We start from the raw sequence: 56,196 nt of genomic DNA, 5'->3' as shown, positions 1-56,196 counted from the left end.
GACGCGAACGTGTCACGGACTCGGCTCCGTCACGCGAGGCGCGCTGCCCCCACGCCGGTGGGATGGCGGCCCCTCCGGGTGCGCATGCCGCGGTAAGACCCCGACGGACGCGAATGCGTAGCGCCGGGCGCGGAGAAGCCCGTGGGGAGCGGTGGGCTGCATCAGGGCATGAGGCCGTGACGGGCGCGCAGACGTCGCGCGGGGCCTGCTGGCCCCACGCAGGGGGCGATGCCCCCCGGGCCCGATGGTCCGCGACGGACGCGGACACATCACGCCACGCGCGCTGCCCCCACGACGGCGCCATCCCCCGCACGGGCCGCGTCTAGGCGATTGCACACACCGGGCGCGATCAGGACCCGACGGGATGCATCAGGACGGGTGCCATGAGACGGCGACGGACGCGACTGCGTCACGCCAGACGCGCTGACTCCCCCTGGGCACGATTCGCCCCGCCCGGGGCGCGGTGAAGCCAGGACGCACGCGAATGCGGCACGCCAGGCGTACCGAGCCCGCATGGGTGTCATCCCCATGGGCCAGGGGCGACTGCATCAGCCCGGGCGCGATGACGACCCGGCGGGCTGCGCCAGGGCGGGTGCCGTGAGCCCCTGACGGACGTCGATGCGGCACGCCCGGTGCCGGAAGGGAGCGGGTCTAGTCCGTCGTGCGGGACGGCCGGGTCAGGAGGACCAGGCTGCGGGCCTCCGCCCGGAGTCTCGTGCCCGCCTTGCGTTCGCGTTCGTCGGGGATGCCGTCGGGGTCCGCGGTGTCGATGAGGGTGGTCCAGCGTTCGCCGAAGGAGGCGTCGGGGAGCCGGAAGTCGACCGGTTCCCAGAAGCCGTTGACGAGCAGCAGGAAGGAGTCGTCGATCATCCGGCGCCCGTAGGAGTCGCGTTCGGCGATGGCGTCGCCGTTGAGGAACACCGCGACCGAGTGCGCGTCCCGGCGCTGCCAGTCCCGGTCGGTCATCTCCCGGGCGTCCGGCCTGAGCCACATCAGGTCGGGCAGCGGCTGCTCGGCGTTGGTCACGGTCTCGCCGCGGAAGAAGCGCCGGCGCCGCAGTACGGGGTGCGCGGCGCGCAGCGCGATGAGACGCCGGGTGAACTCCACCAGGCCGCGCTGCTCCTCGGTCAGTTCCCAGTCCACCCAGGAGATCTCGTTGTCCTGGCAGTAGGCGTTGTTGTTGCCGCGCTGGGTGCGGCCCAGCTCGTCGCCGTGGCAGAGCATCGGGATGCCCTGGGAGAGCAGCAGCGTGGCGAGCAGGTTGCGCTGCTGGCGGGCGCGGAGTTCGAGGACCGCCGGGTCGTCGGTGGGGCCCTCGGCTCCGCAGTTCCAGGACCGGTTGTGACTCTCGCCGTCCCGGTTCTCCTCGCCGTTGGCCTGGTTGTGCTTGTCGTTGTACGACACCAGGTCGCGCAGGGTGAAACCGTCGTGCGCGGTGACGAAGTTGACGCTCGCGCGCGGCCGGCGCCTGCTGTGCTGGTAGAGGTCGGAGGAGCCGGTGAGGCGTGAGGCGAACTCGCCGAGCGAGCCGGGCTGGGTCCGCCAGAAGTCCCGTACCGCGTCCCGGTACTTGCCGTTCCACTCCGACCACAGCGGCGGGAAGTTGCCGACCTGGTAGCCGCCCTCGCCGACGTCCCAGGGCTCGGCGATCAGCTTGACGCGGCTGATCACCGGGTCCTGCTGGATCAGGTCGAAGAACGCCGAGAGCCGGTCCACCTCGTGGAACTGCCGGGCCAGCGTGGCGGCGAGGTCGAAGCGGAAGCCGTCGACATGCATCTCGGTGACCCAGTACCGCAGCGAGTCCATGATCAGTTGGAGCACGTAGGGGTGCCGCATCAGCAGGCTGTTGCCGGTGCCGGTGGTGTCGTAGTAGTGCCCCCAGTCGCCGTCGACCAGGCGGTAGTAGGAGGCGTTGTCGATGCCGCGGAAGGACAGGGTGGGGCCCATCTCGTTGCCCTCGGCGGTGTGGTTGTAGACCACGTCGAGGATCACCTCGAGACCGGCCGCGTGCAGCGCCTTCACCATCGCCTTGAACTCGTTGACCTGCTGGCCCCGGCTGCCGAAGGCGGCGTACGCGTTGTGCGGGGCGAAGAAGCCGATGGTGTTGTAGCCCCAGTAGTTGGACAGTCCGCGGTCCTGCAACACGCCGTCCTGCACGAACTGGTGCACCGGCATCAGCTCCACCGCGGTCACCCCGAGCGAGGTCAGGTGCTCGGTCACCGCGGGGTGGGCGAGGCCGGCGTAGGTGCCGCGCAGATGCCCGGGCACCTTCGGGTGGGTCATGGTCAGCCCGCGCACATGGGCCTCGTAGATCACCGAGTCCGCGTACGGCATCCGGGGCGGTCGGTCGTCGCCCCAGTCGAAGTACGGGTCGGTGACCACGCCCAGCATGGAGTGCCCGGCGCTGTCGGCCGGGGCCGGCCCGTCGGGGGCGCGCTCGTACAGCGAGGCGTGGTTGTCGATCTGGCCGTCCACGGCGCGGGCGTACGGGTCGAGCAGCAGCTTGCGCGGATTGCAGCGGTGGCCGAGGGCGGGCTGCCAGGGGCCGTGCACCCGGTAGCCGTAGCGCTGGCCGGGCCCGATCCCGGGCAGGTACGCGTGCCAGACGAAGCCGTCGACCTCGTGCAGCCGGACGGGGGTCTCGGTGCCGCGGTCGTCGACGAGGATCAGCTCGACGCGCTCGGCGACCTCGCTGAACAGGGCGAAGTTGGTGCCCTGTCCGTCGAACGCGGCACCCAACGGGTAGGGCTGCCCGCTCCACACGGGCAGCCCTTTCCTGGTCGTACGGCGGCTCACCGGCTGCCCTCCAGGGCGTCTTCCAGGGCCCCCGCGGGGCCGGCCAGCACCACCACCGGCAGTTCGCGCGGTACCTTCAGGCCCTGCCGCAGGGTGGGCGCGGGGGTGGTGGGCACCAGCGGGACGCGCTCGCCGGCGCGGGCCCGCTGCGAGAACCAGATGATCTTGCTGCCGGTGTCCGAGGCGCAGCAGCCCCAGCCGTCGCTCATGGCGGCGATGTCCGCCAGGCAGGCCCGGAGATCCTGGTCGGGCCGCAGGTCGGGGTCGTCGCCGCCGAACGCGGTGATGAGGTGCTGGCCGTTCCACCACATCTCGATCGAGGTGTGCTTGTCGGTGGCGTGCTCGTCGATCGCCCGCAACAGCAGTTCGGCGCCGCGGCAGACGGGGGCCGCGAGGTTCTCGAGGTCCCAGTAGCGGAGGTGGGCGGCCAGGATGCGGCTGACCTGTCCCACCCGGTCCGGGCTGACTTCCACATCGAGGTGGTAGTAGCAGGGCACTGCGGTCTTCATCGTCGCTTGCTCCTCACCGGCGAAGCTCTCGCTCCCCTCGCCCCGTCCGGGAGGGATCCCGGATCGCGGTCCGGGACAGACCCCGGACACACAGCGTGAGCGTTGTTCGCTCCTGAGTCACCTTCCACGGTGCGGGCGCTACGCCATTCGTGCAACACGAGCACCCGACACCCGTGTTGTTGAAGCTCCAACAAGACGCTGCGTCGTCGCGCGTGCACCATAAGTGAAAGCCTCGATCGCCGTAACGGTGCCGTGCCCTACGTTGCGCGGACATCACCCGACCGTCGGGAACGCGCCCAGTCGAGAGCGTGGAGGGTGAAGAGGGCCATGCTGCTACCCGCCAAGGCCGAAGTGGCCCGGCAGTTGCGGCGTTACCGGGCGTGGGAGCGCGTGATGCTCGCCTCGCCGCACGACCGCACGGTCCGGGCCACCTTCGAGGATTCGGGTTACACACTGTGCGTGCTGATGGGCAAACGCTGCGCCCGCGAGGCCGCGGACGCCGCCGAGCGCTATCTGCGCACCAACCTGGTCACCTATCTGCGCGAGCAGGACGGGCGGCCGCAACCGCGCCGGACGGCCAGAAGAGCGCCGCCACCGGAGCGGCGTTCCACGGCGCCAAGCCCCTGACCTGGCACCGTACAAGGCGTTCCCTGCGGGACCCGGTTGCGCCGGCCCGCTTCTCGGAGCGCGAAGCCGGGCCGGGTGCCCGGCTTCGCGCACGGCGGAGGTGAGAGACATGCGCAGGACCCCGGCCATCGGCCGCGTACCGGTACGTGACGTCCGGCCGGCCGTGGAGTGCGGCAGGCGCCCGGCGAAAGCGGTGGTCGGGGAGACCTTCCAGGTCACTGCCACCGTGTTCCGGGAAGGCCATGACGCCGTGGGTGCCAATGTGGTCCTGCGTGATCCGAAGGGCCGGCGCGGCCCCTGGAGCCCGATGCGGGAGCTGGCCCCCGGCACCGATCTGTGGGGCGCGGAGGTCACCCCGGAGGTGACCGGCCGCTGGACCTTCCGGGTGGAGGCCTGGAGTCACCCCCTGGCGACCTGGCGGCACACCGCCTCCGTGAAGATCCCGGCCGGGATCGACATCGGGCTGGTGCTGGAGGAGGGCGCCGAGCTGTACGAGCGCGCGGCCGACGGGGTGCCCAAGGGCCCGGAGCGGCAGCTGGTCCAGGCCGCCGCGCGCGCCCTCGGCGACGACTCCCTGTCGGTGCACGAGCGCCTCAAGGCCGCGCTGGCGCCGGACGTTCAGGCGCTGCTGACCCGGTATCCGCTGCGCGATCTGGTCACCGCTTCCGCTGCGATGCCGCTGCTGGTGGAGCGCGAACGGGCCCTGTTCGGCTCCTGGTACGAGTTCTTCCCGCGCTCGGAGGGCACCGCCGAGCAGCCGCACGGCACCTTCCGCACCGCGGCCCGGCGGCTGAAGCCGATCGCCGACATGGGCTTCGACGTCGTCTACCTCCCGCCGATCCACCCGATCGGCACGACCTTCCGCAAGGGCCCCAACAACACCCTGACCGCCGGCCCGCAGGACGTCGGGGTGCCCTGGGCGATCGGCTCCCCCGAGGGCGGGCACGACGCCGTGCACCCGCAGCTGGGCACCCTGGAGGACTTCGACTTCTTCGTGCGCGAGGCCCAGCGCCTGGGCCTGGAGATCGCGCTCGACTTCGCCCTCCAGTGCTCCCCCGACCACCCCTGGGTGCACAAGTACCCGGAGTGGTTCCACCACCGGCCGGACGGCACCATCGCCTACGCCGAGAACCCGCCGAAGAAGTACCAGGACATCTACCCCATCGCCTTCGACGCCGACATGGACGGCCTCGTCGCCGAAACGGTTCGGGTGCTCAGGCACTGGATGGGGCACGGGGTGCGGATCTTCCGGGTGGACAACCCGCACACCAAACCCGTGGTGTTCTGGGAGCGGGTGATCGGCGAGATCAACCGCAAGGACCCGGACGTGATCTTCCTGGCCGAGGCCTTCACCCGGCCCGCGATGGTGCACACCCTGGCGCAGATCGGCTTCCAGCAGTCGTACACCTACTTCACCTGGCGCAACAGCAAGCAGGAACTCACCGAGTACCTGACCGAGCTGTCCGGCGAGGCGGCCGCCTACATGCGGCCCAACTTCTTCGCCAACACCCCGGACATCCTGCACGCCTTCCTCCAGCAGGGCGGCCGGCCCGCCTTCGAGGTCCGCGCCGTCCTCGCCGCCACCCTCTCCCCCACCTGGGGCATCTACAGCGGCTACGAACTGTGCGAGAACACCCCGCTGCGCCCGGGCAGCGAGGAGTACCTCGACTCCGAGAAGTACCAGCTGCGACCGCGCGACTGGGCGGCCGCCGAGCGCGAGGGCCGGACCATCGCGCCCCTCATCACCCGGCTCAACACCGTCCGGCGGAAGCACCCCGCGCTACAGCGCCTGCGGAATCTCCGCTTCCATCAGACCGACAACGACGCCGTGCTCGCCTACAGCAAGAGCACGGGGACGGACACGGTCATCGTGGTCGTCAACCTCGACCCGCATCACACCCAGGAGGCCACGGTCTCGTTGGACATGCCGCAACTCGGCCTGGACTGGCACGCCGCCCTGTCCGTGCACGACGAACTGACGGGCGAGACGTACCACTGGGGCAGGACCAACTACGTGTGTCTCACGCCCGGCCGGACGCCGGCGCACCTGCTCCACGTCGGGCGAGCGACGCACCCGATCGGAGGGCCCGCAGCGTCATGACCGTCAACGAACCCGTACTGGACACCTTCGAGGACACCCCGGCCAAGGACCGGGACCCGGAGTGGTTCAAACGCGCCGTCTTCTACGAGGTCCTGGTCCGTTCCTTCCAGGACAGCGACGGCGACGGCATCGGTGACCTGAAGGGCCTGACCGCCAAGCTGGACTATCTCCAGTGGCTCGGGGTCGACTGTCTGTGGCTGCCCCCCTTCTTCAAGTCTCCCCTGCGGGACGGCGGTTACGACGTCGCCGACTACACCGCCGTACTGCCGGAGTTCGGTGACCTCGCCGACTTCGTGGAGTTCGTGGACGCGGCCCACCAGCGCGGCATGCGGGTGATCATCGACTTCGTCATGAACCACACCAGCGACCAGCACCCGTGGTTCCAGGAGTCCCGCCGCAACCCCGAGGGCCCCTACGGGGACTACTACATGTGGGCCGACGACGACAAGCAGTACCCGGACGCCCGGATCATCTTCGTCGACACCGAGGCCTCCAACTGGACCTTCGACCCGGTCCGCGGCCAGTACTACTTCCACCGGTTCTTCTCGCACCAGCCCGACCTCAACTACGAGAACCCGGCGGTGCAGGAGGAGATCCTGGCGGCGCTGCGCTTCTGGCTGGATCTCGGTATCGACGGCTACCGCCTCGACGCGGTGCCCTATCTGTACGCCGAGGAGGGCACCAACTGCGAGAACCTGCCGGCGACCCACGCGTTCCTGCGGCGGGTGCGCAAGGAGATCGACGCGCTCTATCCGGACACCGTGCTGCTGGCGGAGGCCAACCAGTGGCCGGAGGACGTGGTCGACTACTTCGGCGACTACGGCTCCGGCGGCGACGAGTGCCACATGGCCTTCCACTTCCCGGTCATGCCGCGCATCTTCATGGCCGTACGCCGGGAGTCCCGCTACCCCGTCTCCGAGATCCTCGCCAAGACCCCGGCCATCCCCTCCGGCTGCCAGTGGGGCATCTTCCTGCGCAACCACGACGAGCTGACCCTGGAGATGGTCACCGACGAGGAGCGCGACTACATGTGGGCCGAGTACGCCAAGGACCCGCGGATGCGCGCCAACATCGGCATCCGCCGCCGCCTCGCACCCCTGCTCGACAACGACCGCAACCAGATCGAGCTGTTCACCGCCCTGCTGCTGTCCCTGCCCGGCTCGCCGATCCTCTACTACGGCGACGAGATCGGCATGGGCGACAACATCTGGCTCGGCGACCGCGACGCCGTACGCACCCCCATGCAGTGGACCCCCGACCGCAACGCGGGCTTCTCGACGTGCGACCCGGGACGCCTCTTCCTGCCCACGATCATGGACCCGGTCTACGGCTACCAGGTCACCAACGTCGAGGCCGCCATGTCCTCCCCGTCCAGCCTGCTGCACTGGACCCGCCGCATGATCGAGATCCGCAAGCAGAACCCCGCTTTCGGACTCGGCTCCTTCACGGAACTGCCGTCCTCCAACCCGGCGGTGCTCGCGTTCCTGCGCGAGTACGGCGACGACCTGGTGCTGTGCGTCAACAACTTCTCCCGCTTCGCCCAGCCCACCGAGCTCGACCTGCGGACCTACGACGGACGCCACCCGGTCGAGCTGATCGGCGGGGTGCGCTTCCCCGCCATCGGTGAACTGCCGTATCTGCTGACCCTGCAAGGCCACGGTTTCTACTGGTTCCGGCTCACCCGAGTCGCATCCCGCATCGGCCGCCGCCGCTGACCGCGGCGCCGAGGAAAGGACGCGTCACCATGCCGAAGACCATCACGCTCCGGCCCAGAACCGCGGCCGGCGTCGACGGGCCGCTGGCCTCGCTCGGCGGGCTGTTGCGCGACTGGCTGCCCCGGCAACGCTGGTTCGCGGGCAAGGACCGGCCCGTCACCGATCTTTCGGTGCTCTCCGTGACCGAGCTGTTCCCCGGGTGTCTGCATCTGCTGGTGCACGCCTCGCACGCGCCGGTGCCCACGCCCGGCGGCACTCCCCCGCCCGGTGACTGCTACCAGCTGCTGCTGGGGCTGCGGCAGCATCTCGCGCCGCGCCTGGAGCGGGCGTTCATCGGACGCGCCGAGGAGGGTCCGCTGGCCGGCTTCGCGGTCTACGACGCGCTGCACGACCCGCGCTCGGCGAACCTGCTGCTGGAGCGGCTGCGCCGGCCGGGCACGGCGGGTCCGCTGCGCTTCGAGGCCGACCCGGCCGTCCTGCTGCCCGGAGGTCTTCCCCCGCGGCTGCTGGACGCCGAGCAGTCCAACACGTCGATCGTGTACGGCGACGCCTTCATCCTGAAGCTGTTCCGCCGGATCCAGCCGGGCGTCAACCCGGACCTGGAGGTGTCGGCGGCACTCGCCGCGCAGGGCTGCACCCGGGTCCCGGCGCCGGTGGCCTGGTTCACCACCAGCGCGCCGCGGCCGGCGACGCTCGGGGTGCTCCAGCCGTTCCTGCCGGACGCCACCGACGGCTGGACGCTGGCGCTGCGCGCGCTCGCCGCGGGCGACGACTTCACCGCCGAGGCCCGGGAGCTGGGCCGGGCGATGGCCGAGGTGCATCTGGCGCTGGCCGGTGCGTTCCCGCCGGCCGGGCCGGGCGAGACGGGCCGTACGGCCCAGGAGATGTGCGCCCGGCTGGAGGCGGCCGCGCACGCCGTGCCGGGGCTGCGCCCGTTCGTGCCGGGGCTGCGGGCGGCGTTCGGGGCGCTCGCCACGTGCGACGCCGGTCCCCCGGCGCAGCGCGTGCACGGCGATCTGCACCTCGGGCAGGTGCTGCGGGCCGGGCGCGACTGGTTCGTCATCGACTTCGAGGGCGAGCCGTCCCGGCCGCTCGCCGAGCGGCGGGCCCCGCAGTCCCCGGTGCGGGACGTGGCCGGGATGCTGCGCTCCTTCGACTACGCGGCCCGGCAGCGCCGCCCCTGGCGACCCGAGTGGGCGCGCCGCTGCCGGGAGGCGTTCTGCGCGGGCTACGCGGCCCGTGCCGGCTGGGATCCACGCAAGAAGCACGCGCTGCTGCGCGCGCACGAGACGGACAGGGCGGTCTACGAGGTGCTGTACGAGGCGAGACACCGGCCGGACTGGCTGCCGGTACCGATGGCGGCGATCAAGCGGCTCGCCGTGTGGGGAGGCTGAGGTCATGGCACTGCGCGACACCGCGCGTCCCGAGGCGGCCGGTCCCGCGCCGGCTGCGGCCCCGCCGCTCGGCCCGGACGACCGGGGCCGGCTGCTGGCCGGCGCCCATCACGATCCGCACGCCCTGCTGGGCGCGCATCCGGTGCCCGGCGGCATGTGTGTGCGGGCCCTGCGCCCGAACGCCCGCGAGGTGAGCGTCGTCGCCGACGGCGTGCGCACCCCGCTCGCCTCGGAGGGCGACGGCCTCTTCGCCGCCGTTCTCCCCTGGGCGGAGATCCCGTCGTACACCCTGTTGGTGGCGTACGACGACACCGAGGTGGAGACGCACGACCCGTACCGCTTCCTGCCCGCCCTGGGCGAGCTGGATCTGCATCTGATCCGGGAGGGCCGGCACGAGGAGCTGTGGCGGGCGCTCGGCGCCGAGCCGATGACCCACCAGGGCGTGGCCGGCACCCGCTTCACCGTGTGGGCGCCGAACGCCCAGGGCGTGCGGGTGGCCGGGGAGTTCACCTACTGGGACGGCACCCAGTACCCGATGCGGTCGCTCGGCGCGTCCGGGGTGTGGGAGCTGTTCCTGCCCGGGATCGGCGAGGGCGCCCGGTACAAGTTCGAGATCACCTCCCGGTACGGCCACCGGTTCCTGAAGGCCGACCCGATGGCACGGGCGACGGAGGTGCCGCCGGACACGGCGTCGGTCGTCACGGTCTCGCGGTACGAGTGGGGCGACGCTCAGTGGATGGCGCACCGCGGCGACACCCCGGTGCACGAGGCGCCGTTCTCCGTGTACGAGGTGCATCTGCCCTCGTGGCGGCCGGGCTCGACCTATCGCTCGCTGGCGGAGGAACTCCCGGCGTACGTCAAGGAGATGGGCTTCACCCATGTGGAGCTGATGCCGGTGGCCGGGCATCCGTTCAGCGGTTCCTGGGGCTACCAGGTCACCTCCTACTACGCGCCCACCCCCCGGCTCGGCTCGCCGGACGACTTCCGGTACTTCGTGGACGCCTGCCACCGGGCCGGAATCGGCGTGATCATGGACTGGGTTCCGGCGCACTTCCCGAAGGACGACTGGGCGCTGGCCCGGTTCGACGGGGACCCGCTGTACGAACCCGGGGACTGGCGGCGGGCGGAGCATCCGGACTGGGGCACCTACGAGTTCGACTACGGGCGGACCGAGGTGCGCAACTTCCTGGTCGCCAACGCCGTCTACTGGTGCGAGGAGTTCCATGTCGACGGGCTGCGGGTGGACGCGGTCGCCTCGATGCTCTATCTCGACTACTCGCGGGACTCCGGGCAGTGGGAGCCGAACGTGTTCGGCGGGCGGGAGGACCTGGACGCGGTCGCGTTCCTCCAGGAGATGAACGCCACGGTCTACCGGCGCTGCCCCGGGGTGGTGACCATCGCCGAGGAGTCCACCGCGTGGGACGGGGTGACCCGGCCGACCGACGGCGGGGGGCTCGGGTTCGGGCTGAAGTGGAACATGGGCTGGATGCACGACTCCCTGGAGTACGTGCAGAAGGAGCCGGTGCACCGCAAGTACCACCACCACGAGATGACCTTCTCGATGGTGTACGCCTACAGCGAGAACTACGTGCTGCCGATCTCCCACGACGAGGTGGTGCACGGCAAGCAGGCGCTGGTGTCGAAGATGCCCGGCGACTGGTGGCAGCGGCGCGCGAACCACCGCGCCTACCTCGGCTTCATGTGGGCCCACCCGGGCAAGCAGCTGCTGTTCATGGGGCAGGAGTTCGCGCAGGGCGCCGAGTGGTCGGAGGCGCACGGCCCGGAGTGGTGGCTGCTCGGTGACGACTACCACTCGGCGGGCGATCACCGGGGCGTGCAGCAGCTGGTCCGGGACCTGAACGCGCTGTACCGGGCGACCCCGGCGCTGTGGCAGCGGGACACCGACCCGGGCGGCTTCCGGTGGGTGCTGTGCGACGCGGCGGACGACAACGTCTTCGCGTTCCTGCGTTACGACAGCACGGGTACCCCGCTGCTCGCGGTGTCCCACTTCTCGCCGGTCGTCCGGGAGGACTACCGGCTGTGGGTGCCCGAGGAGATCCCCGCCTGGCAGGAGGAGCTGAACACCGACGGTCTCCAGTACGGCGGCAGCGGCGTCGTCGTCGGCGCGCCGGGGGCGCTCAAGCCCGAGGACGGGTCGCTGCGGGTGACGCTGCCGCCGCTCGCCACGGTGTTCCTGACCCCGCTGCGCTGAGCACCGTCAGGTGTCGACGGCCGTACCAGGGGCATTCGGGGGTCGTACAGACCCACGACTGTCCCTGGCGGCATGAGCGGGACAGGACGTCCCGTGGCCTGACAGGAAGGAAGGGCGGCACTCGGTGCGCACGGTCGGTGTGGAGGAGGAACTCCTTCTGGTCGATCCGGACAGCGGTGACCCGAAGGCGCTGGCGGCGGCCGTGCTCGCGCAGGCCGCGCAGGACGATCCCGGACAGGAGGTCTTCGACAAGGAGCTGTTCCGGCAGATGCTGGAGTTCGCCACGCATCCGCAGTCGGACATGGCGGCACTGGGTGCCGAGATCGTGCGCTGCCGGAAGGAGGCGGCCCGGCACGCCGGGCAGTTCGGCTGCTCGGTCGCCGCGCTCGCCACCTCCCCGCTGCCGGTCAGCCCCAGCCTCACCGTGAACGAGCGGTATCAGTGGCTGGCCGAGCATTACGGGATCGGCACCCGGGACCAGCTGGTCTGCGGCTGCCATGTGCATGTGTGCATCGAGTCGGACGAGGAGGGTGTGGCGGTCCTGGACCGGATCCGGCCGTGGCTGCCGGTGCTGTCCGCGATGAGCGCCAACTCGCCGTTCTGGCAGGGCCGGGACACGGGGTACGCCAGCTACCGCACCAGGGTGTGGGAGCGCTGGCCGTCGGCCGGGCCGACCGAGCCGTTCGGGTCGCCGGAGCGGTACCACGGGCGGGTGGCGGACATGGTGGCCACCGGCGTCATCCTGGACGAGGCGATGGCGTACTTCGACGCGCGACTGTGCGCCCACTATCCGACGGTGGAGATCCGGGTGTCCGATGTGTGCCTGCGCGCGGAGACCGCCGTACTGATCGCCACGCTGACCCGCGGCCTGGTGGAGACGGCCGCCCGGGACTGGCGGGCGGGCCGGCCGCCGTGCGGGCACAGTGTGAGCCTGCTGCGGCTGGCCGCCTGGCAGGCGGCCCGCTGGGGCCTTCAGCGGGAGCTGCTCGATCCGGTGACCATGCGGCCCCGGCCCGCCGCGGACGTGCTGCGCTCGCTGCTGGACTACACCAAGGACGCGCTGCGCGAGAGCGGTGACACGGAGCGGGCCGAGGAGGGCGTGGCCGAGCTGCTGCGGCGGGGCAACGGCGCGCAGGAGCAGCGCCGGCTGATGGAGCACACGGACAGCCTGCGCGGTGTCGTCACCGCGTGCGTGCGGCGCACCCTGGACTGAGGCTCAGAGGATCAGCACCAGGGCGTACACCAGGAAGAAGGCCGCGATCAGGACGACGAGGACGAGGATCACCGTCAGCGGCGCCTTGGCCCAGCCTCTGCTCGTGGCGTCCGGCTCCCGCGGGCCGGCCTGGGGCATGCTGCTCTCGGCGGGCGGGGTCTCGCCGGGCGGGACGCCGCCTCCGGGCTCCAGGCCCGTGGTGCGCTCGGGTTCGGGATCGGGGTTCACATGGCTCATGCCTGCCGAGTCCCCAGGACACGCCGACATCATCAGCCGATCACGACTTCCGCATTCCCGACCCCGGAGGCGGCCCCCTGGGCTACATTCGAGCACCGCCGACGACAGAGCCGATCGGCGGAGTGACCCTCCGTACTCCGGGAGCAGCGCATGCGGGACGTCGCCCTCGCTCCGGCCGGCCCCTCCGTGCTGACCGGCGGTCTCGCCGACAGTGTCTTCGAGACGGCCGACCGCCGGCCCACCCTGCCCGTGCTCGCGCACCGCGCGGACCGGACCGCGAGCCGGTGGGAGGAGGTGACGGCGGTGGAGCTGCGGGACGCGGTGGCCGACCTGGCCAAGGGGCTGATCGCGGCCGGTGTCTCCCCGGGACGGCGGGTGGCCCTGATGGCGCGCACCCGCTACGAGTGGACGCTGTTCGCCCTGGCCCTGTGGGCGGTGGGCGCCGAGGTCGTACCGATCCATCCGGCGTCCTCCCGGGACCAGGCCGAGTGGATCCTGCGGGACGCCGACTGCGAGGCGGTGGTCGTCGAGGACGAGCAGGGCGTGATGACCGTCGGCACGGTGTGCGCCCGGCTGCCCCGGCTGCGGCATGTGTGGCAGCTGGACGCGGGCGCGGTGGCCGAGCTGGTGGAGCGGGGCGCGGCCGTGCCCGACGCCACTTTGGAGTCGCTGCGCCGGCTCGTGCTGCCGGACGCCACGGCGGCCGTCGTCTACACCTCCGGCACCTCGGGCCGCCCGCTGGGCTGCGCGCTCAGCCACCGCGGCCTGGCCTATCCCTGTGACACCCTGCTGACCGGCTGGCTGCACACCGCGGCACCGCCGGGCGAGCAGCCCTCGGTCCTGGCCTTCCTGCCGTTCTCGCACGTCTACGGCATCATGATCATGCTGACCTGTGTGCGCGGCGGGGTCCTGATGGCGCACGAGCCGGAGCTGACCGAGGAGGCGCTGGGGTCGGCGCTGGCCACCTTCCGGCCCACCTATCTGTACGGCGTGCCGTCGCTGTTCGAGAAGCTGTACAAGAAGTTCCTGCGCGCCGCCCAGCAGTCCGGCCGGGGCGCCCTGTTCGAGCGGGCCGCGCAGACCGCGCGGGACTTCGCGGCGGCCGAGGAGCGGCGGCGGCTCGGCACCGGGACGGGTCCCGGCCTCGAACTCAGGGTCCAGCACGCCCTGTACGAGCGCACGGTGTACCGCAGGCTGCGGGCGGCGCTCGGCGGCCGGGTGATGCGCGGCACGTCCGGCGGTTCCTCGCTCAGCCGTGAACTGTCGCTGTTCTTCGCGGGCATCGGGGTGTACGTGCACGACGGCTACGGGCTCACCGAGACCTCCGGCGGGATCACCATGCAGCCGCTCGGCCGGGAGAAGTCCGGGACGGTGGGCCGGCCACTGCCCGGCACCGACGTCCGGGTGGCCGACGACGGGGAGATCCTGGTGAACGGCCCGTCGGTGTTCCAGGGGTACGCCGGCGACGAGGCGGCGACCCGGGCGGCGCTGCGCGGCGGCTGGCTGGCCACCGGGGACATCGGCCGGCTGGACGCGGAGGGCTATCTGACGATCACCGGCCGGAAGAAGGACATCATCGTCACCAGCGGCGGCACCAGTGTGGCACCGGCTCCGCTGGAGCAGCGGCTGCGGCAGCATCCGCTCGTCCACCAGGCGGTGGTGATCGGCGACAACCGGCCCTGTGTGGGGGCGCTGATCACCCTGGACCCGGAGTTCCTCGCGCACTGGCGGGCGGCGCTGGCGCTGCCGCGCGACGCCCCGGGCCGGGAGGCCCGCGAGGAGAACGCGCTGCGCGAGGAGATCGCGCGGGCGGTGGCGGCCGCCAACACCACGGTGTCCCGCGCGGAGTCCATCAGGGTCTACCGTGTGCTCCAGGAGCCGTTCGCCGCGGACAACGGACTGCTGACGCCGTCTCTGAAGCTGCGCCGGGACGCGATCGTGCGGCACTGGGCGGCCGAGATCGACGCCATGTACGAGGCGCGCTCCTGGACCGGGCGCAGCGTGCCGGAGCCGGCCGACTGGGACGAGTCGGACGACGTCTTCCGCTGAGCGTGCCGAGGAGGTGCAGCCGTACGGACCGCCTTTCGGGGCGCACGGATAGCCCGGCCCGGGTGGGGGAACCCGCAGCGCAGGAAGAAGCAGCGACGACGACCGACCCGGTCGCCACGGGCCGCAGGGGCCCGTTACGCGTCCGGGGGCGGGGAATGCGAGATGGCGACGGAGCCGCGTTGGGACGACACGCCGGACTCGGAGGAGCGGTGCGAGCGCACGTTCTCCTTCGACGGTGAGCTGCGCAATGTCACAGAGGCGCGGCTGGCCGCCGAGGAGTTCCTCGGTGCCCTCGCCCGGGACACGCCGCCGGGTGCGCACGAGTACTGGGACGACATCCTGCTGGTGGTGACCGAGCTTGCCGCCAACGTGATCCAGTACGCGCCCGGTCCGTTCGGGCTGCGGATGCGCCGGACCTTCGACGGTGTGCACGTGACGATGCGCGACACCAGCACGGTGAAGCCGGAGCCGCGGCCCTTCCGGCCGCACACGGGCGGCGGCGGCATCGGCTGGCATCTGGTGCACACGCTGTGCACCCAGGTGAGCGTCGTCGTCCATGAGGGTGGCAAGGACATCCATGTGTTCCTGCCCTGGTGACCGCGGGACAGGGGGGTATCCGCACGGGTAGCCGTACCCAGCTGGCGGAACGGCTCGGCCGGCTGTGGGATCGAAGGTGCCGCGCAGAAAGGGATGAACACCGTGACACGACCCAGGATCCTGGTGGTGGGCGCAGGCTTCGCCGGAGTCGAGTGTGTCCGCCGCCTGGAGCGGAAACTCGGCCCCGACGAGGCCGACGTCACCTTGGTGACTCCGTTCGCCTACCAGCTCTATCTGCCTCTGCTGCCGCAGGTGGCCTCCGGCGTCCTCACCCCGCAGTCCATCGCCCTGTCGCTGCGGCGCAGCAAGAAGTACCGCACCCGGATCATCCCGGGCGGGGCGATCGGGGTGGACCTGAAGGCCAAGGTGTGCGTCGTACGCACCATCACCGACAAGCTGGTGAACGAGCGTTACGACTACATCGTGCTGGCACCGGGCAGTGTGACCCGGACCTTCGACATCCCGGGGCTGACCGAGCACGCCTTCGGCATGAAGACCCTGGCCGAGGCGGCCTACATCCGCGACCACGTCATCTCCCAGCTCGATCTCGCGGACGCCAGCGACGATCCCGCCGAGCGGGCGGCCCGGCTCCAGTTCGTGGTGGTCGGCGGCGGCTATGCCGGCACCGAGACCGCGGCCTGCCTCCAGCGGCTGACGCACGCGGCCGTGACCCGGTACCCGCGGCTGGACCCGGGCCTGATCAAGTGGCATCTCATCGACATCGCGCCCAAGCTCATGCCGGAGCTGGGCGACAAGCTCGGCCGCAGTGCGCGGGAGATCCTGGGGCGGCGCGGCATCGAGGTGTCGCTGGGGGTGTCGATCGAGAAGGCCGGGCCGGAGGAGGTCACCTTCACCGACGGCCGGGTGGTGCCGACGCACACGCTGATCTGGACGGCGGGTGTGGTCGCGAGTCCGCTGATCGCCACGCTCGGCGCGGAGACGGTCCGCGGCCGGCTGGCGGTCACCGCCGAGATGTGCCTGCCCGGCCACGACGGGGTGTTCGCACTCGGCGACTCGGCGGCGGTGCCGGATCTGGCCAAGGGCGAGGACGGTGCGGTCTGCCCGCCCACGGCGCAGCACGCGATGCGGCAGGGCCGGAAGGTCGCGGACAACGTCATCGCGACGCTGCGGGGGCAGCCGCGCCAGCCGTACGTGCACAAGGACCTGGGTCTGGTCGTGGACCTCGGCGGCAAGGACGCGGTGTCCAAGCCGCTCGGTGTGGAGCTGCGCGGGGTGCCCGCGCAGGCGGTGGCCCGCGGCTACCACTGGTCGGCGCTGCGCACGAACGTGGCCAAGACCCGGGTGATGACCAACTGGCTGCTGAACGCGGTCGCGGGCGACGATTTCGTCCGCACCGGCTTCCAGGCGCGCAAGCCCGCCCGGCTGAAGGACTTCGAGTTCACCGACGCGTATCTGACGCCGGAGGAGGTGCGGGCCCGGGTGGAGGGCGGTGCCACCGCGAGCCCGTGACCTGAGCCGGGGACGTGACCGGGCCGGTTGCCGCACCCCTGGCCGAGGGCCGGTGGTGCGGCGGCTCGTGCGATGCTGGGGTTGATCGGTTTCTGGCACGGCATGCACGGACACGGGAGAGCGCGGCGGCGTGAGGGTGGCGAGGCGGTCGGGGCGGGTGCGGTTGTGGGACCGGCTGGCGGCATCCGATCCCGGGTTGCTGCGGCTCACCGCCGGACTGCGCACGGTCACCGCGATCGCGCTCACTCTCGCCGTCCTCGCCGTGCTGCGGGTCCCGGTGCCGCTGCTGGTGGCCGGGGCGATGGCGGCGATGGTGGCGACCTTCGCCATCCGGGAGAAGCAGCGCGCGCAGCAGGCCGTGACCCTCGCGCTCGGCCTGCCGGTGGCGCTGGCCTCGGTGTCGCTGGGTGCGCTGCTCAACCAGCGGGTCGTCGTCGGCGACCTGTTCTTCGTCCTGCTCATCTTCAGTGCCGTCTACGGCCGCCGGTTCGGCGACCGCGGCACCGCGCTCGGGCTGATCGGCTTCCAGATCTACTTCCTGTCCCTGTTCGTGCACGCCACCCCCGCCGTGCTGCCGCAGCTGTACGGGGTGCTCTGCGTGGCGTTCGGGTGCAGTGCCACCGCCCGGTTCGCGCTGCTGCCGCAGACCCCGGCGGGCACCCTGGACCGGCTGCGGCGCGCCTTCCGCGCGCGGCTGGCACAGCTCATCGCCACCCAGGCGGAGCTGCTGGACGCCGGCCCGGCGGACGCCGAGAAGGTCCTGGACGACCTGCGCACCGGCACGGCGCGGCTGCACGAGACGGCGCTGCTGATCCAGGGCCGGCTGGAGGACGGCACCTTGGACGAGGGGGCGGCCCGGCTGCTCCAGCGCCGGATCGCGGACGCCGAGATCGCCGCCGAGCGGCTCGGGCTGCTGCTGCTCACCGCGCGCAGCGCCCAGCGCACCGACACCCTCACCCTGCATCTGCCGGGCGCCCCGCTGCCCTCCGGGGGCGAGCTGCCGGTGCGGGACGAGGCGTCGGCCGCGCTGCGCCGGGACCTGGGGGCACTGCGGGAGCTGATGGTGCGTCCGCGCGGCGAGGCGTCGGGGACGGCGCTGGCCCAGGTGCGCAACCGGCTGCTCGGCTACCGCGACGAGGAGAACCTGCCGCCGGCCGCCCCGGCGGTACAGGACGTGTTCCGCGGCCTCGGCGAGGCGGCCCGGGCGGCGCTCGGTCTGCGGATGGCGCTGGACGGGCCGCAGGACGAGTCGGACGACAGCCCGGCGACCACCCGCTCGCGCGAGGAGCTGGACGCGGAGGACGCCGCGATCGAGGCCCGCGAGGAGAGCGAGCCGGAGGAGGCGGAGGCGACCGGGCTGCGCCGGCCCACCACCCGGGCCGCCGTCCAGGTCGCCGTCGGTTCCTCGCTGGCCATCGTCGGCGGTGAACTGCTGTCCACTCAGCGCTGGTACTGGGCGGTGCTGACCTGCTGGATCGTGTTCCTCAACACCGCCTCCACCGGCGAGATCCTGGTGAAGGGCTACCGCCGGCTGCTCGGCACGGTGCTGGGCGTGGTGGCCGGCATCGGGCTCGCCGGGCTGGTCGGGCAGCACACCTGGACGGCGTTCGGGCTGGTGCTGGTGTTCATCTTCGCGATGTTCTACAGCGCTCCCCTGTCGTACACGCTGATGTCGTTCTTCGTCACGGCGATGCTGGGGCTGCTGTACACGCTGCTGAACACCTACAGCATGGCGGTGCTGGTGCTGCGGGTGGAGGAGACGGCGCTGGGCGCGGCCTGCGGGGTGATCGCGGCGGCGCTGGTGCTGCCGGTGCGCACCGACCGCCGTACCAACGAACTCCTCTGCACCGTCCTGGACCGGCTCGCCGGGCTCACCCGGGGCGCCGTCGAGCAGCTGAGCGGCGGAGCGGGCGCCGACCTGGTGGAGCAGGCGCGGGAGCTGGACCAGGCGCTGGCCGACCTGCGCGCGGCCACCCAGCCGCTGACCCACCCGATCACCCCGCTGCGCTCCCGCCGGGACACCGCCCGGTACGTGGTGGCGCTGCTGGAGACCTGCGCGTATCACGGGCGGTCGCTGGCGGCGACGGCGGAGCTGCTGCCGACCCATCCCTCGATCGCGGCGGACCCCCGGCTGCGCGGCGCGTGCGCGCGGATCGTGCACAACATCGAGGCGATCGCCGCGCATGTCGCCGATCCGCGGTCCGCCGAGGAGCTGGAGTCCGGGCCCAGCATCGCCTCGATGCTGGAGCCCGGCACCCTGCGCACGCCCCGCTACGGCCGGGTGACCGACCGGGTCCTGAGGCATCTCCAGCGCCTGGACGAGGCGGTCTCCGGTCTGGCCCGGCCGCTGGGCATGGGCGCGCGGGCCTGAGGCCGCGGCGCCGGCTCAGCAGGTGCCGGTGCCGCCCGGGCGCGAACCGAGCGCCTCGTCGCGGACGCGGGCGCAGCTGCGGCTGATCAGCCGCGAGACGTGCATCTGGGAGATGCCGAGCCGGTCGGCGATCCGGCTCTGCGTCATGTCCTCGAAGAAGCGCATGTAGAGGATGGCGCGCTCCCGCTCGGGCAGCCGGCGCAGTCCCTCCTTGGCGGCCTCGCGGTCGACCACGACGTCGTAGGAGGTGTCCGGGGAGCCCAGGGTGTCGGCGAGGCTGTAGCCGTCGTCGCCGGTGTTCAGCTCGGCGTCCAGGGACAGGGTGCTGAAGCTCTCCAGCGCCTCCAGGCCGGCCGTGACCTCGTCCTCGGTGAGGCCGGTGTGCTCGGCGAGGGCGGCGACGGTGGGTTCCGGGCTGCCCGGGTGCTGGGTGAGTTCGCGGCGGGCCACCCGAACCCGGTTGCGCAGCTCCTGCACCCGGCGGGGTACGCGCAGAGCCCACATCCGGTCCCGGAAGTGCCGCTTGACCTCGCCGGTGATGGTGGGCACGGCGTAGCTCTCGAAGGCCCCGCGCGAGGGGTCGAAGCGGTCGATGGCCTTCACCAGGCCGAGCGCGGCCACCTGGCGCAGGTCCTCGACGGACTCGCCGCGGTCGCGGAAGCGGCTGGCGATCCGGTGGGCCATGGGCAGCCAGGCGGTGGTGAGCTCGTCGCGTACGGCGTCCCGCTCCGGGCCGTCGTCCAGTTCCGCCAGCCGGGCGAAGAGCGCCGCGGTGTCCGGGGCGTCGTCGTGGGGGCGCCGGGTGGGCGCGGCGGCGGTGTCGGTGTCGGTGGCGGGCGTGCCGGGACGGCTTGTCGACAGGTCGGTCAGCATGCGGATTCGCTCCTGAACGTGGTTTCAGGGCACGACCGGAAGAGGATTTCCGGTTCCGGGCCCGAACGGTGGTGTCAGGGTTCGCCGCGGGTGGGCCGCCGGTCCGCCGGGAGGGACCCGGGCAACCGTACGGTTCCCGCTGGGCGCGCGCCTCCGGTCCGAAGCACGAGACTCCGTCTGCCCCCCGACCCGACGGGCAAACGCCCTCGTCCCCGACGGTCGAACGCCCCTGGCCGAACGGTCGAAAGTTCTCCTCCCCGCCCGACAAACGCCCCCCACCGGACACACGGAAATCCCCGCCCCCAGCAGCCACACGCCGCCGACGAGACACACGAACACCCTCGGCCTCGCCAGCCAGACGCTCCCAGGCCAACGGCCCCAACGAGCAAACGCACCTCGCCGGACACGCGGAACTTCCCGACCCCAGCGGGCACACGCCCCCGGCCAGACACGTGAACACCTTCGGCCTTGGCAGCCAGACGCTCCCAGCCGAACGGACAAAAGTCCTCGGCAGCCGCACGCAAAGGCCGCGGGCGGATACGCACAACACCGCGGCCTCGCCAGGCAGACACTCGCAGCCCAGCAGGCGAAAGCCCTCGGCGCCAACGGGCAAAGCGCTCCCCGGTCAGAAGCCCCGCCCCGACAGGCAGCCCCCAGCTCGGACACGGGCAAGTTCCCGACCGACCCAGCGGCAGAGTCCCCGGCCGAACACCCGAAAGCCCCGCCCACGACAGGCAAGCCCACCCCGGCCACACGCACGCAAGGCCGACGACCCCACCAGCCACATGCCCTCGGCGCGGGCCCCCCGGACCGCCGAAAGTGCACGGCACGAAAGGCGGGCCGGTGGACGGGTGGGCGGCGCCGGCGCGGGCTCAGCGCAGCGCGACCACGGCCGTGACGCGTTTGCCGCCGCAGGGCAGTTCGGCCACCCGTACATCCCGGGAGAGCCGGCACACGATGGGCCAGCCCCGGCCGCCCGGCCGGGCCAGTCCGCGCTCGTCCGTGGCGGTGAGGGCCACCGGCACCTCCTCGCTGCGGTCGCTCACCGACACCCGTACGCCGCCGGAGTCGACGGCGACGTCGAAGCCGGTGATGCCGCCGCCGTGCAGGATGGCGTTGGTGGTGAGTTCCGAGGTGACCAGCAGGATGTCCTCCATGGTCTCCGGGGCGCACGGCAGGGCCCGATCCCGGCACCGCTCGGCCACCACGCGCTCGACCGTTCTGCGGGCGTCGGCCGGCCGGCACGGCAGCCGGCGCGGTTCCCGTCGGCTCGTCGAGGAAATGGTCCGGTGCTTGATGGACATCCGATCCCTCCTGAGACGTAAGCCCTTATCTTTCGGCTGACCTCTCAGGGCGCCGCCAAACACCCTCGGTACGGATGCCATTACCGCGCCGCTGCCGGGTACCCGGGCCACATGACCGATGTGGTGGACGCGGACGAGTTGTTGCGGCGCATCCAGCGCGCCCGGGCCTGCGCGGCCGAGGAGGAGCGGGCCTGGCACGGGCGGGCCCGGAGCCTGTCGGCGAGCGATCCGGACGGCGCGCGGGACGCGACGGTGCGGGCGCGGGCGTACGAGGCGGTGCTGCGGGTGCTGGACGAGATCGTCACCCCGGGCAAGGCCGCGCGGAGCGCGGACGCGGCGGCGGAGGGACCCACGGAGGGTGCCGGAGTGAAACAGGTCACTTGACCCGTTCCTGGTTACCGGAACGCACCCCAAGTGGTTTATCGTTCATACATACGTGGTGCGGAGCGGACCGGAACCGTCCTTCTGTGCTCCCCGCATCACCGCATACGGCCCTGGCCGGCCTCCCCCGTCCGGCCAGGGCTTTTTGCTGCCCGAAATCGCCGCCGACCGGGGCAAAGCCCGCGTTTCGAGGTGCCCCGGGCGGCCGCACCGGCTGAAATGGGCTGAGGGAAAGCACCCGAACCGCCGCCGGCGAGGAGCCCCGCCCCATGACCAAAGCGATCAAACTGCTCACCGCCCTGCCCCAGGCGCAGCGCGAGCGCCTGATGGAGCTGGCCAAGGAGGTGTCCTTCCCGGAGGACACCCGCATCTTCGAGGCGGGCGGCACCGCCGACCGCTTCTGGGTGATCCGCTCCGGCGCGGTCCACCTGGACCAGCAGGTCACCGCCCGTCAGCGGGTCACCGTGGCCACGCTCGGCGCGGGCGACCTGCTGGGCTGGTCCTGGCTGTTCCCGCCGTACGAGTGGGACTTCGGTGCGGTCGCCTTCAGCAATGTGAGGGCCTACGAGTTCGACGGTCCGTCGGTGCTCGGGCTGTGCGTGGAGGATCCGCTGCTCGGGCTGTCCCTGGTGCGGACGGTGGCGGAGGTCCTCGCCAGCCGGCTGGAGGCGACCCGCGGCAAGCTGCTGGACCAGTACGCGCTGCGCCGCAGCCCTCCGCTGTAGGGCGTGGCGGTCAGATCCGGTAGCGGCGCAGGGCCGGCATCGCGGCGGCCAGCGTCAGCATCACCACGACGACCAGCGCGCCGCCGCCCGCGACGGCGGCGCGCGGACCGAACGCGGAGCCGGCGGTACCGTGCAGCACGTCGGCCAGGCGCGGGCCGCCCGCCACCACCACGGTGAACACGCCCTGCATCCGGCCGCGCATCTCGTCCGTCGCGGCCGACAGCAGGATCGCGCCGCGGAACACCATCGAGACCATGTCGGCCACCCCGGCCGCCGCGAGGAAGACCAGGGCGAGCCAGAGGTTGCCGCTCAGCCCGAACCCGGCGACGGCCACGCCCCAGCCGACGACGGCGCCGATCACCATCGCGCCGTGCCGGCGGGCGCGGGAGAAGACCCCCGAGAAGAGGCCGCCGAGCACCGCGCCGACCGGGATGCCCGCGAACAGCACACCGAGCGCGAGACCCTCGCCGTAGGAGTGGTAGGTCTCCGCGGCCAGCTGCGGGAACAGGGCGCGGGGCATGCCGAGCACCATGGCGACGATGTCGGCGAGGAAGGACAGCAGCAGCACCTTGTGCCGGGAGATGTAGCGGAACCCGGCCGCTATCTCGCGCACCCCGGCCCGGCGGGCGGGGCCGTCGCCGAGCGGGGGCAGCCCGGGGAGCCGGAACACGGCCCACACGGTCACGCACAGCGCGAGGGCGTCGATGAGGTACAGCTCGGGCAGGCCGATGACCGGGATGAGCACACCGGCGAGCAGCGGGCCGGCCACCAGCCCGGTCTGCATCACCGTGGAGCCCAGCGCGTTGGCGGCGGGCAGCTCCTCCGCCGGGACCAGGCGGGCGATGGAGGCGTTGCGGGCGGGCGCGTTGAGCCCGAAGAAGGCCTGTTGCAGCGCGAGCAGGACCATGAGGACGACCACGGAGTCCAGCCCGGTGACGGCCTGGGCGAAGAACAGCAGGGAGGTCACCGCGATCCCGCTGTTGGTGACCAGCAGCAGCTTGCGGCGGTCCACGGTGTCGGCCACCGCGCCGCCCCACAGCGCGAACGCCACCATGGGTATCAGCCCGGCCAGGCTCGCGTAGCCGACCCAGGCCGAGGAGTGGGTGATGTCGTAGATCTGCTTGGGCACGGCGACGGCGGTGAGCTGGCTGCCGACGGCCGTGACGATGGTCGAGGACCACAGCCGCCGGTAGGCGGGGATGCGCAGGGGCCCTGTGTCCATGGCCCAGCGGCGCCAGCCGCGCCGGGGTGCGGGCGGGGCCGCCGGGGTGAGGGAGTCGGTTTCGCTGGTGCTGGTCTCGCTGGTGTCCACGGGTGTCCTGTTGCCGGTCCGCCGATGAAGGTTGCTCCCTCCATCTTTTTCACTTCGAGAGCCTAACTATCTCAGCAACCCGTGTGGAAGCCACCGGTATTTCGCTCAGGCCCCGGCGATCAGCGTCGCGCCGAGCCCCAGCATGGTGACGGCGACCAGCCCGTCCAGCACCCGCCAGGCACCGGGGCGGGCCAGGAAGCGGCCGAGCAGCCGGGCACCGAAGCCGAGCGCGGCGAACCAGCACAGGCTGGCGAGCGCGGCACCCAGCCCGAAGGTCCAGCGCAGCGGCCCCCGGTCGGCGGCGAGCGAGCCGAGCAGGAAGACGGTGTCCAGGTAGACGTGCGGGTTGAGCCAGGTCATGGCCAGGCAGGTGAGCACCGCGCGGCGGCGGGAGCCGGCGGCCTCGCCCTCGGTGCTGAGGCCGGCCGTGCCGGGCCGCAGCACCCGGCACGCGGCGAGGGCGCCGTAGCAGAGCAGAAAGGCACCCCCGACGATGCCGACCGCGCGCAGCGCGCCCGGCCAGGTCACGACGACGGCGCCGACCCCGCCGACGCCGAGCGCGATGAGCACCGCGTCGGAGAGGGCGCAGATGCCGACCACGGCGAGGACGGCGTCCCGGCGCACCCCTTGGCGCAGGACGAAGGCGTTCTGGGCGCCGATGGCGACGATCAGGGACAGGCCGGTGCCGAATCCGGCGGCCGCGGCGGCCAGGGTGTGGTTCATGCCGTCGACGCTAGGCAGGCCTACCATCCCAAGTACAGCTAAAGATTCTTACGTACCATTAGCCGATGTGATGAACGACCTTCCCGTGGAGCAGGTGCGGACGCTGCTCGCCGTGGTGGACGAGGGCACCTTCGACGCGGCGGCCGCGGCCCTGCATGTGACGCCGTCGGCGGTGAGCCAGCGGATCAAGGCGCTGGAACAGCGCACCGGCCGGGTGCTGCTCCAGCGCACCAAGCCGGTGCGGCCCACCGAGTCGGGCGCGGTGCTGGTGCGGTTCGCCCGGCAGCTCGCCCGGCTGGAGCGGGACGCCTGGGGCGAGCTGGGGCTGAGCGGCGCCGGGGAGCCGACGCGGGTGTCGGTGGCGGTGAACGCGGACTCGCTGGCGACCTGGTTCCTGCCCGCGCTGTCCCGGGTGCCGGGGCTCTGCTTCGAACTGCACCGGGAGGACGAGGACCACACCGCGGCCCTGCTGCGCGAGGGCCTGGTGATGGCGGCGGTGACCTCCGCGGCCGATCCGGTGCCGGGCTGCACGGTCCGGCCGCTCGGCCGGATGCGCTATCTGCCGGTGGCGGCACCGGAGTTCGTCGCCGCGCACCTGTCGGACGGGCCGCTGCCCGAGGTGCTGCCCCGGGCACCGGTCGTCTTCTTCGACCGCAAGGACGACTTCCAGGACGTGTTCCTCCGGCGGCTGGGCCATGTGCCCGCCGGTCCGTTCCGGCACTATGTGCCCACCTCGGAGGGGTTTGTCGACGCGGTGGCCGCGGGGCTCGGCTGGGGCCTGGTCCCCGAGGCCCAGGCCCGACCGCTGCTGGCCGAGGGTCGGTTGGCGCTCGTCGCGGCCGGCGAGTGGGTGGACTGCGCGCTCTACTGGCAGCAGTGGAAGCTCGACTCCCCCGCGCTGGCCGCCCTGGCCGAGGCGGTGACCGCCACCGCGGCGCGGGCGCTGCGCCGTTGACCTCTTCGCTTCCCGTGCGGCGCCGGCCGGCCGGAAGCGGAGTACGGTGGTCCGCGACGGCGGAGCGGTCGGCACCCCGGCTCGCCGCCGGGTGCCCGCCCGGGCGGGGGCGCCGCCGTGCCCCAAAGGCCTTTCGGCCCCGCCGAGTTGAGCGCGTACGGCCCACCGCGGGACCGCGCGCGCCGTGACCCGCAGACGGTCGTCCTCCGAATCCCCTCCGGTCGCGTCGTTTCACCTCGCCCCGACCGGTCACCCGAGTCGGCAGCACTCAATCGACAGGCACGGACGACTTCGATTCCGAGCAGGAGACTTCGATGGACAACTGGCGCGACCATGCCGCGTGCCGTCACGAGGACCCCGATCTCTTCTTCCCCGTCGGCACCACCGGGCCCGCGCAGGTACAGATCCAGCGGGCCAAGGAGGTGTGCGTGCGATGCCCGGTCCGGGAGCAGTGCCTGGACTGGGCCCTGGACACCGGCCAGGGCATCGGCGTCTGGGGCGGGAAGACCGAGCTGGAGCGGCGCGCGCTGCGCCGCCGGGCCTCGTCCCGGCCGCGCTCGGGCTGATCCCCGGCACGCTGCGCCCGCACCGGGCGCGGCACCCCGGCCGGCTCAGCGGCCGCTGCGGCGCAGGGTCCCCCAGTGCCGCTCCTGCCGGGCGACCTCGGCGCGGGCCGCGTGGATCACCCGGTCGGCGATCCAGCACACCGGCTCGACATCGGCCACCAGCGGCTCGTTGTCGGGGCCCCGGCCGGTCTCCCGGCCCCTGAGCACCCAGGGCCGGACGCCGGGGCCCTTCTCGTGCGGCAGGTGCGCGTAGTCGTACAGGCGGCGGGCCACCCACAGCTCCACCGACCGGTCCGCCCACCAGTCCTCGACGTCGAGCGGGTTCGCGGAGAGTCCGGGCAGGGGTACGCCGGTGAGCGCGTCCAGGCTGGAGACCCGGTCGAGGTCGGGGCCGGGCCCGGTGGACCAGCGCACGTACAGGCCGCGCTGCCGCTGCACCAGGCCGGCCATGTCGGCGAGCGTGGACACGACCGGCAGGTCATCCGCTGGACTCATGGCATGGCCTCTCCCTCGGCACCGCCCCCACCGCTTGCGTCCCCCGGTCGGTCGGAGTACCCAGGGGGCGGTCCGGGAACCAAATCCGCCGGGCCGGGGTGCGGCACCGGGAGGGCTCAGGCGCCGGCCGGCTTGCCCTTGTCGTACAGCCAGGTGTGCAGCAGTCCTGCCACCGGCTTCCCCGACGTCTTCTCGGCGAGCCGTACGAACTGCGCCGTGGTGCCGTGTCCGTCCCGGTGTGCGGCGGCCCAGGCGCGCAGGATGCGGAAGAAGTCCCGGTCGCCGACGGCCTTGCGCAGCTCGTGCAGGGCCATGGCGCCCCGGGCGTAGACGGGGGTGCCGAAGATGTGCGCGCCGCTGCCGGGGTCGCCGGGCGGGTAGGCCCACAGCGCGTCGCTCGCGGGGCGGGCGTACAGGGCGTCGAAGGTCTTCTGGGCGCTGTCGCCGCCGTGCTGCTCGGCGTAGAGCCACTCGGCGTAGGTGGCGAAGCCCTCGTTGAGCCAGATGTCCTTCCAGGCGGTCAGCGAGACGGAGTCGCCGAACCACTGGTGGGCGCTCTCGTGCACGAGGGTGCTGATGTCGGGCGCGGAGTCGTAGAGCGGCCGGGTCTGGGTCTCCAGGGCGTAGCCCACGTTCGGGGCGTGGTCGACGATCGAGCCGGCGGCGCGGTACGGGTACGGCCCGAAGAGCTTGCTCTCCCAGGCCAGCACGGAGGGCAGCTTCTTCAGCACGGGAGCGGCGGCGCGCGCCTCCCGGGGGTCGACGGCGTTGTACACCTGGATGCCGTCGCGGGTGGTGTACCGCTCGACCTGGAACTTTCCGACGGTGGCGGTGGCGAGGTAGGCGGCCATGGGCCTGCTCTCGCGCCAGCGGAAGGTGGTCCACCCGTGATCGGTGTGCGTATCCCTCAGGACGCCGTTGGCGACGGCGGTGCGGCCCTTGGGCACGGTGAGGGTGAAGTCGTACGACGACTTGTCCCGGGGGTGGCTGTTCGCCGGGAACCAGGTCATCGCGCCCTGCGGCTCATTCGCGACGAACGCGCCGTCGTCGGTGGCGATCCAGCCGTCCGCGGAGCCGTCGGGGTCGGTGACCGGCTTCGGGGTGCCGTGGTAGGCGACGGTGACCTCGAACCCCTGGCCCGCGCGGAGCGGGTGGGCCGGGGTGACGACGAGTTCCTGGCCGCTGCGGGTGTAGCGGGCGGCGGTGCGGCCGACGGTGACACCGGTGACCGTCAGGCCCGTGAGGTCGAGGTCGAACCGGGTGAGCCGCTGGGTGGCGCGGGCGCTGAGGACGGCGGTGCCGTCCAGGCGCCGGCCGGCGGTGTCGTAACGGAGCGTCAGACCGTAGTGCCGGACGTGGTAGCCGCCGTTGCCGCTGAGCGGGAAGTACGGGTCGCCGGCGCCGGCCGCGCCGATCGTGCCGGCCGACGCGGGTACGGCGGTGCCGACGAGCGCGGCGAGGGCGAGGGGCAGGGTGGCGAGCACCGCGGTACGGCGGCGGTGCGGTCTGCTGGGCGGCGTCACAGGCGCTCCTGTCAGCGGGGAGGCGGATGATCCAGAGTAGGTGCAGAGGGGCCCTGATCCGCCAGGTTCGGCCAACTCGCGTCGCGTCACGGCCGGATGGCCGAGGGCCGCCGCAGTACGCTCGCGGCACCGTCGGCGACCCGAGAGGGGCCGGTGCGTGAGCGTGCGCGTACGCCGAGTCTACGGTGGTTCCGCGGTGGCGGCTCGTACGACGAGTTCCGGGCCCGGTACGAGGCGGAGCCGGCCGCTCCCGAGGCCGCCGGGCTTCCGGACGGCCTGCGCGCGTCGGCCCGCGTGGGGCGCGTGACCCTGCTGACGGCGTCCAGGACGCCGGAGCGGAGCCACGCGCAGGTACTGCTGGAGTTGCTGGGCGGCCGAGGTCAGCCCGTGTGCCGGGCCGCGTGCCGGCCGGCCGCCCGCCCGGAGAACAGGCAGCCGCCGAGGAAGGTGCCCTCCAGCGCGTTGTAGCCGTGCACACCGCCGCCGCCGAACCCGGCCACCTCGCCCGCCGCGTACAGGCCCTCGATGGGTGTGCCGTCGGTTCCGAGGGCGCGGGAGTCGAGGTCGGTCTGGATGCCGCCGAGGGTCTTGCGGGTCAGGACGTGCATCCGGACGCCGATGAGAGGGCCGGCGGCCGGGTCCAGCAGACGGTGCGGGGCGGCGACCCGGCCGAGCCGGTCGCCGAGGTAGCGGCGGGCGTTGCGGATGCCCTGGACCTGGGAGTCCTTGCTGAAGGGGTTGGCGATCTGCAAGTCGCGGGCCTCGATCTGGCGGCGCACCTCGGCGGCGTCGAGCAGCGCCTTGCCGGTCAGCCCGTTCATCTTCTGCACGAGCTGTTCCAGGTTGCCCGCGGTGACGAAGTCCGCGCCGTGGTCGAGGAAGGCCTGCACGGGCCCGGGGGCGCCCTTGCCGAGCAGCCGGTCGCGCAGGACGGCCTTGCGGTCCTTGGCGGTGATGTCGGGGTTCTGCTCGGAGCCGGAGAGGGCGAACTCCTTCTCGATGATCTTCCGGGTGAGGATGAACCAGGAGTGGTCGTACCCGGCGATGTCCTCGGTGGTGCGCAGGTACTTGAGGGTGTTGAGGGTGTCGTAGCCGGGCAGGCAGGGGTCGGGCAGCCGGCGGCCGAGGGCGTCCAGCCAGATGGAGGAGGGGCCGGGCAGGATGCGGATGCCGTGGCCGGGCCAGACCGGGTCCCAGTTCTGCAAGCCCTCGGTGTAGTGCCACATGCGGTCCCGGTTGACCAGCCGGACGCCGGCCCCGGCGCTGATGTCCAGCATCCGCCCGTCGACGTAGGCGGGCACGCCGGTGACCATCTCGGCGGGCGGGGTGCCGAGCCGCTCGGGCCAGTAGCGGCGGACGATGTCGTGGTTGGCGCCGATCCCGCCGGTGGTGACGACCACGGCCTGGGCGGTGAGTTCGAAGTCGCCGATCCGCTCGCGGCTGGAGGCGACGCCGCGCGGTGCGTCGTCGGCGGCGAGGACGGTGCCGCGCACCCCGCGGGCCGTGCCGTCCTGAATGACCAGCTCGTCCACCCGGTGGCGGTGGTGGAAGGTGAGCAGCCCGTCGCGTTCGGCCTGCTTGGCGTAGCGGACGAAGGGCGCGACCACCCCGGTGCCGGTGCCCCAGGCGACGTGGAAGCGCGGCACGGAGTTGCCGTGGCCGTTCGCCCGGAGGTCGCCGCGCTCGGCCCAGCCGACGGTGGGCAGCAGCTCGATGCCGTGGCCCTGGAGCCAGGAGCGCTTCTCCCCGGCCGCGAACTCGACGTAGGAGCGGGCCCAGCGGACCGCCCAGGAGTCCTCGTCGTCCTGCCGGTCGAACTGGGCGCTGCCCTGCCAGTCGTTCCAGGCGAGTGCGAAGGAGTCCTTGATGCCGAGGCGGCGCTGTTCCGGGGAGTCCACGAGGAAGAGCCCGCCGAAGGACCAGAACGCCTGGCCGCCGAGGTTGGCGGCGTTCTCCTGGTCGACCAGGGCCACCCGGCGGCCCCGGCGGTTAAGTTCGTGCGCCGCGACCAGGCCGGCGAGGCCCGCTCCGACGACGATGACGTCCGCGTCCATGGCGACTGTGTCCTTCCTCAGATCCTCGATGGGGAGCTGCTGCCGTCGGTGAGAAGTGCGGTGAGCAGTTGCTTCAGCCAGGCCCGCGCGGCCTCGACGTCCCGGTCCAGCAGGAGCTGGACGGTGACGCCGTCGTACGCGGCGACCACGGCGTGCGCGGCGCCGTCCGCGTCGCCGAGCACGGCGGGCAGTGCGGTGTGGCCCCGGGACCGGAAGAGCCGGTCGGCGACGGCCTGGCGCAGCCGGGCCCGGTGGTCCAGGAGGGCCTGGGCGACGTCCGGATCGCGGGCCGCGTGCACCAGGAAGTCGGTCTTGACGAGCAGCCAGTCCACGTCGAGGAGCAGCACCTCGGTGACCCGGTCCACGGCGGCGGGCACGTCGTGGCCGGGGCCGTCCTGGGCGAGCGCGTCGGCGACCTGGGCCGCGATGAGGTCGGCGCGCTCCTGGTAGAGGGCGAAGAACAGCTCGTCGAGGGTGGCGAAGTTCGAGTAGAAGGCGCCCCTACTGTAGCCGGCGGCGTCGCAGATCTCCTCGATGGAGACCCGCCCGAAGCCCTTGGCGGCGAACACCGTGAAGGCGGCGTCGAGCAGCTGGGCGCGCGTCCGGGCCCGCCGCCGGGTGACCCGCGGGGCCGTCTCCTCGGCCGTCATCTGCACCGCCTTCCGCATGGGATACATGAATGTATCGGATACATCGATGTATCGAAAGCGCACGGACGCGGGCACGGAAACTTCCTTGGAACAGATTTTCGATTACGGAGTACGCTGGGCCTATGGCCACGCACCTCCAGGGCTCCCTGTTCGACCAGACCGACGAGCTGCGGCTCGGCCCGCTCACCGGGCTGCGCCGCACCGAGCTGGGCGCCGGTGCCTGGATCGACGTCCTGCCGGGCTGGCTGAGCGGGGCCGACGCCCTGTTCGAGACGCTCGCGGCGGAGGTGCCCTGGCGGGCGGAACACCGGAAGATGTACGACAACGTGGTCGCCGTACCGCGGCTGCTGGCGTTCTACGGGGCGGACGACCCGCTCCCCCACCCCGTCCTGGCCGAGGCGCGCGCCGCCCTGTCCCGCGCCTACGCCGAGGAGCTGGGCGAGCCGTTCGCCACCGCCGGGCTCTGCTTCTACCGGGACGGCCGGGACAGCGTGGCCTGGCACGGGGACCGGATCGGGCGGGGGGCACGCCAGGACACCATGGTCGCGATCCTCTCCGTGGGCGCGCCCCGGGACCTGCTGCTCCGCCCGGCCGGCGGGGGCGGCCCGACGGTACGGCGGCCGCTCGGGCACGGCGACCTCATCGTCATGGGCGGGTCCTGCCAGCGGACCTGGGAGCACTGCATCCCGAAGACCGCCCGGGCCACCGGACCGCGGATCAGCATCCAGTTCCGCCCGCAGGGCGTGCGCTGACACCGGGCGGCCTGGTGGCGGACCGGAGCATCTGGTTGGCTGTCCCCCGACGATCACATTCGGGTGCCGGGGAGACCATGACCGCCGACGTACGCCAAGTCGCCGACCACACCTATCTGGTGCACGGCCACCACACCAACTGGGTCATCCTCAAGGACGGCGACGCCGTCACGCTGGTGGACACCGGCTACCCCGGGGACCGCGAGGGGCTCCTCCAGTCCCTCGCCGCGGTGGGCAGCGCACCGGAGGCGGTGGCCGCGGTGCTGATCACCCATGCGCACAACGACCATCTGGGCTCGGCCGAGTATCTGCGTACGGCCCACAACACCCCGGTCTATCTGCACCCGGCCGAAGTGCCGCACGCCCGCCGCGACTTCCTCCAGCAGGTCACCATCGGCGAGCTGGTGCGCAACGCCTGGCGGCCCGGGGTGGTCTCCTGGGCACGGCATGTGATCCAGGTGGGCGGCACCCAGCACAACCCCGTCACCGAGCCCCAGCCGTTCCCCGGCGAGGGCGCGCTCGATCTGCCGGGCCGGCCGGTGCCCGTGCACACCCCCGGGCACACCGACGGCCACTGCGTCTACCACCTGCCCGAGGCGGGCATCGTGATCTCGGGCGACGCCCTGGTCAGCGGGCACGCGACCTCCCGGCTCAAGGGCCCGCAGCTGCTGCCGGACTTCTTCCACCACGAGCGCGCCCGGGCGATCGCCTCCCTGGAGCTGATCGGCGCGCTCGAGGGCGACGCCCTGCTGCCCGGGCACGGGCCGCTGCACCGGGGCTCGGTACGGGCCGCCGCCGAACAGGCCCGGGAGCGGGCCGCCTAGCATCCCTGGGGGCATGCTTCAGCTTGCCGACGTGTGCGCCGTGCCCTTGGTGCGGATGTGCTGTCGGAGGAAGAGAGCGGCGCGCTCCAGTGCCTCGTCGGCTTCGTCCAGGACGCCGGCGAACGCCTGGAAGACGTGGGGAACGTCGGCGGTGACGTCCAGGATGACGTCCACTCCGGCTTCCCTCGCGCGCGTGGCCATGCGGGTGGAGTCGTCCAGGAGCATTTCGTTGGTGCCCGCCTGGAGGAGCATCGGGGGGAAACCGGTCAGGTCGGCGCAGACGGCGGGGCTGAGCATGGGCTGGTGCGGGTCCTGTCCCGCAAGGTACATGGCCCCCGTGTGTTCCATGCCCTCCCGCGTGAAGAACGGATCGACGCCCGCCTTGCTGTCCATGCTCCCGCCCGTCCGGGTCATGTCGAGGCCCGGGGAGAACGCCACGATCGCGGCGGGCAGGGGCAGGCCCGCTTCGCGAGCGGCGAGGCAGACGGCGACCGTGAGCCCACCACCGGCGGAGTCCCCGGCGAACGCGATCGCCGAAGCGTCTTCGCCGCTGTCGAGAAGGGCGCGGTAGGCGCTCAGCCCGTCCTCGATCGCGGCCGGGAACGGGTGCTCGGGGGCAAGCCGGTAGTCCAGCGAGAACGCCCTGAATCCTGTTCTGGTCACCAGGTTCCCCGTCAGCGACATCGCCGTCTCCGGTGAACCGACCACGTAGGAGCCGCCGTGGAAGTAGAGGACCGTCCCGGGTTTCGGAGTGCCGGCCGGCTCGACGAGCACCGCACGCCGGTCGCCGAGCGTCGCACCCTGGGTGCGGATACCAGCCGGGACGATCATTTCGGCCATCATCGTCCTGAACCCGGCACGGAGCCCCTCCACCGACCGTGGGCCCTCAGGCCGAGGCTGCCGGACCCTCGCGTCGATCTCCGCGCGCTGTTGCCTGCTCATGGTCGCCTCCATCGCAAGTGCATGCCCAGGAACTATATGCCCAGGCATATGAACTAAGATATATGCCATGGCATCTAAGTCAAGCGGGGCCGACCTCCTGGGCTTCTTCGACGACCTCGTCCGCTGTGAGACGCGCCTCTACAACGCGCTGAACGACCGTCTTCGCGAGCGGCACGGGATCGTCACCTCGCAGTTCGAGTTCCTGCGCTTCCTGCGGGACCACCCTGGGTCCCGGGTGGCGGACCTTGCCGCCGCGTTCGCCATCGGGATCGGCGCGACCAGCAAGGGCATCGACCGCCAGGAGAAGAACGGATGGGTCGTACGGCGCACCAATCCCTCGGATCGCCGCTCATCGCTGCTGGAGCTGACCGATGACGGCCTGCGACTCGTCGAGGAGGCGGAGGCGACCTTCACCGAGGCGCTGGCCGAGCTGACCGCGGGCGCCCTCGGCGGCCCCTTGGGACCGGCCGCCGTACAGGTCCTTTCGGAGCTCCGCGCCGTTCTCGAACGCGACCAGATCGGCCTGCCCACCGGCTGACGGGCATGTCCGGCAAGGCCTTAGGGTTCCTGCCATGGCCTTGCAGATCAGTGCCACCAACCCGGAGCACCCCGCGCTGCTGCTCGCCCTGCCCTGGGACGTGCCGCTGGAGGAGTGGCCGGAGGAGTACCTCGTGCCGCTCCCCCGCGGCATCTCCCGGCACGTCGTGCGGTACGCGCACGCCGGGGACGAGGTGATCGCCGTCAAGGAGCTGGCCGAGCGGCCCGCGCTGCGCGAGTACGAACTGCTGCGCGACCTCGACCGGCTCGGCATCCCCGCCGTCGACCCGCTCGCCGTGATCACCGGCCGCACCGACCGCTCCGGCGCTGCGCTGGAGCCGGTGCTGGTCACCCGGCATCTGCGCGGCTCGCTGCCGTACCGGTCGATGTTCGAGACGACCATGCGCCCGGCGACCATGCACCGCCTGATGGACGCCCTGGCCGTGCTGCTGGTCCGGCTGCATCTGGCCGGGTTCGCCTGGGGCGACTGCTCGCTGTCCAACACGCTGTTCCGGCGCGACGCGGGCGCCTACGCCGCCTACCTGGTGGACGCCGAGACCGGAGACCTGCACCCGCGGCTGAGCCCCGGGCAGCGCGAGTACGACCTCGACCTGGCCCGGGTGAACATCAGCGGCGAGCTGCTGGACCTGGAGGCGTCCGGCGCGCTGCACCCGTCGGTCGACCCGGTCGAGTTCGGCCACGAGATCTGCACCCGCTACGGCGGACTCTGGCAGGAGCTGACCCGCACCTCGGTGTACCCGGCGGGCAAGTACCACTACATAGAACGCCGGATACGCCGCCTGAACGACCTCGGTTTCGACGTGGCCGAGATGCAGATCGAGCACTCCGCAGGCGGCGACAGCGTCACCTTCGTGCCCAAGGTCGTCGACGCCGGGCACCACCAGCGCCAGCTGCTGCGGCTGACCGGCCTGGACGCCGAGGAGAACCAGGCGCGGCGGCTGCTGAACGACCTGGAGAGCTGGATGGCCACCCAGGACGATCACGCTCCCGGCGATCCTCTCCCGAGCTCTCGGCTTCGCTCGAGCAGGGGGGACCCCCATACCGCCCGACCCGAAGTCCTGGCCCACCGCTGGGTGCGGGAGGTGTTCCGGCCCACCGTGCGGGCGGTGCCGGCCGAGGCGCGCGGCGCGATGGACCCGGCGCAGATCTACCACGAACTCCTGGAACACCGCTGGTATCTGTCCGAGCGCGCCCAGCACGACATAGGGCTCGACACCGCCGTCGCGGACTACATCGAGAACGTCCTGCCGAAGGCCCGCTCCCCGCTGGAGCCGACCGCACCCGAGTAGCGGCCGCCGGGCTCCGGCCGGCTCACTCGTGCGGGACCACGGCCACCGGGCAGTCCGCGTGGTGCAGCACCCCGTGGGCGACCGAGCCGATGCGGCCGCCGACGGCCGTACGGTGGGCGCGGCGGCCGACGACCACCAGCTGGGCCCCGGCCGCCTCCGACAGCAGCACCTGGCCCGCGCTGCCCATCTCGATGTGCTCGGCGACCGGCACCTGCGGGAACCGCTCCTGCCAGGGCTTGAGTGCCTCGGCGAGCGCCGTCGTCTCGTACGGCTCCAGGCCGCCCGCGTCGTCCAGCAGCTGGAGCGAGCCGGGGCTGTAGGCGAAGACGGGCGGCAGGGTCCAGGCGCGGACGGCGCGGACGGTGGCGCCCCGGGCGGCGGCCGTCTCGAAGGCGAACCGCAGCGTCTCCGCACTGTCCTCGGGGCCGCCGTGCTGGCCGACCACGACGGGCCGGCCGGCCGCCTCCGCCGCCGCCCGGTCGCCGGCCCGCACCAGGACCACCGGCCGCGTCGCCTCGGCGATCACCTGCTGCCCGACCGAGCCCAGCAGGAACCCGACGACCGGTCCGTGCCCGCGCGATCCCAGCACCAGCAGCTCCGCGTCGGCGCCCGCCCGGGCCAGCACCTCCGGGGCGGCGCCCTCGACCACGTCGACGCTCACCGCCGGCTCCGGATGGTGCTCGGTGACGGCACGCACCGCCTGCGCCACCCCGTCCGACACCCACCCGTGCTGGGTGGTGCGGTCGACCGCGGCGAGGGAGTCCGCGTACCGCCAGGCGTGCACCACCCGCAGCGGCAGCCGCCGGCGCACGGCCTCCCGCGCCGCCCACTCCAGCGCGGCCAGACTCTCCTCGGTACCGTCCACCCCTACCGTGACCGGGCGCGTCATCTGCGGGCCTCCTTCTCGTCGCCGCGTTCCTGTGCTGCTGCTGGTGCCCACTATCGGGCACGGTCAGACGGGCCGCCGGGAGCGCTGCCGTGATCCGGAGCGAAACGGCGCCATCGAACATACGATGGGGCGCGTATGGGTGCGGTGGTCCCCACGACACCCGCCCGGGGCACCGACCAACGGGGTGGGACGTTATATGGCTCAGGCTGCCGAAGCAGCGCGGACCGTCATCCTGACCGTGGACGACGACCCCGGGGTCTCCCGGGCCGTCGCCCGCGATCTGCGGCGGCGCTACGGCGCGGCGCACCGGATCGTGCGCGCGGAGTCCGGCGAGTCCGCGCTCCAGGCGCTGCGCGAGCTGAAGCTGCGCGGCGAGCCGGTGGCGGTCATCCTGGCCGACTACCGGATGCCGCAGATGAACGGCATCGAGTTCCTGGAGCAGGCGCTCGACATCTACCCGAGCGCGCGGCGGGTGCTGCTGACCGCGTACGCGGACACCAACGCGGCGATCGACGCGATCAACGTCGTCGACCTCGACCACTATCTGCTCAAGCCGTGGGACCCGCCGGAGGAGAAGCTCTACCCGGTCGTGGACGATCTGCTCCAGGCGTGGCGGGCCGGCGGCCACCGGCCGGTGTCCAGCACCAAGGTCGTGGGGCACCGCTGGTCGGCTCGATCCTCGGACGTCCGGGAGTTCCTGGCCCGCAACCAGGTGCCGTACCGCTGGTACTCGGTGGACGAGCCGGAGGGGCGGCGGCTGCTGGCGGCGGCCGGGCAGGACGGACAGCGGCTGCCGCTGGTGATCGCGCCGGACGGCACCGCGCTGGTCGAGCCGGAGGCGCCCGAGCTGGCCGCGCGGGTGGGTCTGGCGACGAACCCGACGGCCGACTTCTACGACCTGATCGTGATCGGCGGTGGACCGGCCGGGCTCGGTGCCGCCGTGTACGGCGCCTCGGAGGGGCTGCGGACCGTCCTCGTGGAGCGGTCGGCGACCGGCGGCCAGGCCGGGCAGAGTTCCCGGATCGAGAACTACCTCGGCTTTCCCGACGGTGTCTCGGGCGCCCAGCTCACCGACCGGGCGCGGCGGCAGGCGGCCAAGTTCGGTGCCGAGCTGCTGACCGCGCGGGAGGTGACGGGCCTGGAGGTCAACGGGGCCGCGCGGGTGGTCCGGTTCTCGGACGGCACGGCGATCGCCGCGCACACGGTGATCCTGGCGACCGGGGTGCAGTACCGGCAGCTGGACGCCACCGGCTGCACCGGCCTGACCGGGTGCGGGGTGTTCTACGGCTCGGCGCTGACCGAGGCGGCTTCCTGCCAGGGCCAGGACGTGTACATCGTGGGCGGCGCCAACTCGGCCGGACAGGCGGCCATGTACCTCGCCCGGGGCGCGAAGTCGGTGACGCTGCTGGTGCGGGGTCCGGATCTGGCGGCGTCGATGTCGCACTACCTGATCCAGCAGATCGCCGAGGCGCCGAACATCCGGGTGCGCGCCCACACCGTGGTGGACGCGGCCCACGGTACGGACCGGCTGGAACAGCTCACGCTGCGGGACACGGTGACCGGCGAGACCGAACGGGTCGACACCCACTGGATGTTCGTGTTCATCGGGGCCGCCCCGCTGACCGACTGGCTGGGTGACACCGTGCTGCGCGACGACCGCGGGTTCATCCTGGCCGGGCCCGACCTGGGCGCCGAGGGACGGCCGCCGGCCGGCTGGGAGCTGGACCGGCCGCCGTACCACCTGGAGACCAGCATTCCCGGCGTGTTCGTCGCGGGCGACGCGCGCGCCGAGTCCGCCAAACGCGTCGCGTCCGCCGTCGGAGAGGGAGCCATGGCCGTCATGCTCGTCCACCGGTATCTGGAGCAGTCGTGAGCGGGCGGGTGATGCCGTGCAGCCCCGGGGAGATCGGTTCCCTGTTCCTGTTCGAGAAGCTGACCCCCGAGCAGCTGGGCCGGCTGTGCGGCGAGGGCCGGGTGGAGCTGTTCGAGCCCGGCCCGGTGTATACCGAAGGAGCCCCGGCCACCTGCTTCTTCGTGCTGATCGAGGGCACGGTGGTGCTGTCCCGCCGGGTCGGCGGTGACGACGTCGAGGTGACCAGGACCGACCGGCCCGGGGTGTACGCGGGCGCGATGCAGGCGTATCTCGGCGACCGGGTGCCCCAGGTCTACAACAACTCGCTGCGGGTGACCCGGCCCACCCGGTTCTTCGTGCTGCCGGCGGATGTGTTCGCGGAGGTCATGCGCGAGTGGTTCCCGATGGCGGTGCATCTGCTGGAGGGGCTGTTCTTCGGGTCGAAGAGCACGCAGGCGGCGATCGGGCAGCGGGAGCGGCTGCTGGCACTGGGTTCGCTGTCGGCCGGGCTGACGCACGAGCTGAACAACCCGGCGGCAGCGGCGGTGCGGGCCACCGCGACGCTGCGGGAGCGGGTGGCGAAGATGCGGCACAAGCTGGCCGTGATCGCCGAAGGCCCCTTCTCGCGCGATGCGCTGGCCGGGCTGATCGAGATCCAGGAGCGCACCGCCGAGCGGGTCGCGAAGGCGCCGGTGCTCAGCCCGCTGGAGGCCGCCGACCGGGAGGACCTGCTCGGCGACTGGCTGGCGGACCACGGCATCGACCACGGCTGGCAGCTGGCCCCGGTCTTCGTACAGGCGGGACTCGACACCGACTGGCTGGAGCAGGTCGCGGCGGCCGTGGACGCGGAGATCCTGCCCGGCGCGGTGGCCTGGCTCAACTACACCATCGAGACCGAGCTGCTGATGAACGAGATCGAGGACTCCACCTCGCGGATCTCGCACCTGGTCGACGCGGCCAAGCAGTACGCGCAGCTGGACCGGGCCCCCTACCGGGTGGTGGACGTGCACGAACTCCTCGACAGCACCCTGCTGATGCTGTCCGGGAAGCTCGGCTCCGGCATCACGGTGAAGAAGGAGTACGACCGTTCCCTGCCGCCGGTGCCCGCCTACCCGGCGGAGCTGAACCAGGTGTGGACCAACCTCGTCGACAACGCGGCCGCCGCCATCCGGAGCGCGGGCGGCGAGGGCACGCTGACCGTGCGGACCGCGCTGGACCACGAGCGGCTGCTGGTGGAGTTCCGGGACACCGGGCCGGGGGTGCCGGCGGAGATCAGGGACCGGATCTTCGACCCGTTCTTCACCACCAAGCCGGTCGGTGAGGGCACCGGGCTGGGGCTGGACATCTCCTGGCGGATCGTCGTCAACAAGCACCACGGCACCCTGCGGGTCGAGTCGGTGCCCGGTGACACCCGCTTCCAGGTGCTGCTGCCGCTGGAGGCCGAGACACCCGTGGAGGAAGCCGTATGAACCCCGACGACGGCATCGACCCCGGCGTGCCGCCCAGCGGCACCGGCTGCGTGGAGTGCGAGCAGGCGGGCGGCTGGTGGTTCCATCTGCGCCGGTGCGCGCTGTGCGGGCACATCGGCTGCTGCGACGACTCGCCGGCGCGGCATGCCACGGCGCACTACCGGGACACCGGGCATCCCGTGATCCGCAGCTTCGAGCCGGGCGAGGACTGGTTCTGGAACTTCGCCACCGAGGAGCTGTACGGCTCCGGGCCCGAACTCGCCCCGCCGGCCAGCCGGCCGGTGGACCAGCCGGCGCCGGGCCCGGCGGGGCGGGTGCCCGCCGACTGGGCCGAGATCCTGCGGCGCTGACCGGCGGCCCGCTCAGCGGGCGCAGTCCAGGCGGTGCGGGGCCACGGCGTCGGCCAGCGCCCGCATGCCGGGGTCGCCGGGGTGCAGATGGTCGCCGCTGTCGTACGCGGGCCTCAGCCGGGCGGGGTCGTGCGGGTCGCGCAGCGCGCGGTCGAAGTCGAGGACGGCGTCGAAGGCGCGGGTGCCGCGCAGGTAGCGGTTGACCTGGCGGCGTACGGCCTCGGCCGCCGGGTCCCATTCGGGCCAGCCCTGGAAGGGACTGATGGTGGCGGCGGCCACGCACAGGCCTGCCGCGTGCGCCCGCCGCAGGATCCGCAGATAGCCGGCGATCAGGCCGGAGGCGGTGACACCGGTGTGCGCCTTGATGTCGTTCACGCCCTCGAAGAGCACGACGGTGCGTACTCCGGGCAGGGCGAGGACGTCCTGGTCCAGCCGGTGCAGGGCGCTGGGCGCGGCGCCGTCGGCGAGCACCTGGTTGCCCGAGATGCCCTCGTCGGCCACGCCCTGGACGGCGGTGCGGGAGGCGGCGAGGCGCCGGGCGAGCAGGTCGGGCCAGCGGCGGTTGGTGTCGGGGGTGGAGCGGCGGCCGTCGGTGAGGGAGTCGCCGAGCACGGCCACGGCACCGGTGCCCGGCCGGGGCGGTCGTACGGCCACCGCGTCGAGGTACCACCAGGACCGGGTGGTGTGCGTCCAGTGGGCGCCGCTCTCCTCGGCGGTCGGGTCGCCGGGGCCGGTGTAGGAGGTCTGCAAGGCGAGCGCGTGGCCGGTGGCGGGACCCTGCCCGCCGGGGGTGTGCAGGCTGACGACGAGGTCGGCGCCGGCCGGGAGGCTGCCGGGCAGCGGATCGCTCCAGACGGAGGCGCCGGGCGGGACGGTGACGGTGCGGGCGCCGGCGAAGGTCAGCCGCCGGTTGCTGCCCGGGCGCAGGGCCGGGCCCCGCGCGCGCAGGCCGGCGTAGACGCTGTCCAGGGTCAGCGGGCGGTCGCCGAAGGCGTTGGAGAGGCGGACGCGCAGTGCGCGGCCGGCCACGCTGGTGTGCACGACCAGCCGGTAGGCCTGGCCGGCCGGGGCCTCGCCGAGGGGCTGTGCGCTCGCCGCCCAGGTGACCACGCCGGGAACCGGGGCGGCGGGCCTGGGGGGTGGCGCGGGCCGGGCGGGTGCGGGCCCGCAGGCGGCGGGGGCGGGCAGGACGGCGGCCGTCAGCAGGGCGGCGGCGAGGGCGCGGCCGCGGAGGCGCCGGCCGGTCACGGGGCCGGGCCCCGGGGTACGGCGGCTCTCCCCGGCCGGGTGCGGACCGTCCGGGAGGTGTCTGCGTGTCCCACGCAGGTCATGGTGGCGCCGGGGCGGCTCGGGCGCATCCCGGCGCCGGTGCGGCCGGCCCCGGAAAGGGGGATGCCCCGCGCGGGGCGGGGCATCCGGTGCGCTGCCGTCCGTCAGTGGCGGGCGGCCGGCTTGTTGGCGGCGGTGACGTTGACCGCGGCCCACGCCTTGTCCACCGTCTTGTACTCGGTGCTGTTCGCGCCGTACAGGTCCTTGGCCGCCTTCAGCGTCGCGACGCGCGCGTCGTGGAAGTCGGTCGTGGAGACCATGTAGCGGGTGAGCGCACGGTAGAAGATGGCGGTGGCCTTGGCGCGGCCGATGCCCTTCACCGTGGAGTGGTTGTACGTCGGCGAGTTGTAGGCGACGCCGTTGATCGTCTTCTTGCCGCTGCCCTCGGCGAGCAGGTAGTACGCGTGCGAGGAGACACCGGAACCGGCGTGCACCTCGGTGTAGTACGTGTCCGTCGACCAGTAGTCGATCGTGCCCTCGAGCTTGTCGAGCGAGGGGTGGTCCAGGCGGCGCAGGAACTTCTGCGCGAGACCCAGCTTCTCGCCGATCAGGTAGTCGGGGGTGTCCTTCTTGTTGTTGGCGTAGAACTCGACGTTGGAGCCGAAGATGTCCGCGAGGGACTCGTTCAGCGCGCCGGGCTCGCCGTACTGGTTGCCGTCGGAGTCGACGTAGGTCGGCTCCAGCTTGGCGGTCGCGTCCACCACGCCGTGGGTCAGCTCGTGACCGGTGACGTCGATGACCACCAGCGGCTTCTTGAAGGTCTGGCCGTCACCGTCGCCGTACAGCATGCAGCCGCAGGTCGGGTCCCAGAAGGCGTTGGCGACCTTGTTGCCCCAGTGGACCATGCCCTGGGCGGCCTTGCTGTTGTTGGCGATGCCCTTGCGCCCGAAGGTCTTCTTGTAGAAGTCCAGGGTCTTGGTGATGCCGTACTGGGCGTCGGCGGCCGCGCTGGTGCGGTTGCCGGTCGTCCCGTTGCCCCACACGTTGGTGGTGCTGGTGAACTTCGTGCCCTTGCCGAAGTTCTCCGTGTACGAGCCCTTGGCGTCCCGGGTCTCGGTGCCGTACCGGTTCGGGTCCTTGAGCTGGTAGTGGCCACGCGAGGTCTGCGTGGTGGTGAGGCCGACGCTGCCGACGAAGAGCGTCTTGCCGGTGCCGTAGGCGGTCGACGGGTAGCTCGTGGCGCCGGTGGTCGCACCCGAGCCGAGCAGGCCCGAGGCGGCGGAGGCGGTGCCGGTGGCCGGGTCGGCCGTCTCGCCGCGCTGGTGCAGCGCGTTCAGCAGCTTCGGCGACAGGAACTCGTCGCTGTCGGGCGTGTTGCTGCGCACCTTGCCGGTGACGGCGTCGATGACGACGGTGTTGGTGCCGGTCTGGTCGGTCACGGTCACCTGGTAGGCCAGGGCCGAGGAACCGCCGCGGGCGTCGACGACGAGCTGGGCGTCGCCCGCCTCGCCCTTGGCGGCCTTGGCGGCCTTGGCGGCGGCCTGGTCCGCCGTCACCTTGGCCTGGCTGGCGTCCGGCGCGACGGTGTGGCCGGCGGCGCGGGTCACACCGTCGTAGGCCAGCTGGTGGGTCAGGTGGACGACGAGGTCACCGCCGAGGACCGGCATCCCCTCGTGCGTACGGACGAAGCGGACGTGCCGGGCACCCTCGGGGTCCAGCATGACGTCCTGGGCGTGGAGTTCGTCGCCCTTGGTGACGCCGGTCGCCGACGCGTGGGCGAAGGCCGCGGCGCGCGCCGCGTTCACCACCGCGGTCGCGTCGGTCGTGACGGCGGCGGACCGCTCCGTCCCCGTGGCGGGGCCCGCGAAGGCCGTACCGGCCAGGCCCGTGGCAGCGGTCGTCACCGCGATGGCGACGGCCACGCTGCGTATGTGCGGTCTGCGCACTATTCAGGGTTCCTTCGTTCAAAGGCGGCCGTGATCCCCAACCGCCTTGACACATGGCGCAGTTCAGCGCGCCACGGGGGCTGGTAGGGCCCCGAGGAGTACCCTTACGGATCAGTCATGTCCACGTAAAGGTGGAATGATCGATTTCGCGACTTTCTATGACAATCTTTTACAAATGCACGCCATAGGGTGATCACGAGATGACCAACTGTGTGTCGGTTGTGGAGACGCGCCCCTCATGCCCTAGGTTCCCAGGCCGGAATGTGACCGATGTCGCAGCAACAGACGTACAGAGGAAAGTGGGTGCCGGATGGTTTCAGCGACGGTGAGCAGAGGCGCGGTCCTCGGAGCGGTCGCGCTGTCGCTCCTGGCGACCCCGGCGTGGGCCGCCACCGGGGCGCCGCAGGCCCCGGCCGCGGCGGCGCTTCCGGCGCCCGACACGGCGGGCCTGGGCACGGTGCTGCGCTCGGTGGTGAACCAGGGCGCGCCGGGCGCGCTGGCCCGGATCGACGACCACGGCACGGTGTACAAGGTGACGCGCGGCGTGGCCGACCGCGGCACCGGGCGGGCCATCAGCACCGCCGACCGGTTCCGCATCGGCAGCGTGACCAAGACCTTCTCGGCCGTCGTCCTGCTGCAACTCGCCGACGAGCACCGGCTCGACCTCGACGCCCCGGTCAACCGCTATCTGCCCAAGCTGCTGCCCGACGACCGCATCACGGTCCGCCAGGTGCTCAGCCACCGCAGCGGGCTCTACGACTACACCAACGACCTCTTCGCCGACAGCGTCTCCGGCTTCGAGGCGGTGCGGAACAAGGTCTTCAGCTACCGCGATCTGGTCGCGCTGTCGCTGAAGCGGCCGCGCACCAACGCGCCGGGCGCCGCGTACTCGTACTCCAACACCAACTTCGTCGTCGCGGGCATGCTCATCGAGAAGCTCACGGGGCAGCCGGTGCGAACCGCGTACGAACAGCGCATCTTCCAGCCGCTGAAGCTGAAGGACACCTTCTACGTCCACCCGGACACCGCGATCCCCGGCCGGTACACGCGCGGCTACCTCACCAACAACGGCTCCGGCGCCCGGCTGATCGACGCCACCCGGCAGACCGTGTCCTGGGCGCAGAGCGCGGGGGCCATCATCTCCAGCGCGCAGGACCTCGACACGTTCTACAGCGCGCTGCTCGGCGGCCGGCTGCTGTCCGCCGCGCGGCTCGCCGAGATGGAGCGGTTCAACCGGGTGGACAGCACGACGTCGTACGGGCTCGGACTGCGCCGGCGCGATCTGTCCTGCGGGCTGTCGGTGTACGGGCACACGGGGGCGGTGCAGGGCTACTACACCTACGCGTTCGCCACGAAGGACGGCCGGCGCAGCCTCACGGCCGTCGCCAACGCGTCGAACAACAGCGGGGTGCTGAAGGCGCTGGGCGGCGCGCTGGAGTCGGCGTTCTGCGGGAAGCAGGCCAAGCAGGCCGTGAAGTGACCGCAGCCGGGCGGGCCGGTTCCGCGAACTTGGCGGAACCAGCCCCTCCGGGACACCATGCCCGGCATGAAGGGTGATCTTTTTTCGCATCAGAACCGGGTCCTGCCGGCCACCGAGCCGGGCATGACCGTGGAGAACGCCAAGTGCATCAGATACGTGGTGCACGGCGAGATGTACGCCCGGCAGGGCGCGATGATCGCCCACCGCGGCGGCCTCGCCTTCGAGCGCAAGGGGCAGGGGGTCGGCGGCATGCTCAAGCGAGCGGTCACCGGGGAGGGGCTGCCCCTGATGGCGGTGCGCGGGCAGGGCGAGGCCTGGTTCGCGCACGAGGCGCAGAACTGCTTCATCGTCGAGGTGGAGCCCGGCGACCGGTTCACCGTCAACGGCCGCAACGTGCTGTGCTTCGACGCCTCGCTGTCGTACGAGATCAAGGCGATAAAGGGCTCCGGCATCGCCGGTGGCGGGGTGTTCAACAGCGTGTTCAGCGGGCACGGCCGGCTCGGGCTGGTCTGCGAGGGCAACCCGCTGGTCATACCGGTTACGCCCGAGGCGCCGGTGTACGTCGACACGGACGCGGTGGTCGGCTGGTCGGCACAGCTCGAGACCTCGCTGCACCGCTCGCAGTCCATCGGCTCGATGCTGCGCGGCGGTTCGGGCGAAGCGGTCCAGCTGATGCTCCAGGGCGAGGGGGTCGTCGTGGTGCGGCCGAGCGAGCTGACGCCGCAGAAGACCCAGCAGCACTGAGCCTTCCGATGTGATGCGCGTCGCACAGTCAACCCCGGCGGCGGAACCCGCGTCTTGATCCACAACAGACCGAAGCCCCGGTCCCCCACGGGACCCGGGGCATGTTTCCGAGACGCTATACACGTCATGTATACACTCCGTGTATAGAAGGGTACGCATGTACGGCAAGGCTTTCGCCCCGGAGTACCAGGGCGCCCTGACCACCCTGTCCGTCAACTCCTCGCTGGTCGATGTGCTGGCCGAGGCCACCGAGCGGCTGCGCGAGGCCGAGCGCTCCGGGCACCCGGGAGAGGCGGCGCGCTGCGGACTCGCCGTCGCCGAGGCACACCGCCGGCTCGGCCATGTGCGGGACGCGGACCGCGCCTGGAAGGCGAGTTACCGCGCCGCCCGGGAGGCCGGCGACACCGCCGCGATGGCCTGGGCGCTGTGGAGCGGCGGCACGCTGGCCCGGCAGCGCGGCGCCTTCCCGCTGGCCTGGCGGCTGCTGGGACTCGCCGCCGAACTCGGCGAGCGCGGCGGGGACGTCGTCGTCCGCGGCTACTCCCTGGCCGGGCTCGCCGAGACGGGCCGGATCCAGGGCGACTACGCGGCGGTCGGCCGGCTGCACGAGCAGCTGCTGGCCGAGGCCCGCCGGCGCGGCGAGGCCCGGCACACGGTGTGGGCGCTGGAGGGCATCGCCCAGATGCACCGCAACACCGGGGAGTACGACAAGGCGTACGCGCTGTTCGAGGAGGCGGCGGAGATAGCCGCGCGGGCCGAGGACCGGCGCGGCCACGCCTGGGCGCTGCGCGGACTGGCCGACGTCCTCTCGGTCCGCGACGGCGACACCGGGCGGGCGCTGGAGCTTCTGTCCGAGGCGGAGACCATGTGCCGCGCGATGAACCTCACCAGCGCGCTCGCCTACAACCACAAGATGCGCGGCAACGTCCTCTACCGCGCGGGCCGTTACGCCGAGGCCCGGGAGCTGTACGAGCTGGCGCTGGAGGAGTTCCGCGCGATGAGCGAGCCGCGTGGCGAGGCGCTGTCCCGGCTGGGCCTGGCGAAGGCGCGGGCGATGCTGGGCCGGGACCGCACCGAGACGGCGGCCGAACTCGCCGAGCTGGCCCGCTCCCTGGAAGGCGGCGGGCTGAAGCACGTACGCGAGCTGGTGGCCCGGGCCCGGCAGGAGTTCGCGCCGGCCGCGGAGGCCGTGCGATGACCGCGCTCCAGGCGCCCCCGGGCGCCACCGAGATCCTGGCCGGCTGCCGGGAGCTGGTGCGGCCCGCGCTTCAGGAGGCGGTGGGGCGGCTGCATCCGTGGGTGGCCGAGATGGCCGGGTACTCCTTCGGCTGGTGCGAGGTCGGCGGAGCGCCCGCCGCCGCGCCGGGCGGCAAGGGCGTACGGCAGACGCTGGCGGTGCTCGGCGCCCGGGCGGCGGGGGCCGACGAGCACACCGGTGTCCCGGCGGCGGTCGCGGTGGAGCTGGTGCACGCCTTCTCGCTGCTGCACGACGACATCATGGACGGCGACCCGACCCGGCGCCGCCGCCCCGCCGTGTGGCAGGCGTACGGCACCGGGCCCGCGGTGCTCGCCGGCGACGCGCTGTTCGCGCTGGCGGTGGAGACGGTCGCCGCCACGCCCCAGGGCCCCGGCGCGGTACGGCTGCTCTCCGCAGCCCTCGCCGACCTGGTGCGCGGGCAGGCCGACGACCTGGTGTTCGCGGCCCGGCCGTTCACCGGTCCGGACCGGGTGACGGCCGAGGAGTACCGGGCGATGGCCGAGGGCAAGACCGGCGCGCTGCTCGGCTGCGCGGCCGCGCTGGGCGCCGCGCTCGGCGGGGCGCCCGCGGCCACGGTCACCGCGCTGGACCGGGCCGGACGGCACCTCGGTATCGCCTTCCAGCTGGTCGACGACGTGCTGGGCATCTGGGGCGACCCGGCGGTCACGGGCAAGCCCGTGGGCGGCGATCTGCGGGCGGGGAAGAAGACGTTCCCGGTGCTGGTCGCGCTCGCCTCCCCGGCGGCCGGGCGGCTGCCCGCGCTCCTCGGCACCGAGGAGGGGGCGCCCGAGGCGGCCGCGCTGATCGAGGAGGCCGGGGGCCGCGCGGCGGCGCTGGCCGAGGCGCGGGCCCACACGGCCGCGGCGCGCGGCCTGCTCGCCGGCGCCCCGCTGGCCGCCGGCGCCGCCGCGGACCTGGTCCGGCTGCTGGAGTTCCTGCTGGGCCGGGCCCTGTAGCCGTACCGCGAAACGGTGTTGACCAAGGACACCCTCCCGGGTCAGGGTGCGACCGGCGCGGCTCCCACCCCCGCGCCGGAAGGGTGAAGCACCTTGATCGGCATCTCGGACATCGAAGCCGCGGCGGAGCGGATCGCCGGACACGTCGTGCGCACACCGACGGTCCCCAGCCCCGGGCTGACCGCGCTGCTCGGCGTCCCGGTCACCGCCAAGCTCGAACTCCTCCAGCGCACCGGCTCGTTCAAGGCCCGCGGGGCCATGGCGAAGCTGCTGTCGCTGAGCGCGGCCGAGCTGGCGGCGGGCGTCGTCGCGGTCAGCGGCGGCAACCACGGCATCGCCGTCGCGCAGATGGCGGCGGCGCTCGACGTCAAGGCGACCGTGGTGATGCCCCGGACCGCGCCCGCGCGTTCCGTCGAGATCGTGGAGCAGGCGGGGGCGTCGGTGCGGCTGACCGACGGCATGGACAGCGCCTTCGAGCTGGTGACGCGGCTCAGGGACGAGGGGCTGACGCTGGTCCATCCGTTCGACGACCCGCTGGTGATCGCGGGTCAGGGCACGGTGGGTGCCGAACTGGCGGAGGACGCGGGCGAGCTCACCGATGTCATTGTCAGCATCGGCGGCGGAGGGCTGATCGCGGGCATCGCGGTGGCCCTGCGCGCCCTGCGGCCCACGGTGCGCGTGTGGGGCGTGGAGACGGAGGGCGCGGAGGCCATGTCGGCGGCGCTGCGGGCGGGCGGCCCGCTGTCGGTGCCGGTGTCGTCGCTGGTCACCACGCTCACCGCGCCCTCGGTGTCCCAGCTGACGTACGACCATGTCGCCGCGCTGGTCGAGGAGGTGCTGGTGGTCCCGGACCGGGACGCCGTGCAGGGCTGTCTGGACCTCGCCGACCACGCCAAGGTGTGGGCCGAGCCCGCCGCGGGCTGTGTGCTCCCGGCGGCCCGGCAGGTGGTGGAACGGGTCGGCGCGGACGCCCGGATCGGGCTGGTGGTGTGCGGGGGCAACACGACCCCCCGGGAGGTCGCCGGCTGGGCCGAGCGCTTCGGACTGCTCATGGCCGCCGGCTGAGCGCACCGCTGCGGTGTTTTGACCGAAAGACAGGAAGTGGGCCGGAGCCGGGCATCCTTGAACGCACCCCCACGTGCCGCGCGTACCCCTGGGCGACACCGGGCAAGGGGTTTCAGCGAGGGATGACCATGGTCAAGGCGCACGTCTCCGCGCACGCGTCGGTCGCCGGGCGGTACCGGCTGCTGGAGGTCTTCGCCCGCGAGACCAACCGACTGTGGTGGTACGCCGAGGACATGGCGGCGGCACAGCCCCGCCTGGTGGCGCAGACGGCCCTGCCGGAGTCCGCCGGCGAGGACGGCGCGCGCCGGATCACCGCCCGCCTCGTCCGCACCTCCGAGACGCTTCGGCTGCTGCGGCCCGGCCGGGTCGCCGCGGTCGTCGACGCGGTGGTGGAGGCCGGCACGCTGTGGACGGTCACCGAGTGGATCGACGGTACGGCGCTGTGCGAACTCCTCGACCGGGAGGGGCCGTTGGATCCGGCGCGTGCGGCACGGATCGGCCTGGAGCTGCTCGACGTGCTCCAGGCCGCGCACGACGAGGGCGTCACGCACGGTGAGCTGAGCCCGGGCCAGGTGTTCGTGCGGGAGGACGGGACCGTCGTCGTGGCCGGGTTCGGGCTCGCGGGCGCGACCCTCGTGCCCCGGCTCACGGCACCGTCGTACGCCTCGCCGGAGCAGGCCCGCGACGAGCGCATCGGTCCGGCCGCCGACCTGTGGGCGCTGGGCGCGCTGCTCTACACGATGGTCGAGGGACGGCCGCCGTTCCGGGACCGCGGCCGTCCCGACGCCACGCTGAAGGCGGTGGACCGGCTGCCGCTGCGCACCCCGCTGCGCACGGGAGCGCTGACCCAGGCCGTGGAGGGTCTGCTGCGGAAGAACTCCCGGGAGCGGCCGTCCCGGCAACAGCTCCGCGAGGCCCTGCTCCGGGCACGCGACGCCGGTACCGACGCCGACCGGGAGCCGGAACCGGAACCCCGGCCGCGCGGGGCGTACCGGCGGGTGTCGCTCGCCGTGCCGGGCCGGAGCAGACGGGTCCTGGCCCTCGGCACCGCGCTCGCCGTCGGCACCGTCGCGGCCGGGGTGCTGGCCGCGACCCACCTCCTCCCCGGCACGGCCCCGGCCGGGCACCCGCCCCGGGCCGGCGCCCCGGCCGCCCCCTCCTCCGCCCGGCCGACCGGCACACCGACCGCCCCGGCCTCGGCCGCATCCCCGGCACCGGTGCCGGACGGGCTGCCGGCCGGTTACCACCGCTACCCCGCCCCCGAAGGATTCTCGGTGGCGCTGCCCGACGGCTGGCGGCGGCTGGCCACCTCGCGGGTCACCGACCGCACCTACCGCGTCACCTTCGGGACCGGCGGCTCCTCCCCCACTCTCGCCGTCACCTCCAGCGAGCACGTCGGCCCGGACCCGGTGGCCGTCTGGCGGGACGACGTCGAGCCGGGCCTCGCGCGGACGCCCGGCTACCACCGGGTCGGCGCGATCCGCGCCACCGGCTACCACGGGCACCCGGCCGCCGACCTGGAGTGGCTCTCGGGGACGGGAGCGGCGCGGGTGCACACCTTCGGGCGCGGCTTCCTGCTCGGCGGCCACCGGGGCTGCTCGCTCCGCTTCAGCGCGCCGGCCGGGGCCTGGGACACCCCGGCCGTCCGGCTGGCACTGAAGACCTTCCTGGCCACGTTCCGCGAGCCGAACGGCTGAGCCGAAGGTCCGGTCCGTTTTCCTGCGGCCGGGCCGGGGACTCGCTTCTTATGGTGCAAATCGGATACACGATGATGACCGAGCAGGCCGGTCCGCGGGATCTCGTGGACCACCTGGTGCGTGCCGAGGAGGCCGGCTTCGACTTCTCGGTGACCTCGGACCACGCCTTTCCCTGGCTGCGCTCGCAGGGCCACTCACCGTACGCGTGGAGCGTGCTGGGCGCAGCCGCCCAGGCCACCTCGCGGATTCCGCTGATGACCTATGTGACCTGCCCGATCCTGCGGTACCACCCGGCGGTGGTGGCACAGAAGGCGGCCACCATGCAGCTGCTGTCCCAGGGCCGCTTCCGGCTCGGGCTGGGCGCGGGCGAGAACCTGAACGAACACATCGTGGGCGGCGGCTGGCCTCCGGTGGACGTGCGCCACGAGATGCTGGAGGAGGCCGTACGGATCATCCGCGCGCTGTTCGAGGGCGGCCATGTCACCCATCACGGCCGCCACTACGAGGTGGACTCGGCCCGGCTGTGGGATCTGCCCGACCAGCCGCCGCCCATCGGCATCGCCGTCTCCGGCGAGCAGTCCTGCAAGCTCGCCGGGCATCTCGCCGACCTGGTCATCGCCACCGAGCCGAAGGCGGGTCTGCTGGAGGCCTTCGACCGGCACGGCGGCACCGGCAAGCCCCGGGTCGGCCAGCTGCCGGTGTGCTACGACCCCGACCGGGACACCGCGATCAAGCGCGCCCATTCGCAGTTCCGCTGGTTCGGCCTCGGCTGGAAGGTCAACTCCGAACTGCCGCACCCGGACTCCTTCGAGGCCGCCACCCAGTTCGTGACCCTGGACGACGTCGCCTCGGCCATCCCGTGCGGCGACGACCCGGACGCCTTCGTGGACGCCGTACGGCCGTACGCCGAGGCGGGGTTCGACGAGGTCGCGCTGGTGCAGATCGGCGGCGACTCCCAGCCGGAGTTCCTGGACTGGTCGGCGAAGACCCTGCTGCCCGCGCTGCGGGAGGCACTCGGCTGAGGCCGGCCCGCGACGGCGCCCAGGAGTTCCGGGGAGTTCCGTGGAGTTCCGGGGAGTTCCGGCCGCCGCGGGACCGAGCGTCACCCGTCGTCGCGTCCGTCCCGGCCCGGGGCGGACGCGGAACTCCCCGGCCCGTCGCCGATACTGGTCGTGTGCCGGTGGCGGGCCCACAGGGGCAGGCCGAACCAGCACGTCAGGTACCAGGCGACGACCGCGGTCACCAGGTACGGCACATAGGAGCCGTGCGTGGCCACGCGGAGGATCAGCAGCAGCGCCGAGGTCATGGTGGTGAGCAGCAGCACCAGGCCGACCAGGGTCATCCGGGACGCCAGCCGCACCGCCTCCGGCTTGACCCGGCGGCCGGAGACCAGGCGGTGCAGGGAGACCGGGCCGACCAGGGCGCCGGTCGTGCAGGCCCCCAGAAGGACCGTCACGATGTAGATGACCTGGTCCACGTGGGGCAGCATCGTGTACTTCGGATAGAAGACGACGGTGAGCAGGAAGCCGAAGAGGATCTGCACACCGGTCTGGGCCACGCGGACTTCCTGGATGAGCTCGCCCCACATCCGGTCGGCCCGCTCCTCCTCGGTCTCGTTCCGCCCTCTGCGCCGCCCGTCCTGCGTCATGCGGTGCGTGTAACCTGCCGGCCGTCCGTTCAAACGAGCCTCCTCACCAGCGGTGCTCCACCTGTTCCCGGATGCGCCGCTCGTACAGGTCGCGGATGGCGGCGAAGGTCTCCGCGGGCAGCGGCGGCAGCTTGGCGGCGGCCGCGTTGGCGCGGGCCTGCCCGGGGTTGCGGGCCCCGGGGATGACGGTCGTCACGCCGTCCTGCTCGATGATCCAGCGCAGCGCCAGCTGGGCCGGGGTGTAGCCCTCGGGGGCGAGCGCGGCGAACTCGGCGGCGGCCTCGACACCGGAGGCGTAGTCGACTCCGGAGAAGGTCTCGCCCTGGTCGAAGGCCTCGCCGTGCCGGTTGAAGGTACGGTGGTCGTTCGCGGCGAACACGGTGTCCGCGGTGTACTTGCCGGACAGCAGGCCGGAGGCGAGCGGCACCCGCGCGATGATGCCGACGCCGGCCTTCTTCGCCGCCGGGAGCACCTCGTACAGCGGCTTCATACGGAACGGGTTGAGAATGATCTGGACGCTGGCCACGTTCGGCCGGGCGATGGCCGTCAGCGCCTGTGCGCAGGTCTCCACGCTGACCCCGTAGGCGGCGACGCGCTCCTCCTCGACCAGGGTGTCCAGGGCGTCGAACACCTCGTCCGAGGAGTAGACGGGCGTGGGCGGGCAGTGCAGCTGCACCAGGTCGATGCGGTCGACACCGAGGTTGCGGCGCGAACGGTCGTTCCAGGCACGGAAGTTGTCCAGCACGTAGTTCTCGGGGAGCTGCTCCACCCGGCGGCCCATCTTGGTGGCCACCAGCACATGCAGATCGGGCCGGCCACGCAGGAAGCCGGCGATGGTCTCCTCGCTGCGTCCGTCGCCGTACACATCGGCCGTGTCGAAGAAGGTGACCCCCGACTCGGCGGCCGCCTCCAGGACGGCGCGGGCCTCCTTGTCGTCCACCTCGCCCCAGTCGGCGCCCAGCTGCCAGGTGCCGAGTCCGACGACCGATGCCCACTGACCCGACCTGCCGATCACGCGTTCGTCCATGCCATCAGTGTGGCATCCGGCGGCGCGCTCCGCGGAACGGGCCGCTCCGCCGAGCACCCACGAGAATCACCCGAACGAGTGATCCGGTGTGCCGTGGGCGGGCAGAGCGCCGGGCGGCGCCTAGCGTGACCGTGTGATCGATCATTCCCTGGGCGACGCCAACTCCCCTTTCCCAGAGCCGACTTCCGGATCCGTCGGCCGCCGTGGCCTGCTGCGCGGCGCCGCCGCCCTGGCCGCCGTACCGGTGCTGCTCGCGGCCGATCCGGCGGTGGCCGCGGCCGAACTTCCGGGGTTCCCTGCCGAGGTGGCGCTCTACCGGTCGGCCTACCGGAACTGGGCCGGTGAGATCACCGCCGACGGGCTGTGGGCCTGCGCCCCGGGCGGGCCGGAGCAGGTGCTGGCCGTCGTCAACTGGGCCTGGCGGAACGGGTGGCGGGTGCGGGCCCGGGGCGCTGCGCACGGCTGGTCGCCGCTCACCGTCACCGAGGGCACGACGACACGGAACCGGGTCCTGCTGGTCGACACGGCGCCCCGGCTGACCCGGCTCGCCCTGGACTCCCCGACCGCGGTCCGCGCGGGCGCGGGCGTCACCCTGGAGGCCCTGCTCACCTTCCTGGAGGGCCATGGGCTGGGGCTCACCGCGGCGCCCGCGCCGGGCGATCTCACCCTGGGCGGCGCCCTGGCGATCGGCGCGCACGGCACCGCCGTACCGGCCGCCGGCGAGGAGCCCCCGCCCGGCACCGCCTACGGCTCGCTGAGCAACCGGGTGCTGGAGCTGACGGCGGTGGTGTGGGACGCGGCCGCCGGGGCCTATGTGCTGCGCACCTTCCGCCGCGGGGAGGCGGACACCGCCGCGCTCCTCACCCATCTGGGCCGGTCCCTGGTGACCGAGGCGGTGCTGCGGGTCGGCCCCGACACCCGGCTGCGCTGTGTCAGCCGGACCGATGTCCCGACCCGGGAGCTGTTCGCGGCGCCCGGGTCCGGCGGGCGGACCCTGGAGAGCTTCCTGCACCGCTCGGGCCGGGTAGAGGCGATCTGGTTCGCCTTCACCGAGCACCCGTGGCTGAAGGAGTGGAGCGTCGCGCCGGTCCGCCCGGCGGGCTCGCGGCACGTCACCTCGCCGTACAACTACCCCTTCTCCGACAGCGTGCCGACGCCCGTCGCCGATCTGGTCGGGCGGCTGTTCTCCGGCGCCGCCTGGTATCTGGCGCCGGTGCTGGGCCAGGCCCAGCTGACCGCCGCCCGGCTGGGGCTCGCGGCCACCTTCTCCGCCGATCTGTGGGGGCCGTCGAAGAACACACTGCTGTACATCCGGCCGACCACCCTGCGGGTGACCGCGAGCGGGTACGCGGTGCTGACCCGGCGGTCCGGCGTGCAGCGGGTGGTGCACGAGTTCACCCGGTTCTACCGGGAGCGGCTGACCGCGTACGCGGCCCGCGGCCGCTTCCCGGTGAACGGCTCGGTGGAGATCCGGGTGACCGGCCTGGACGACCCCGCGGCCACCGGCGTCCCGGGCGCGCAGGCCCCGCTGCTGTCGGCTCTGCGGCCGGACCCGGCCCATCCCGAGTGGGACACCGCGGTGTGGCTGGACGTGCTGACGCTGCCCGGCACCCCCTACGCGGGGGCGTTCCAGCGGGAGCTGGAACGGTTCCTGTTCGACAGCTACGACGGCGGGTACGCCCGCACCCGGGTGGAGTGGTCCAAGGGGTGGGCGTACACGGCGGACGACGCCTGGCGGGATCCGGAGGTGCTCGGCGCGGACGTGCCCGGCTCGTTCGGTCCCCGGGTGTGGGCCCGGGCGGTGGCCGCGCTGGACCGGCTGGACCCGCACCGGGTCTTCGGCAACGGCTTCCTGGACCGGCTGCTGCGCTGACCACCGCCCGGACGCGGGTACCCGGCCCGAAGGCAAGGATCGGGGCGGCCATGGCAGAAGACATCGACGGCGGTGCGCGCGAGCGGCGCGGGGGCGCGAGCGGCCACTGCGCGATGCCGCACACCGCCGACACGCTCCTGCACGCGTGGGGACCCAGCCGGGAGCGCTGCCTCGCCGAGGCCGTGCACGCCCTGGTGGAGACCTTCGCCGAGGTGGCGGACGCGCGGCCGGTCACCGAGGGCCGGGTCCGGCTCGGCCCGGCCGATGACGAGGAGCTGCTGGTCGCGCTGCTCGACGAGGTCGTCTTCCGGCTGGAGGTGGCGGGGCTGGTCCCGGTCGGCGTGGAGGTGGAGCCCGTCGGCGCCGGAGTGCTGGAGGCGCGGCTGTCCCTGGCCCGCCTCGCGGACGTCACCGTCGTCGGTGCCGCCCCCAAGGGCGTCTCCTGGCAGGACCTGCGGATCGGCCCGGACGCCCACGGATGGTCCTGCGCGGTGATCGTGGACGTGTGACCGGTGCCCCGGGGCCGGGACCGCCCGGTCAGCCCTTCACCACCCCGAGCGGCACCAGCCGGGCGACCTTCCGGCACAGGCCGGCGCCCTCGCTCGCGGCGACGACGGCGTCGACGTCCTTGTACGCCTCCGGCGCCTCCTCCGTCAGACCGCGCCAGGACCTGGGGCGCGCGGCGACCCCGGCGCCGCGCAGCCGGGCCCGCAGCTGGCTGCCGGTGATGGTGCGGGCGGCCTGGTGGCGGCTCATGGTGCGGCCCGCGCCATGGCAGGTGGAGTGGAAGGCGTCGCCCTCGGGCACGCCGGTCAGCACGTACGAGGCGGTGCCGAGGGTGCCGGGGATCAGCACCGGCTGCCCGAACTCCCGGATGTCCTCGGGGAGTTCGGGGTGGCCGGGCGGGAAGGCGCGGGTGGCGCCCTTGCGGTGCACGCACAGCCGGCGCCGCTCGCCGTCCACCGTGTGCGGCTCGATCTTGGCGAGGTTGTGGGAGACGTCGTACACCAGCGACAGCCGGGCGCCCAGGGTGCGCCGGAAGACCGTGCGCGCCGCGTCGGACAGCAGCTGCCGGTTGGCGCGGCCGTAGTTGGCGGCCGCCGCCATCGCGCCGAGGTACGCCCGGCCCTCCGCCGAGTCCACCGGGGTGCAGGCCAGCTGCCGGTCGGGCACGGTGATGCCGTACCGGGTCATGGCGCGGTCCATCAGCCGTACGTGGTCGGTGCAGATCTGGTGCCCGAGCCCGCGCGAGCCGCAGTGGATCATCACGCAGACCTGTCCCGGTCCGATACCGAAGGCGGCGGCGGCCCGGTCGTCGTACACCTCGGCGACCCGCTGCACCTCCAGGAAGTGGTTGGCGGAGCCCAGACTGCCCACCTGGCCGAGGCCGCGTTCCCGGGCCCGCTCCCCCACCTGGGCCGCGTCGGCGTCGGCGACCGCGCCGCCGTCCTCGCAG

At 72.9% G+C, this 56,196-nt stretch carries 49 protein-coding genes (1 of these 49 cut by a window edge); 31 read left to right on the top strand and 18 right to left on the bottom strand.

The window, feature by feature from the left end; genetic code table 11:
- Nucleotides 1-651: 651 nt before the first annotated feature.
- Nucleotides 652-2,796 (bottom strand): glycogen debranching protein GlgX, encoded by a 2,145-nt coding sequence (gene glgX, locus ACWCV9_RS27675; protein WP_450790534.1) that lies wholly within the window; start codon nt 2,794-2,796, stop codon nt 652-654.
- Nucleotides 2,793-3,305, bottom strand: a complete 513-nt coding sequence (locus ACWCV9_RS27670; RefSeq protein ID WP_450790532.1) for a pep a2 — start codon at nt 3,303-3,305, stop codon at nt 2,793-2,795. The genes glgX and ACWCV9_RS27670 overlap by 4 nt, the downstream gene beginning before the upstream one ends.
- A gap of 327 nt (nt 3,306-3,632) precedes the next feature.
- Between ACWCV9_RS27670 and ACWCV9_RS27665 the strand changes: the two genes are divergently transcribed.
- From ACWCV9_RS27665 to ACWCV9_RS27640, 6 genes are all read left to right on the top strand, one after another.
- The gene (locus tag ACWCV9_RS27665) at nt 3,633-3,932 is read left to right on the top strand and encodes a DUF5133 domain-containing protein (protein ID WP_358695150.1); all 300 of its coding nucleotides are present in this window, start codon (nt 3,633-3,635) and stop codon (nt 3,930-3,932) included.
- A gap of 109 nt (nt 3,933-4,041) precedes the next feature.
- Nucleotides 4,042-6,033, top strand: a complete 1,992-nt coding sequence (locus ACWCV9_RS27660) for an alpha-1,4-glucan--maltose-1-phosphate maltosyltransferase (protein WP_450790531.1) — start codon at nt 4,042-4,044, stop codon at nt 6,031-6,033.
- Nucleotides 6,030-7,748 (top strand): maltose alpha-D-glucosyltransferase, encoded by a 1,719-nt coding sequence (gene treS / locus ACWCV9_RS27655; protein WP_385841008.1) that lies wholly within the window; start codon nt 6,030-6,032, stop codon nt 7,746-7,748. The genes ACWCV9_RS27660 and treS overlap by 4 nt, the downstream gene beginning before the upstream one ends.
- Nucleotides 7,749-7,777: 29 nt before the next feature.
- Nucleotides 7,778-9,142: a maltokinase N-terminal cap-like domain-containing protein gene (locus ACWCV9_RS27650; protein WP_450790529.1), complete on the top strand. Its 1,365-nt coding sequence runs from the start codon at nt 7,778-7,780 to the stop codon at nt 9,140-9,142.
- A gap of 4 nt (nt 9,143-9,146) precedes the next feature.
- On the top strand, nt 9,147-11,354 hold the full coding sequence (gene glgB / locus ACWCV9_RS27645; protein WP_450790527.1) for a 1,4-alpha-glucan branching enzyme: 2,208 nt from the start codon (nt 9,147-9,149) through the stop codon (nt 11,352-11,354).
- A gap of 124 nt (nt 11,355-11,478) precedes the next feature.
- Nucleotides 11,479-12,567 carry a glutamate--cysteine ligase 2 gene (locus ACWCV9_RS27640; RefSeq protein WP_450790526.1) on the top strand — a complete coding sequence of 363 codons (1,089 nt, stop codon included), beginning with the start codon at nt 11,479-11,481 and terminating at the stop codon, nt 12,565-12,567.
- Between the two features lie 3 nt (nt 12,568-12,570).
- Here the strand turns inward: ACWCV9_RS27640 and ACWCV9_RS27635 are convergent, their stop codons facing one another.
- Complete coding sequence (locus tag ACWCV9_RS27635) at nt 12,571-12,804, bottom strand: DUF6480 family protein (protein ID WP_450790524.1); 234 nt, start codon at nt 12,802-12,804, stop codon at nt 12,571-12,573.
- A gap of 150 nt (nt 12,805-12,954) precedes the next feature.
- Here ACWCV9_RS27635 and ACWCV9_RS27630 point away from each other — a divergent pair, with 150 nt between their 5' ends.
- The 4 genes from ACWCV9_RS27630 to ACWCV9_RS27615 all read left to right on the top strand — a co-directional run bounded on the left by ACWCV9_RS27630 (nt 12,955) and on the right by ACWCV9_RS27615 (nt 19,291).
- Entirely contained in the window at nt 12,955-14,853 is a 1,899-nt protein-coding gene (locus ACWCV9_RS27630) for an AMP-dependent synthetase/ligase (RefSeq protein ID WP_450790523.1), read from the top strand.
- 162 nt (nt 14,854-15,015) lie between these two features.
- Entirely contained in the window at nt 15,016-15,450 is a 435-nt protein-coding gene (locus tag ACWCV9_RS27625; protein WP_450790522.1) for an ATP-binding protein, read from the top strand.
- 93 nt (nt 15,451-15,543) lie between these two features.
- Nucleotides 15,544-16,920, top strand: a complete 1,377-nt coding sequence (locus ACWCV9_RS27620; protein WP_450790520.1) for an NAD(P)/FAD-dependent oxidoreductase — start codon at nt 15,544-15,546, stop codon at nt 16,918-16,920.
- Between the two features lie 130 nt (nt 16,921-17,050).
- On the top strand, nt 17,051-19,291 hold the full coding sequence (locus ACWCV9_RS27615) for an FUSC family protein (RefSeq protein ID WP_450790519.1): 2,241 nt from the start codon (nt 17,051-17,053) through the stop codon (nt 19,289-19,291).
- 15 nt (nt 19,292-19,306) lie between these two features.
- Here ACWCV9_RS27615 and ACWCV9_RS27610 read toward each other — a convergent pair whose 3' ends face one another.
- Complete coding sequence (locus ACWCV9_RS27610) at nt 19,307-20,164, bottom strand: RNA polymerase sigma factor SigF (protein ID WP_450790518.1); 858 nt, start codon at nt 20,162-20,164, stop codon at nt 19,307-19,309.
- Between the two features lie 872 nt (nt 20,165-21,036).
- Entirely contained in the window at nt 21,037-21,468 is a 432-nt protein-coding gene (locus ACWCV9_RS27605; protein WP_450790516.1) for an ATP-binding protein, read from the bottom strand.
- A gap of 111 nt (nt 21,469-21,579) precedes the next feature.
- Between ACWCV9_RS27605 and ACWCV9_RS27600 the strand changes: the two genes are divergently transcribed.
- Both ACWCV9_RS27600 and ACWCV9_RS27595 read left to right on the top strand, forming a co-directional pair.
- Entirely contained in the window at nt 21,580-21,852 is a 273-nt protein-coding gene (locus ACWCV9_RS27600) for a hypothetical protein (protein WP_450790514.1), read from the top strand.
- A gap of 266 nt (nt 21,853-22,118) precedes the next feature.
- A complete protein-coding gene (locus tag ACWCV9_RS27595; protein WP_450790512.1) occupies nt 22,119-22,574 on the top strand; it encodes a cyclic nucleotide-binding domain-containing protein in 456 nt (151 codons plus the stop codon).
- Nucleotides 22,575-22,584: 10 nt separating this feature from the next.
- Here the strand turns inward: ACWCV9_RS27595 and ACWCV9_RS27590 are convergent, their stop codons facing one another.
- Together ACWCV9_RS27590 and ACWCV9_RS27585 are read right to left on the bottom strand one after the other, a co-directional pair.
- Nucleotides 22,585-23,886 (bottom strand): MFS transporter, encoded by a 1,302-nt coding sequence (locus ACWCV9_RS27590; RefSeq protein WP_450790510.1) that lies wholly within the window; start codon nt 23,884-23,886, stop codon nt 22,585-22,587.
- Between the two features lie 105 nt (nt 23,887-23,991).
- A complete protein-coding gene (locus ACWCV9_RS27585) occupies nt 23,992-24,609 on the bottom strand; it encodes a LysE/ArgO family amino acid transporter (RefSeq protein WP_450790509.1) in 618 nt (205 codons plus the stop codon).
- Between the two features lie 70 nt (nt 24,610-24,679).
- Here ACWCV9_RS27585 and ACWCV9_RS27580 point away from each other — a divergent pair, with 70 nt between their 5' ends.
- Both ACWCV9_RS27580 and ACWCV9_RS27575 read left to right on the top strand, forming a co-directional pair.
- Nucleotides 24,680-25,564: a LysR family transcriptional regulator ArgP gene (locus ACWCV9_RS27580; RefSeq protein ID WP_450790507.1), complete on the top strand. Its 885-nt coding sequence runs from the start codon at nt 24,680-24,682 to the stop codon at nt 25,562-25,564.
- 314 nt (nt 25,565-25,878) lie between these two features.
- Nucleotides 25,879-26,130 (top strand): WhiB family transcriptional regulator, encoded by a 252-nt coding sequence (locus ACWCV9_RS27575; protein ID WP_385841026.1) that lies wholly within the window; start codon nt 25,879-25,881, stop codon nt 26,128-26,130.
- Nucleotides 26,131-26,175: 45 nt separating this feature from the next.
- Here ACWCV9_RS27575 and ACWCV9_RS27570 read toward each other — a convergent pair whose 3' ends face one another.
- Together ACWCV9_RS27570 and ACWCV9_RS27565 are read right to left on the bottom strand one after the other, a co-directional pair.
- On the bottom strand, nt 26,176-26,625 hold the full coding sequence (locus ACWCV9_RS27570) for a DUF6098 family protein (protein WP_450790505.1): 450 nt from the start codon (nt 26,623-26,625) through the stop codon (nt 26,176-26,178).
- A 116-nt stretch (nt 26,626-26,741) separates the two neighbouring features.
- Complete coding sequence (locus ACWCV9_RS27565) at nt 26,742-28,148, bottom strand: M1 family metallopeptidase (protein WP_450790503.1); 1,407 nt, start codon at nt 28,146-28,148, stop codon at nt 26,742-26,744.
- 96 nt (nt 28,149-28,244) lie between these two features.
- Between ACWCV9_RS27565 and ACWCV9_RS27560 the strand changes: the two genes are divergently transcribed.
- A complete protein-coding gene (locus ACWCV9_RS27560; RefSeq protein WP_450790501.1) occupies nt 28,245-28,616 on the top strand; it encodes a DUF488 family protein, N3 subclade in 372 nt (123 codons plus the stop codon).
- Here ACWCV9_RS27560 and ACWCV9_RS27555 read toward each other — a convergent pair.
- Together ACWCV9_RS27555 and ACWCV9_RS27550 are read right to left on the bottom strand one after the other, a co-directional pair.
- Nucleotides 28,529-30,202 carry an FAD-binding dehydrogenase gene (locus tag ACWCV9_RS27555; protein WP_450790499.1) on the bottom strand — a complete coding sequence of 558 codons (1,674 nt, stop codon included), beginning with the start codon at nt 30,200-30,202 and terminating at the stop codon, nt 28,529-28,531. The two genes, ACWCV9_RS27560 and ACWCV9_RS27555, sit on opposite strands and share 88 nt — an antisense overlap.
- A 17-nt stretch (nt 30,203-30,219) precedes the next feature.
- Nucleotides 30,220-30,852 (bottom strand): TetR/AcrR family transcriptional regulator, encoded by a 633-nt coding sequence (locus ACWCV9_RS27550; RefSeq protein ID WP_450790564.1) that lies wholly within the window; start codon nt 30,850-30,852, stop codon nt 30,220-30,222.
- Nucleotides 30,853-30,974: 122 nt separating this feature from the next.
- On the opposite strand from ACWCV9_RS27550, the gene ACWCV9_RS27545 reads away from it, so the two are divergent.
- Together ACWCV9_RS27545 and ACWCV9_RS27540 are read left to right on the top strand one after the other, a co-directional pair.
- Entirely contained in the window at nt 30,975-31,604 is a 630-nt protein-coding gene (locus ACWCV9_RS27545) for an alpha-ketoglutarate-dependent dioxygenase AlkB family protein (protein ID WP_450790498.1), read from the top strand.
- A 77-nt stretch (nt 31,605-31,681) separates the two neighbouring features.
- Nucleotides 31,682-32,428, top strand: coding sequence for an MBL fold metallo-hydrolase (locus ACWCV9_RS27540; RefSeq protein WP_450790496.1), 747 nt, complete (start codon nt 31,682-31,684; stop codon nt 32,426-32,428).
- 18 nt (nt 32,429-32,446) lie between these two features.
- On the opposite strand, the gene ACWCV9_RS27535 is transcribed toward ACWCV9_RS27540, so the two are convergent.
- On the bottom strand, nt 32,447-33,259 hold the full coding sequence (locus tag ACWCV9_RS27535) for an alpha/beta hydrolase (RefSeq protein ID WP_450790494.1): 813 nt from the start codon (nt 33,257-33,259) through the stop codon (nt 32,447-32,449).
- Between the two features lie 178 nt (nt 33,260-33,437).
- Here ACWCV9_RS27535 and ACWCV9_RS27530 point away from each other — a divergent pair, with 178 nt between their 5' ends.
- Both ACWCV9_RS27530 and ACWCV9_RS27525 read left to right on the top strand, forming a co-directional pair.
- Complete coding sequence (locus ACWCV9_RS27530) at nt 33,438-33,908, top strand: MarR family winged helix-turn-helix transcriptional regulator (protein WP_450790492.1); 471 nt, start codon at nt 33,438-33,440, stop codon at nt 33,906-33,908.
- Between the two features lie 34 nt (nt 33,909-33,942).
- Complete coding sequence (locus ACWCV9_RS27525) at nt 33,943-35,217, top strand: DUF4032 domain-containing protein (protein ID WP_450790490.1); 1,275 nt, start codon at nt 33,943-33,945, stop codon at nt 35,215-35,217.
- Nucleotides 35,218-35,239: 22 nt separating this feature from the next.
- On the opposite strand, the gene ACWCV9_RS27520 is transcribed toward ACWCV9_RS27525, so the two are convergent.
- Nucleotides 35,240-36,106: a universal stress protein gene (locus ACWCV9_RS27520; RefSeq protein WP_450790488.1), complete on the bottom strand. Its 867-nt coding sequence runs from the start codon at nt 36,104-36,106 to the stop codon at nt 35,240-35,242.
- Nucleotides 36,107-36,302: 196 nt separating this feature from the next.
- Here ACWCV9_RS27520 and ACWCV9_RS27515 point away from each other — a divergent pair, with 196 nt between their 5' ends.
- From ACWCV9_RS27515 to ACWCV9_RS27505, 3 genes are read left to right on the top strand one after another with little or no spacing between them, the layout of a single operon-like run.
- Nucleotides 36,303-37,979, top strand: a complete 1,677-nt coding sequence (locus ACWCV9_RS27515) for an FAD-dependent oxidoreductase (RefSeq protein WP_450790486.1) — start codon at nt 36,303-36,305, stop codon at nt 37,977-37,979.
- Entirely contained in the window at nt 37,976-39,427 is a 1,452-nt protein-coding gene (locus ACWCV9_RS27510) for an ATP-binding protein (protein ID WP_450790484.1), read from the top strand. The genes ACWCV9_RS27515 and ACWCV9_RS27510 overlap by 4 nt, the downstream gene beginning before the upstream one ends.
- Nucleotides 39,424-39,777 (top strand): UBP-type zinc finger domain-containing protein, encoded by a 354-nt coding sequence (locus ACWCV9_RS27505; RefSeq protein ID WP_450790483.1) that lies wholly within the window; start codon nt 39,424-39,426, stop codon nt 39,775-39,777. The genes ACWCV9_RS27510 and ACWCV9_RS27505 overlap by 4 nt, the downstream gene beginning before the upstream one ends.
- Nucleotides 39,778-39,789: 12 nt before the next feature.
- On the opposite strand, the gene ACWCV9_RS27500 is transcribed toward ACWCV9_RS27505, so the two are convergent.
- Both ACWCV9_RS27500 and ACWCV9_RS27495 read right to left on the bottom strand, forming a co-directional pair.
- Nucleotides 39,790-41,025 carry an SGNH/GDSL hydrolase family protein gene (locus ACWCV9_RS27500; protein ID WP_450790481.1) on the bottom strand — a complete coding sequence of 412 codons (1,236 nt, stop codon included), beginning with the start codon at nt 41,023-41,025 and terminating at the stop codon, nt 39,790-39,792.
- 185 nt (nt 41,026-41,210) lie between these two features.
- On the bottom strand, nt 41,211-42,992 hold the full coding sequence (locus ACWCV9_RS27495; RefSeq protein WP_450790480.1) for a M4 family metallopeptidase: 1,782 nt from the start codon (nt 42,990-42,992) through the stop codon (nt 41,211-41,213).
- 310 nt (nt 42,993-43,302) lie between these two features.
- Here ACWCV9_RS27495 and ACWCV9_RS27490 point away from each other — a divergent pair, with 310 nt between their 5' ends.
- The 7 genes from ACWCV9_RS27490 to ACWCV9_RS27460 all read left to right on the top strand — a co-directional run bounded on the left by ACWCV9_RS27490 (nt 43,303) and on the right by ACWCV9_RS27460 (nt 51,214).
- Nucleotides 43,303-44,472 carry a serine hydrolase domain-containing protein gene (locus ACWCV9_RS27490; protein WP_450790478.1) on the top strand — a complete coding sequence of 390 codons (1,170 nt, stop codon included), beginning with the start codon at nt 43,303-43,305 and terminating at the stop codon, nt 44,470-44,472.
- A gap of 66 nt (nt 44,473-44,538) precedes the next feature.
- A complete protein-coding gene (locus ACWCV9_RS27485; protein WP_450790476.1) occupies nt 44,539-45,216 on the top strand; it encodes an AIM24 family protein in 678 nt (225 codons plus the stop codon).
- A 157-nt stretch (nt 45,217-45,373) separates the two neighbouring features.
- Entirely contained in the window at nt 45,374-46,414 is a 1,041-nt protein-coding gene (locus tag ACWCV9_RS27480) for a tetratricopeptide repeat protein (RefSeq protein ID WP_450790474.1), read from the top strand.
- Nucleotides 46,411-47,430: a polyprenyl synthetase family protein gene (locus tag ACWCV9_RS27475; protein ID WP_450790472.1), complete on the top strand. Its 1,020-nt coding sequence runs from the start codon at nt 46,411-46,413 to the stop codon at nt 47,428-47,430. Before ACWCV9_RS27480 ends, ACWCV9_RS27475 begins: the two co-directional genes overlap by 4 nt.
- A 93-nt stretch (nt 47,431-47,523) precedes the next feature.
- Nucleotides 47,524-48,495 (top strand): threonine/serine dehydratase, encoded by a 972-nt coding sequence (locus ACWCV9_RS27470; protein WP_450790470.1) that lies wholly within the window; start codon nt 47,524-47,526, stop codon nt 48,493-48,495.
- A 122-nt stretch (nt 48,496-48,617) separates the two neighbouring features.
- Nucleotides 48,618-50,192, top strand: coding sequence for a protein kinase domain-containing protein (locus tag ACWCV9_RS27465; RefSeq protein WP_450790468.1), 1,575 nt, complete (start codon nt 48,618-48,620; stop codon nt 50,190-50,192).
- A 50-nt stretch (nt 50,193-50,242) separates the two neighbouring features.
- Nucleotides 50,243-51,214 carry an LLM class F420-dependent oxidoreductase gene (locus ACWCV9_RS27460; RefSeq protein WP_450790466.1) on the top strand — a complete coding sequence of 324 codons (972 nt, stop codon included), beginning with the start codon at nt 50,243-50,245 and terminating at the stop codon, nt 51,212-51,214.
- An 80-nt stretch (nt 51,215-51,294) separates the two neighbouring features.
- Here the strand turns inward: ACWCV9_RS27460 and ACWCV9_RS27455 are convergent, their stop codons facing one another.
- Both ACWCV9_RS27455 and ACWCV9_RS27450 read right to left on the bottom strand, forming a co-directional pair.
- Nucleotides 51,295-51,840: a DUF6328 family protein gene (locus ACWCV9_RS27455; protein ID WP_450790464.1), complete on the bottom strand. Its 546-nt coding sequence runs from the start codon at nt 51,838-51,840 to the stop codon at nt 51,295-51,297.
- A gap of 43 nt (nt 51,841-51,883) precedes the next feature.
- Nucleotides 51,884-52,867, bottom strand: coding sequence for an aldo/keto reductase (locus tag ACWCV9_RS27450; RefSeq protein ID WP_450790462.1), 984 nt, complete (start codon nt 52,865-52,867; stop codon nt 51,884-51,886).
- Between the two features lie 148 nt (nt 52,868-53,015).
- On the opposite strand from ACWCV9_RS27450, the gene ACWCV9_RS27445 reads away from it, so the two are divergent.
- The gene (locus tag ACWCV9_RS27445; protein WP_450790563.1) at nt 53,016-54,740 is read left to right on the top strand and encodes a cholesterol oxidase substrate-binding domain-containing protein; all 1,725 of its coding nucleotides are present in this window, start codon (nt 53,016-53,018) and stop codon (nt 54,738-54,740) included.
- Nucleotides 54,741-54,790: 50 nt separating this feature from the next.
- Nucleotides 54,791-55,249: an archease gene (locus tag ACWCV9_RS27440; RefSeq protein WP_450790460.1), complete on the top strand. Its 459-nt coding sequence runs from the start codon at nt 54,791-54,793 to the stop codon at nt 55,247-55,249.
- A 28-nt stretch (nt 55,250-55,277) separates the two neighbouring features.
- On the opposite strand, the gene ACWCV9_RS27435 is transcribed toward ACWCV9_RS27440, so the two are convergent.
- A protein-coding gene (locus tag ACWCV9_RS27435; RefSeq protein ID WP_450790458.1) for an RtcB family protein crosses the window boundary here: on the bottom strand, nt 55,278-56,196 show its 3' portion. Its footprint extends 494 nt past the window's final position; 919 of the gene's 1,413 nt are visible here — the last part of the coding sequence; its start codon lies off the right edge, out of view; the stop codon is at nt 55,278-55,280.

This window comes from Streptomyces sp. NPDC001606, assembly GCF_053596835.1.
This window is presented reverse-complemented; position numbering and strand designations above follow the sequence as displayed.

What these genes read in the sequence shown, in the direction of transcription:
- ACWCV9_RS27670 (WP_450790532.1), bottom strand. Translation starts at nt 3,305, where the DNA reads ATGAAGACCGCAGTGCCCTGCTACTACCACCTCGATGTGGAAGTCAGC.
- ACWCV9_RS27665 (WP_358695150.1), top strand. Translation starts at nt 3,633, where the DNA reads ATGCTGCTACCCGCCAAGGCCGAAGTGGCCCGGCAGTTGCGGCGTTAC.
- ACWCV9_RS27660 (WP_450790531.1), top strand. Translation starts at nt 4,042, where the DNA reads ATGCGCAGGACCCCGGCCATCGGCCGCGTACCGGTACGTGACGTCCGG.
- treS (WP_385841008.1), top strand. Translation starts at nt 6,030, where the DNA reads ATGACCGTCAACGAACCCGTACTGGACACCTTCGAGGACACCCCGGCC.
- ACWCV9_RS27650 (WP_450790529.1), top strand. Translation starts at nt 7,778, where the DNA reads ATGCCGAAGACCATCACGCTCCGGCCCAGAACCGCGGCCGGCGTCGAC.
- glgB (WP_450790527.1), top strand. Translation starts at nt 9,147, where the DNA reads ATGGCACTGCGCGACACCGCGCGTCCCGAGGCGGCCGGTCCCGCGCCG.
- ACWCV9_RS27635 (WP_450790524.1), bottom strand. Translation starts at nt 12,804, where the DNA reads ATGAGCCATGTGAACCCCGATCCCGAACCCGAGCGCACCACGGGCCTG.
- ACWCV9_RS27630 (WP_450790523.1), top strand. Translation starts at nt 12,955, where the DNA reads ATGCGGGACGTCGCCCTCGCTCCGGCCGGCCCCTCCGTGCTGACCGGC.
- ACWCV9_RS27625 (WP_450790522.1), top strand. Translation starts at nt 15,016, where the DNA reads ATGGCGACGGAGCCGCGTTGGGACGACACGCCGGACTCGGAGGAGCGG.
- ACWCV9_RS27620 (WP_450790520.1), top strand. Translation starts at nt 15,544, where the DNA reads ATGAACACCGTGACACGACCCAGGATCCTGGTGGTGGGCGCAGGCTTC.
- ACWCV9_RS27610 (WP_450790518.1), bottom strand. Translation starts at nt 20,164, where the DNA reads ATGCTGACCGACCTGTCGACAAGCCGTCCCGGCACGCCCGCCACCGAC.
- ACWCV9_RS27605 (WP_450790516.1), bottom strand. Translation starts at nt 21,468, where the DNA reads ATGTCCATCAAGCACCGGACCATTTCCTCGACGAGCCGACGGGAACCG.
- ACWCV9_RS27600 (WP_450790514.1), top strand. Translation starts at nt 21,580, where the DNA reads ATGACCGATGTGGTGGACGCGGACGAGTTGTTGCGGCGCATCCAGCGC.
- ACWCV9_RS27595 (WP_450790512.1), top strand. Translation starts at nt 22,119, where the DNA reads ATGACCAAAGCGATCAAACTGCTCACCGCCCTGCCCCAGGCGCAGCGC.
- ACWCV9_RS27585 (WP_450790509.1), bottom strand. Translation starts at nt 24,609, where the DNA reads ATGAACCACACCCTGGCCGCCGCGGCCGCCGGATTCGGCACCGGCCTG.
- ACWCV9_RS27580 (WP_450790507.1), top strand. Translation starts at nt 24,680, where the DNA reads ATGAACGACCTTCCCGTGGAGCAGGTGCGGACGCTGCTCGCCGTGGTG.
- ACWCV9_RS27575 (WP_385841026.1), top strand. Translation starts at nt 25,879, where the DNA reads ATGGACAACTGGCGCGACCATGCCGCGTGCCGTCACGAGGACCCCGAT.
- ACWCV9_RS27570 (WP_450790505.1), bottom strand. Translation starts at nt 26,625, where the DNA reads ATGAGTCCAGCGGATGACCTGCCGGTCGTGTCCACGCTCGCCGACATG.
- ACWCV9_RS27560 (WP_450790501.1), top strand. Translation starts at nt 28,245, where the DNA reads ATGGCCGAGGGCCGCCGCAGTACGCTCGCGGCACCGTCGGCGACCCGA.
- ACWCV9_RS27555 (WP_450790499.1), bottom strand. Translation starts at nt 30,202, where the DNA reads ATGGACGCGGACGTCATCGTCGTCGGAGCGGGCCTCGCCGGCCTGGTC.
- ACWCV9_RS27550 (WP_450790564.1), bottom strand. Translation starts at nt 30,852, where the DNA reads ATGACGGCCGAGGAGACGGCCCCGCGGGTCACCCGGCGGCGGGCCCGG.
- ACWCV9_RS27545 (WP_450790498.1), top strand. Translation starts at nt 30,975, where the DNA reads ATGGCCACGCACCTCCAGGGCTCCCTGTTCGACCAGACCGACGAGCTG.
- ACWCV9_RS27540 (WP_450790496.1), top strand. Translation starts at nt 31,682, where the DNA reads ATGACCGCCGACGTACGCCAAGTCGCCGACCACACCTATCTGGTGCAC.
- ACWCV9_RS27535 (WP_450790494.1), bottom strand. Translation starts at nt 33,259, where the DNA reads ATGATCGTCCCGGCTGGTATCCGCACCCAGGGTGCGACGCTCGGCGAC.
- ACWCV9_RS27530 (WP_450790492.1), top strand. Translation starts at nt 33,438, where the DNA reads ATGGCATCTAAGTCAAGCGGGGCCGACCTCCTGGGCTTCTTCGACGAC.
- ACWCV9_RS27525 (WP_450790490.1), top strand. Translation starts at nt 33,943, where the DNA reads ATGGCCTTGCAGATCAGTGCCACCAACCCGGAGCACCCCGCGCTGCTG.
- ACWCV9_RS27520 (WP_450790488.1), bottom strand. Translation starts at nt 36,106, where the DNA reads ATGACGCGCCCGGTCACGGTAGGGGTGGACGGTACCGAGGAGAGTCTG.
- ACWCV9_RS27515 (WP_450790486.1), top strand. Translation starts at nt 36,303, where the DNA reads ATGGCTCAGGCTGCCGAAGCAGCGCGGACCGTCATCCTGACCGTGGAC.
- ACWCV9_RS27505 (WP_450790483.1), top strand. Translation starts at nt 39,424, where the DNA reads ATGAACCCCGACGACGGCATCGACCCCGGCGTGCCGCCCAGCGGCACC.
- ACWCV9_RS27490 (WP_450790478.1), top strand. Translation starts at nt 43,303, where the DNA reads ATGGTTTCAGCGACGGTGAGCAGAGGCGCGGTCCTCGGAGCGGTCGCG.
- ACWCV9_RS27485 (WP_450790476.1), top strand. Translation starts at nt 44,539, where the DNA reads ATGAAGGGTGATCTTTTTTCGCATCAGAACCGGGTCCTGCCGGCCACC.
- ACWCV9_RS27480 (WP_450790474.1), top strand. Translation starts at nt 45,374, where the DNA reads ATGTACGGCAAGGCTTTCGCCCCGGAGTACCAGGGCGCCCTGACCACC.
- ACWCV9_RS27475 (WP_450790472.1), top strand. Translation starts at nt 46,411, where the DNA reads ATGACCGCGCTCCAGGCGCCCCCGGGCGCCACCGAGATCCTGGCCGGC.
- ACWCV9_RS27465 (WP_450790468.1), top strand. Translation starts at nt 48,618, where the DNA reads ATGACCATGGTCAAGGCGCACGTCTCCGCGCACGCGTCGGTCGCCGGG.
- ACWCV9_RS27460 (WP_450790466.1), top strand. Translation starts at nt 50,243, where the DNA reads ATGGTGCAAATCGGATACACGATGATGACCGAGCAGGCCGGTCCGCGG.
- ACWCV9_RS27455 (WP_450790464.1), bottom strand. Translation starts at nt 51,840, where the DNA reads ATGACGCAGGACGGGCGGCGCAGAGGGCGGAACGAGACCGAGGAGGAG.
- ACWCV9_RS27450 (WP_450790462.1), bottom strand. Translation starts at nt 52,867, where the DNA reads ATGGACGAACGCGTGATCGGCAGGTCGGGTCAGTGGGCATCGGTCGTC.
- ACWCV9_RS27440 (WP_450790460.1), top strand. Translation starts at nt 54,791, where the DNA reads ATGGCAGAAGACATCGACGGCGGTGCGCGCGAGCGGCGCGGGGGCGCG.